60 protein-coding genes and 3 pseudogenes (1 of these 63 only partly in view) are annotated in these 56,943 nt (G+C 37.0%); 30 read left to right on the top strand and 33 right to left on the bottom strand.

Annotated elements, in window-relative coordinates:
* On the bottom strand, positions 1-459 hold the beginning of the coding sequence (locus C7H19_RS16785; protein WP_106458078.1) for a response regulator. It extends 576 nt beyond the left edge of the window; 459 of the gene's 1,035 nt are visible here — the first part of the coding sequence; the start codon lies at positions 457-459; its stop codon lies beyond the left edge, outside the window.
* Between the two features lie 205 nt (positions 460-664).
* Between C7H19_RS16785 and C7H19_RS16780 the strand changes: the two genes are divergently transcribed.
* The 3 genes from C7H19_RS16780 (at position 665) to C7H19_RS16770 (ending at position 3,067) form a co-directional block, all read left to right on the top strand.
* Positions 665-1,891 carry an RNA-guided endonuclease InsQ/TnpB family protein gene (locus C7H19_RS16780; protein ID WP_106458077.1) on the top strand — a complete coding sequence of 409 codons (1,227 nt, stop codon included), beginning with the start codon at positions 665-667 and terminating at the stop codon, positions 1,889-1,891.
* 10 nt (positions 1,892-1,901) lie between these two features.
* Complete coding sequence (gene rppA / locus C7H19_RS16775) at positions 1,902-2,582, top strand: two-component system response regulator RppA (protein ID WP_106458076.1); 681 nt, start codon at positions 1,902-1,904, stop codon at positions 2,580-2,582.
* A gap of 152 nt (positions 2,583-2,734) precedes the next feature.
* The gene (locus tag C7H19_RS16770) at positions 2,735-3,067 is read left to right on the top strand and encodes a hypothetical protein (protein ID WP_106458075.1); all 333 of its coding nucleotides are present in this window, start codon (positions 2,735-2,737) and stop codon (positions 3,065-3,067) included.
* Positions 3,068-3,115: 48 nt separating this feature from the next.
* Here C7H19_RS16770 and C7H19_RS16765 read toward each other — a convergent pair whose 3' ends face one another.
* Positions 3,116-3,544, bottom strand: coding sequence for a hypothetical protein (locus C7H19_RS16765; protein WP_106458074.1), 429 nt, complete (start codon positions 3,542-3,544; stop codon positions 3,116-3,118).
* A 175-nt stretch (positions 3,545-3,719) separates the two neighbouring features.
* Positions 3,720-4,496, bottom strand: coding sequence for an MBL fold metallo-hydrolase (locus C7H19_RS16760; protein ID WP_106458073.1), 777 nt, complete (start codon positions 4,494-4,496; stop codon positions 3,720-3,722).
* A 199-nt stretch (positions 4,497-4,695) separates the two neighbouring features.
* On the opposite strand from C7H19_RS16760, the gene C7H19_RS16755 reads away from it, so the two are divergent.
* Together C7H19_RS16755 and cbiE are read left to right on the top strand one after the other, a co-directional pair.
* Positions 4,696-5,319, top strand: a complete 624-nt coding sequence (locus C7H19_RS16755; protein WP_106458072.1) for a cobalt-precorrin-8X methylmutase — start codon at positions 4,696-4,698, stop codon at positions 5,317-5,319.
* Positions 5,319-6,596, top strand: coding sequence for a precorrin-6y C5,15-methyltransferase (decarboxylating) subunit CbiE (gene cbiE, locus C7H19_RS16750; RefSeq protein ID WP_106458071.1), 1,278 nt, complete (start codon positions 5,319-5,321; stop codon positions 6,594-6,596). The genes C7H19_RS16755 and cbiE overlap by 1 nt, the downstream gene beginning before the upstream one ends.
* Here the strand turns inward: cbiE and C7H19_RS16745 are convergent.
* From C7H19_RS16745 to C7H19_RS16710, 8 genes are all read right to left on the bottom strand, one after another.
* The gene (locus tag C7H19_RS16745) at positions 6,538-9,144 is read right to left on the bottom strand and encodes a CHAT domain-containing protein (protein WP_106458070.1); all 2,607 of its coding nucleotides are present in this window, start codon (positions 9,142-9,144) and stop codon (positions 6,538-6,540) included. The two genes, cbiE and C7H19_RS16745, sit on opposite strands and share 59 nt — an antisense overlap.
* 79 nt (positions 9,145-9,223) lie before the next feature.
* Positions 9,224-9,796 carry a signal peptidase I gene (lepB, locus tag C7H19_RS16740; RefSeq protein WP_106458098.1) on the bottom strand — a complete coding sequence of 191 codons (573 nt, stop codon included), beginning with the start codon at positions 9,794-9,796 and terminating at the stop codon, positions 9,224-9,226.
* Positions 9,797-9,849: 53 nt separating this feature from the next.
* Entirely contained in the window at positions 9,850-10,692 is an 843-nt protein-coding gene (mazG, locus tag C7H19_RS16735; protein ID WP_106458069.1) for a nucleoside triphosphate pyrophosphohydrolase, read from the bottom strand.
* A 137-nt stretch (positions 10,693-10,829) separates the two neighbouring features.
* Positions 10,830-11,927, bottom strand: a complete 1,098-nt coding sequence (gene aroC, locus C7H19_RS16730) for a chorismate synthase (protein WP_106458068.1) — start codon at positions 11,925-11,927, stop codon at positions 10,830-10,832.
* A 33-nt stretch (positions 11,928-11,960) separates the two neighbouring features.
* Positions 11,961-12,179 (bottom strand): hypothetical protein, encoded by a 219-nt coding sequence (locus C7H19_RS16725; RefSeq protein ID WP_245927581.1) that lies wholly within the window; start codon positions 12,177-12,179, stop codon positions 11,961-11,963.
* Positions 12,176-12,517, bottom strand: a complete 342-nt coding sequence (locus C7H19_RS16720) for a hypothetical protein (RefSeq protein WP_106458066.1) — start codon at positions 12,515-12,517, stop codon at positions 12,176-12,178. Before C7H19_RS16720 ends, C7H19_RS16725 begins: the two co-directional genes overlap by 4 nt.
* 69 nt (positions 12,518-12,586) lie before the next feature.
* Positions 12,587-13,738, bottom strand: coding sequence for a DUF58 domain-containing protein (locus C7H19_RS16715; protein ID WP_106458065.1), 1,152 nt, complete (start codon positions 13,736-13,738; stop codon positions 12,587-12,589).
* Between the two features lie 24 nt (positions 13,739-13,762).
* A complete protein-coding gene (locus tag C7H19_RS16710) occupies positions 13,763-14,263 on the bottom strand; it encodes a universal stress protein (protein ID WP_106458064.1) in 501 nt (166 codons plus the stop codon).
* A gap of 13 nt (positions 14,264-14,276) precedes the next feature.
* Between C7H19_RS16710 and C7H19_RS16705 the strand changes: the two genes are divergently transcribed.
* On the top strand, positions 14,277-15,206 hold the full coding sequence (locus tag C7H19_RS16705; RefSeq protein WP_106458063.1) for a ribonuclease D: 930 nt from the start codon (positions 14,277-14,279) through the stop codon (positions 15,204-15,206).
* 145 nt (positions 15,207-15,351) lie between these two features.
* Here the strand turns inward: C7H19_RS16705 and C7H19_RS16700 are convergent, their stop codons facing one another.
* Positions 15,352-16,200, bottom strand: coding sequence for a universal stress protein (locus tag C7H19_RS16700; protein WP_106458062.1), 849 nt, complete (start codon positions 16,198-16,200; stop codon positions 15,352-15,354).
* A 390-nt stretch (positions 16,201-16,590) separates the two neighbouring features.
* On the opposite strand from C7H19_RS16700, the gene C7H19_RS16695 reads away from it, so the two are divergent.
* Positions 16,591-17,463, top strand: coding sequence for a methylated-DNA--[protein]-cysteine S-methyltransferase (locus tag C7H19_RS16695; protein WP_106458061.1), 873 nt, complete (start codon positions 16,591-16,593; stop codon positions 17,461-17,463).
* A complete protein-coding gene (locus tag C7H19_RS16690) occupies positions 17,460-18,329 on the top strand; it encodes a DMT family transporter (protein ID WP_106458060.1) in 870 nt (289 codons plus the stop codon). Before C7H19_RS16695 ends, C7H19_RS16690 begins: the two co-directional genes overlap by 4 nt.
* A 34-nt stretch (positions 18,330-18,363) precedes the next feature.
* Here C7H19_RS16690 and C7H19_RS16685 read toward each other — a convergent pair whose 3' ends face one another.
* From C7H19_RS16685 to C7H19_RS16650, 8 genes are all read right to left on the bottom strand, one after another.
* Positions 18,364-18,678, bottom strand: coding sequence for a DUF433 domain-containing protein (locus C7H19_RS16685; RefSeq protein WP_106458059.1), 315 nt, complete (start codon positions 18,676-18,678; stop codon positions 18,364-18,366).
* 56 nt (positions 18,679-18,734) lie between these two features.
* Complete coding sequence (locus C7H19_RS16680; protein ID WP_106458058.1) at positions 18,735-19,925, bottom strand: GNAT family N-acetyltransferase; 1,191 nt, start codon at positions 19,923-19,925, stop codon at positions 18,735-18,737.
* Positions 19,926-19,997: 72 nt separating this feature from the next.
* A complete protein-coding gene (locus tag C7H19_RS16675; RefSeq protein WP_106458057.1) occupies positions 19,998-20,183 on the bottom strand; it encodes a DUF6887 family protein in 186 nt (61 codons plus the stop codon).
* 4 nt (positions 20,184-20,187) lie between these two features.
* On the bottom strand, positions 20,188-20,403 hold the full coding sequence (locus C7H19_RS16670) for a hypothetical protein (RefSeq protein ID WP_106458056.1): 216 nt from the start codon (positions 20,401-20,403) through the stop codon (positions 20,188-20,190).
* A gap of 36 nt (positions 20,404-20,439) precedes the next feature.
* Complete coding sequence (locus C7H19_RS16665; RefSeq protein WP_106458055.1) at positions 20,440-20,775, bottom strand: antibiotic biosynthesis monooxygenase; 336 nt, start codon at positions 20,773-20,775, stop codon at positions 20,440-20,442.
* Positions 20,776-20,865: 90 nt separating this feature from the next.
* The gene (locus C7H19_RS16660) at positions 20,866-22,209 is read right to left on the bottom strand and encodes an aminopeptidase P family protein (protein ID WP_106458054.1); all 1,344 of its coding nucleotides are present in this window, start codon (positions 22,207-22,209) and stop codon (positions 20,866-20,868) included.
* A gap of 2 nt (positions 22,210-22,211) precedes the next feature.
* Entirely contained in the window at positions 22,212-22,652 is a 441-nt protein-coding gene (ureE, locus tag C7H19_RS16655; protein ID WP_106458053.1) for an urease accessory protein UreE, read from the bottom strand.
* Between the two features lie 5 nt (positions 22,653-22,657).
* Positions 22,658-23,101, bottom strand: coding sequence for a DUF4168 domain-containing protein (locus C7H19_RS16650; RefSeq protein ID WP_245927579.1), 444 nt, complete (start codon positions 23,099-23,101; stop codon positions 22,658-22,660).
* 196 nt (positions 23,102-23,297) lie between these two features.
* Between C7H19_RS16650 and rsmH the strand changes: the two genes are divergently transcribed.
* The 4 genes from rsmH (at position 23,298) to C7H19_RS16630 (ending at position 26,732) form a co-directional block, all read left to right on the top strand.
* Positions 23,298-24,188, top strand: coding sequence for a 16S rRNA (cytosine(1402)-N(4))-methyltransferase RsmH (gene rsmH, locus C7H19_RS16645; protein WP_106458051.1), 891 nt, complete (start codon positions 23,298-23,300; stop codon positions 24,186-24,188).
* 252 nt (positions 24,189-24,440) lie between these two features.
* The gene (gene larE / locus C7H19_RS16640; RefSeq protein WP_106458050.1) at positions 24,441-25,262 is read left to right on the top strand and encodes an ATP-dependent sacrificial sulfur transferase LarE; all 822 of its coding nucleotides are present in this window, start codon (positions 24,441-24,443) and stop codon (positions 25,260-25,262) included.
* 163 nt (positions 25,263-25,425) lie between these two features.
* Positions 25,426-26,130, top strand: a complete 705-nt coding sequence (locus C7H19_RS16635; RefSeq protein WP_106458049.1) for an FkbM family methyltransferase — start codon at positions 25,426-25,428, stop codon at positions 26,128-26,130.
* A 101-nt stretch (positions 26,131-26,231) separates the two neighbouring features.
* Positions 26,232-26,732 carry a DUF4385 domain-containing protein gene (locus C7H19_RS16630; protein ID WP_106458048.1) on the top strand — a complete coding sequence of 167 codons (501 nt, stop codon included), beginning with the start codon at positions 26,232-26,234 and terminating at the stop codon, positions 26,730-26,732.
* Between the two features lie 47 nt (positions 26,733-26,779).
* Here C7H19_RS16630 and C7H19_RS16625 read toward each other — a convergent pair whose 3' ends face one another.
* Both C7H19_RS16625 and C7H19_RS16620 read right to left on the bottom strand, forming a co-directional pair.
* A complete protein-coding gene (locus C7H19_RS16625; RefSeq protein ID WP_106458047.1) occupies positions 26,780-27,229 on the bottom strand; it encodes a rhodanese-like domain-containing protein in 450 nt (149 codons plus the stop codon).
* A 109-nt stretch (positions 27,230-27,338) separates the two neighbouring features.
* Positions 27,339-27,533, bottom strand: a complete 195-nt coding sequence (locus tag C7H19_RS16620; protein ID WP_106458046.1) for a hypothetical protein — start codon at positions 27,531-27,533, stop codon at positions 27,339-27,341.
* 287 nt (positions 27,534-27,820) lie between these two features.
* On the opposite strand from C7H19_RS16620, the gene argZ reads away from it, so the two are divergent.
* The 5 genes and pseudogenes from argZ (at position 27,821) to C7H19_RS16595 (ending at position 37,176) form a co-directional block, all read left to right on the top strand.
* Entirely contained in the window at positions 27,821-29,932 is a 2,112-nt protein-coding gene (gene argZ / locus C7H19_RS16615) for a bifunctional arginine dihydrolase/ornithine cyclodeaminase (protein ID WP_106458045.1), read from the top strand.
* A 567-nt stretch (positions 29,933-30,499) separates the two neighbouring features.
* Complete coding sequence (locus tag C7H19_RS16610; RefSeq protein WP_106458044.1) at positions 30,500-33,916, top strand: beta strand repeat-containing protein; 3,417 nt, start codon at positions 30,500-30,502, stop codon at positions 33,914-33,916.
* 488 nt (positions 33,917-34,404) lie between these two features.
* A complete protein-coding gene (locus tag C7H19_RS16605; RefSeq protein ID WP_106458043.1) occupies positions 34,405-35,763 on the top strand; it encodes an adenylosuccinate synthase in 1,359 nt (452 codons plus the stop codon).
* 33 nt (positions 35,764-35,796) lie between these two features.
* Positions 35,797-36,090, top strand: a pseudogene (gene rplY, locus C7H19_RS16600) (50S ribosomal protein L25); the annotation flags it as partial.
* Positions 36,091-36,198: 108 nt separating this feature from the next.
* Positions 36,199-37,176: an META domain-containing protein gene (locus C7H19_RS16595; protein WP_245927577.1), complete on the top strand. Its 978-nt coding sequence runs from the start codon at positions 36,199-36,201 to the stop codon at positions 37,174-37,176.
* Between the two features lie 15 nt (positions 37,177-37,191).
* Here C7H19_RS16595 and C7H19_RS16590 read toward each other — a convergent pair whose 3' ends face one another.
* The 4 genes from C7H19_RS16590 to petJ form a co-directional block, all read right to left on the bottom strand.
* Entirely contained in the window at positions 37,192-37,725 is a 534-nt protein-coding gene (locus C7H19_RS16590) for a DUF2808 domain-containing protein (protein ID WP_106458041.1), read from the bottom strand.
* A 136-nt stretch (positions 37,726-37,861) separates the two neighbouring features.
* Entirely contained in the window at positions 37,862-38,728 is an 867-nt protein-coding gene (locus C7H19_RS16585; protein WP_106458040.1) for a pentapeptide repeat-containing protein, read from the bottom strand.
* Positions 38,729-38,990: 262 nt separating this feature from the next.
* The gene (locus tag C7H19_RS16580) at positions 38,991-39,872 is read right to left on the bottom strand and encodes a 3'(2'),5'-bisphosphate nucleotidase CysQ family protein (protein WP_181280647.1); all 882 of its coding nucleotides are present in this window, start codon (positions 39,870-39,872) and stop codon (positions 38,991-38,993) included.
* 224 nt (positions 39,873-40,096) lie between these two features.
* A complete protein-coding gene (gene petJ / locus C7H19_RS16575; RefSeq protein WP_106458038.1) occupies positions 40,097-40,432 on the bottom strand; it encodes a cytochrome c6 PetJ in 336 nt (111 codons plus the stop codon).
* Between the two features lie 195 nt (positions 40,433-40,627).
* Between petJ and petE the strand changes: the two genes are divergently transcribed.
* The 7 genes and pseudogenes from petE (at position 40,628) to C7H19_RS16540 (ending at position 46,189) form a co-directional block, all read left to right on the top strand.
* Positions 40,628-41,008: a plastocyanin gene (gene petE, locus C7H19_RS16570; RefSeq protein WP_106458096.1), complete on the top strand. Its 381-nt coding sequence runs from the start codon at positions 40,628-40,630 to the stop codon at positions 41,006-41,008.
* A gap of 130 nt (positions 41,009-41,138) precedes the next feature.
* The gene (locus tag C7H19_RS16565) at positions 41,139-42,119 is read left to right on the top strand and encodes an ABC transporter ATP-binding protein (RefSeq protein WP_106458037.1); all 981 of its coding nucleotides are present in this window, start codon (positions 41,139-41,141) and stop codon (positions 42,117-42,119) included.
* A 40-nt stretch (positions 42,120-42,159) separates the two neighbouring features.
* Positions 42,160-42,642, top strand: a complete 483-nt coding sequence (locus C7H19_RS16560; protein ID WP_106458036.1) for a pentapeptide repeat-containing protein — start codon at positions 42,160-42,162, stop codon at positions 42,640-42,642.
* Positions 42,643-42,713: 71 nt separating this feature from the next.
* Positions 42,714-43,151: pseudogene (locus tag C7H19_RS16555) on the top strand (multidrug ABC transporter ATP-binding protein); the annotation flags it as partial.
* Between the two features lie 98 nt (positions 43,152-43,249).
* On the top strand, positions 43,250-44,041 hold the full coding sequence (locus tag C7H19_RS16550) for a hypothetical protein (protein WP_106458035.1): 792 nt from the start codon (positions 43,250-43,252) through the stop codon (positions 44,039-44,041).
* Between the two features lie 35 nt (positions 44,042-44,076).
* Positions 44,077-45,216 carry a dTDP-4-amino-4,6-dideoxygalactose transaminase gene (gene rffA / locus C7H19_RS16545; protein ID WP_106458034.1) on the top strand — a complete coding sequence of 380 codons (1,140 nt, stop codon included), beginning with the start codon at positions 44,077-44,079 and terminating at the stop codon, positions 45,214-45,216.
* A gap of 4 nt (positions 45,217-45,220) precedes the next feature.
* Positions 45,221-46,189: a glycosyltransferase gene (locus tag C7H19_RS16540; protein ID WP_181280646.1), complete on the top strand. Its 969-nt coding sequence runs from the start codon at positions 45,221-45,223 to the stop codon at positions 46,187-46,189.
* Positions 46,190-46,253: 64 nt separating this feature from the next.
* Here the strand turns inward: C7H19_RS16540 and C7H19_RS16535 are convergent, their stop codons facing one another.
* The gene (locus tag C7H19_RS16535) at positions 46,254-47,030 is read right to left on the bottom strand and encodes an aldolase/citrate lyase family protein (RefSeq protein ID WP_106458032.1); all 777 of its coding nucleotides are present in this window, start codon (positions 47,028-47,030) and stop codon (positions 46,254-46,256) included.
* A gap of 45 nt (positions 47,031-47,075) precedes the next feature.
* Between C7H19_RS16535 and C7H19_RS16530 the strand changes: the two genes are divergently transcribed.
* On the top strand, positions 47,076-47,843 hold the full coding sequence (locus tag C7H19_RS16530) for an LbetaH domain-containing protein (RefSeq protein WP_106458031.1): 768 nt from the start codon (positions 47,076-47,078) through the stop codon (positions 47,841-47,843).
* Here the strand turns inward: C7H19_RS16530 and C7H19_RS16525 are convergent.
* On the bottom strand, positions 47,776-48,165 hold the full coding sequence (locus C7H19_RS16525; protein WP_106458030.1) for a Fur family transcriptional regulator: 390 nt from the start codon (positions 48,163-48,165) through the stop codon (positions 47,776-47,778). The two genes, C7H19_RS16530 and C7H19_RS16525, sit on opposite strands and share 68 nt — an antisense overlap.
* 40 nt (positions 48,166-48,205) lie before the next feature.
* Between C7H19_RS16525 and purS the strand changes: the two genes are divergently transcribed.
* The 5 genes from purS (at position 48,206) to C7H19_RS16500 (ending at position 51,779) form a co-directional block, all read left to right on the top strand.
* Positions 48,206-48,475, top strand: coding sequence for a phosphoribosylformylglycinamidine synthase subunit PurS (purS, locus tag C7H19_RS16520; RefSeq protein ID WP_106458029.1), 270 nt, complete (start codon positions 48,206-48,208; stop codon positions 48,473-48,475).
* 24 nt (positions 48,476-48,499) lie between these two features.
* Complete coding sequence (gene purQ / locus C7H19_RS16515; protein ID WP_106458028.1) at positions 48,500-49,204, top strand: phosphoribosylformylglycinamidine synthase subunit PurQ; 705 nt, start codon at positions 48,500-48,502, stop codon at positions 49,202-49,204.
* Positions 49,205-49,296: 92 nt separating this feature from the next.
* Positions 49,297-50,019, top strand: a complete 723-nt coding sequence (gene pyrH / locus C7H19_RS16510; RefSeq protein WP_106458027.1) for a UMP kinase — start codon at positions 49,297-49,299, stop codon at positions 50,017-50,019.
* A 13-nt stretch (positions 50,020-50,032) separates the two neighbouring features.
* A complete protein-coding gene (gene frr, locus C7H19_RS16505; RefSeq protein WP_425428913.1) occupies positions 50,033-50,554 on the top strand; it encodes a ribosome recycling factor in 522 nt (173 codons plus the stop codon).
* A 106-nt stretch (positions 50,555-50,660) separates the two neighbouring features.
* Positions 50,661-51,779, top strand: coding sequence for an AI-2E family transporter (locus C7H19_RS16500; RefSeq protein ID WP_245927575.1), 1,119 nt, complete (start codon positions 50,661-50,663; stop codon positions 51,777-51,779).
* Here the strand turns inward: C7H19_RS16500 and C7H19_RS16495 are convergent.
* The 5 genes and pseudogenes from C7H19_RS16495 to C7H19_RS16475 form a co-directional block, all read right to left on the bottom strand.
* Positions 51,776-53,344: a bifunctional pantoate--beta-alanine ligase/(d)CMP kinase gene (locus C7H19_RS16495; protein WP_106458024.1), complete on the bottom strand. Its 1,569-nt coding sequence runs from the start codon at positions 53,342-53,344 to the stop codon at positions 51,776-51,778. The two genes, C7H19_RS16500 and C7H19_RS16495, sit on opposite strands and share 4 nt — an antisense overlap.
* A gap of 150 nt (positions 53,345-53,494) precedes the next feature.
* On the bottom strand, positions 53,495-54,289 hold the full coding sequence (locus C7H19_RS26820; protein ID WP_245927570.1) for a septal ring lytic transglycosylase RlpA family protein: 795 nt from the start codon (positions 54,287-54,289) through the stop codon (positions 53,495-53,497).
* Between the two features lie 745 nt (positions 54,290-55,034).
* On the bottom strand, positions 55,035-55,793 hold the full coding sequence (locus tag C7H19_RS16485; RefSeq protein WP_106458023.1) for a DUF3887 domain-containing protein: 759 nt from the start codon (positions 55,791-55,793) through the stop codon (positions 55,035-55,037).
* A gap of 139 nt (positions 55,794-55,932) precedes the next feature.
* Positions 55,933-56,664 carry an LmeA family phospholipid-binding protein gene (locus tag C7H19_RS16480; protein WP_106458022.1) on the bottom strand — a complete coding sequence of 244 codons (732 nt, stop codon included), beginning with the start codon at positions 56,662-56,664 and terminating at the stop codon, positions 55,933-55,935.
* Positions 56,665-56,775: 111 nt separating this feature from the next.
* Positions 56,776-56,943: pseudogene (locus C7H19_RS16475) on the bottom strand (photosystem II D2 protein (photosystem q(a) protein)); the annotation flags it as partial.

Genomic DNA, 56,943 nt, shown 5'->3' with positions numbered 1-56,943 from the left:
CTGCACTCTAGACATTTGTACAAGCCGGTTTAGTAAGGTGCGAAAATGTGGACGCTGCGCGGGGGCAATATAAACCGCAAGGGGTTTACCCATCAGGTAACAGGGGGAAATATTGAGAAGCTGGCAGAATGTTGGGTTAGCTTCGATGATTAATCCATTGGCATCGGTGACGCAAGAGGCGATCGGTGAACACTGAAATAAATTGTAATAATGTTGGTATGCTGTGACTGTTTGTTGATGTTGAGTTAGCAGTTTTTCCTCGACAATTTCTGATGCTTCTAAAATCGATAGCATCTCCTCATAGCTTAATTGCAGATTCGACACAGCAGTAACCATTGTTTCCAAAATTCCCCTGATCTGTTCCTGTTGTTGTAGGGGTAAATCTGCCATACAGTTTTGTAGAAAGGCGATTTGTTGACTGATATTTTGGATATGTTGAATCGATGGATGGTCACTCATGAGGCGTGTTTAATGATTTAGTTACTATTCTATCTCGTGAAATCATGCAAGCGAATTATAGGTCATGACATTTTTTCAACTAAATGTCGCAAGGATTCCCTAATCCTCTACAGGTTAGGGAGGAATTGCGACCAATAAATAAACTGTGCGTAGCACCCGATATTATGCTATCCTTATTTTAGTAAATCACCTTTTGACATTATAAATGCCCGAAGTCCAGACTATCACCATAGCTTGTAAGATGAAGGTAAGTAGTGATCTCGCCAAAGATATAGATGATACATTGCTTACTTTTGCTGTAGCTTGTGATTGGATCAACCAAAATACTCCTGCAAAACTAACTAATAAACAAGCTATGCAGTCATTGGTTTATCAGGATGTTCGGGCTAAATTTGGATTATCTTCTAATTTGGCTATTCAGGCAGTCAGAAGAGTATGTTATAACCGAAAGACAGCAAAACAAAAAGGTAAAACGGTTAAAGAATTTTCCCCAACTTCGATTAGTTACGATGCTCGGATTTTTAGCTTTAGAGAAAGTGACTGGACTGTTAGCCTAAAGCTTCTCCATAAACGGCATAAATTTGAGCTATTAATCGGCAACTATCAGAGGGGAATATTAAAAGGAACTGAACCGACCTCAGCTACTTTAGTTAAACGCAAGAATGGTCATTACTATATACACATAAATCTGGATAAACCCGTCCCTAAATTAATAGAAACTGACGATGTAATCGGTGCAGATTTTGGTCGTACCGACATCTGTGTTACATCTGTTGGCGATTATTGGTCGGGAAAACAGATAACAGATTTACGAAATCACTATGCCATCCTAAGAGCCGTTTTTCAGAAAAAAGCCCTGAAAGGCACAAGAAGTACACGGCGTAGATGTCGTCAGCTTCAGCAACGGTTGTCAGGCAAGGAGAAACGCTTTCAGAAACACATTAATCATGTGATAAGCCGTAAGTTAGTTAATAATGCTGTGGCTAACAAAAAAGCGATCGCTATTGAAGATTTGACAGGAATAAGAGAAAGAACCAATCAAAACCCTAGAAGCAAAAAAGACAAAAGATTGGGTAATAATTGGGCATTTTATCAGTTGAGACAATATCTCACTTATAAATGTTTATTAGCAGGAGTTAAACTAATTTTAGTCAACCCTGCCTATACCTCACAAACCTGTCATAAATGCTTTGTAATTGGCGATAGAAACGGCAAAAGATTTACCTGTTCCAGTTGTGGAAGTTTTGATGCAGACTGGAACGGTAGCAAGAATATAGCAGCATTGGGGTCGCTTATAAACCGACCTAGAGGCACAGGGCTATCATGCGAGATTAAGCGAAAAGTGCAATATATTCAGCTTACCTTGTTTGATGCTTTAGGGCTACCAAAAACCCCATCTTCAAGCCGAGGTAACCAGGCTAAGGTGGGGTAGTTTATTGGCGATGAAAATTCTTTTGGTGGATGATGAGACAGAATTAACAGAACCCCTCAGTCATGTTTTGTCTCAAGAGGGGTATCATGTCGAAATTGCGGATAATGGTACTGATGGTCTGAATCTCGCGCAACAAAACAATTATGATTTGATTATTCTAGATTGGATGTTACCTTATCAATCTGGTGTAGAAATTTGTTCATCTATCCGAAACCAAGGAAATCTCACCCCTGTACTCATTTTAACGGCGAAAGATACGATCGACGATCGCGTGTTAGGTTTAGATGCGGGTGCCGATGATTATATTGTCAAACCTTTTGAATTACGGGAATTATTAGCGAGAATCCGTGCTTTATTACGTCGATCGCCAAATGACCCAGCTAATAACAACGGAAAACTAAAAATTGCTGATTTAGAACTAGATCCCGATAATCAAATGGCTTATCGTCAAGGAAGAGTTATCAGCTTATCGGAAAAAGAAACGCAACTCTTAGCCTATTTAATGAGTCATGCCGAGCAACTGCTAACCCATGAACAAATCTATCAACATTTGTGGACAGAACACGAAGCACCCAATAGTAATGTTTTAGCAGCATTAATTCGCTTGTTGCGGCGCAAGATTGAGGGAGAGGCAGAAAGTCCTTTAATTCATACTGTTTACGGCAAAGGTTATCGCTTTGGTGAAAAGTAATCCTATTTTAAAAAATTATCCCCGAATTTTTACGGGAATTTTGTGAGCAAGATCATCGACAAATGTAATAATTTGTAATATTATATAGGAATATCCACTCAGGATATGTGTTGATAATAACATTTGATAATAACAACATAGGGGTGACATAAATGTTAAGAGTCCAAAAGACTTCATACCCCAACGTTGCTGATTTAACGGATCGCATCTATGTAAACACCCAGATCTTACCAGAAAACTACGCTGCTCTACGCTCTGGCTTTGCAGGCTATCCATCTAATCCGCGTTGGACTGTTGCAAAATATCAAGCATGGAAAATCGGTCGTCAGTTGCGCGATGCTTATACCAAAGGTCACATGATTGTACGTTCTACTGATTCCATGTTAGTTCCCATTCAAGAAGGGGATAGCCTCGATGACAAACCTCCTAGTAAGAATATATGGAAGATTCCTCAAATCCGGCTCATAGGTTACCAAACCGTTTAAATAGAGAGAGCAGTTAATCAGAAATGATCCTGCTCTTTCGCTTTTAGTTTAATCTTGAGAATCACTTGAATCAGTCGTTGTATTTTTTTGCCGTACCAAATAATCAAGAATGCGATCGGATCTTTCCATCGCTGCGCTAGTGGATGAAAGTTTATCGTCTAGACGTTCTACAAATCGTGTTAATTGTAATTGAGAGTCGGCTAATTGTTTAACTGCATTCGCTAAATTAGCTTGATTGCTTGTTAAAATTTCTTGAGCATCAATTAACTTTTCTTGCTGTTGTTCGATTTTTTCAAATATTGTGAGAAAGCTAGTTTGTGCATGAGCCATTAATCCCTGATGATGTTCAATTTGATATACTTGTTTGATCAAATCATCAATTTTTTTAGTGATGTCTACATGAACCATTGCAAGATGATGACAAGTATTAACTAATTGTAGGATTTGCTCCTCACTGAGTGGCTCAATGGTGGTCATCAGGCTACATTCCTTTTTTGACTTTTAGTTATTTTAGCAAGATCAAGGGAAAAAAAGAAAGAAGATCTTACTTACATTAAATTGATTTTCCCAAATTTATCTAAGTAGGGGTAGAGAGTCCAAACCCAGTCTAGTCTTTCTACCCTTAACAGTTTTGCGTTTCAATCAATTCTTATTAACCACAGACAAGGGGTTTTAAGTCTAATACTACTTTTTCGCCAGATTTTGGCTCTAAAACTTGGGTTGATAGCTTATTTTCTTGGAGAAGATGACGGAAAGTATCGGAAGTTCCTTCTGTACTTAAAAATGATATTAATAACCCTTCAAAATTAATATCACCCCCCGCAGCAGTTGGTAAAATAACTTGTGGACGTAACCACTGACAGACTTCTAACGCGTTTTTTTGCCCTTTGATAACAGAACCTAATAAAGGTAGTTTCAAATCAATAATCGGTGTAATAATTACATCAATGGGTGACATTTCCTTGAGAGTAGCCCCATGATAGCCATGTGGTTCATAATACAAACTCAAACCACTATCTAAGGCTTTTAGAATATAACCATTTTCCACCAATGTTGGTCCGACGGGAGAACCTGGAACCGCTTTAATTTCAATGGTATTATCAAAAATATAACTTTCATGATGTCCCAAAGTTGTCACTTGAGTGTAGCCTAATTCTTGAACGACTTTTGCCGCATTTGGAGAGGCTACCACAGGAATATTATGATCGAGTTGTTTCAAAGTTGGAGTATGGGCATGATCTTCTAATCCTTGAGAGAGTAAGATCAGATCAATATTTTCAGGTATCGGGCGCTCTGTGGTTTTTGAGCCGCGAAATAGCCATCCTAAGTTCCCAAAGATTAATTTTCCGACTAACCAAGGATCGAGTAAAATACGTTTGCCACCCAATTCGATTAACCAAGAGTTACTATCAAAATAAGTCAGTTGCATAATGTTTGTGGTAATAAGTAAGGTTTATACACATAATATTTTCGTTACTCCTTACTATTTTAAAGAATTGTTACAACAAATAGAGCTTTGCATTGAAATTCGACGACGAGCAATCTAAGTTACCTACAACAGCAATAACTCTGCTACTGTTTAAGATAGTCCTAAGAAAGCTCATCATTATTATTAAGCATATATAAGCGTGAATCTCAATCATCCGATTTTAGAACAAAGTTTCGCCATTATTGATCAAGAAATTGGTGAACATTCATTTAATGCTTTAGAATATGCGATCGTACGCCGAATTATTCATGCAACAGCCGATTTTGAGTATACTAATTTGCTCATATTTAGTTCGGATGCCATTGAAAAAGGGATTGAGAGTTTACGAAATCGTTGTCCAATTATTACTGATGTTAGCATGGTGAAACAAGGAATCAAAACCCTTGTTAGTAAAACCTTTCAAAATCCCATTATTACCGCAGTCGAACAAGTTACAATTCCTGAACCTAATAAAACATTAACTGAAACAGGGATATTAAAATGTTTTGAGCGATATCCAGAAGCTATTTATGTCATTGGAAATGCCCCAACCGCTTTACTTGCTTTGTGTCAAGAAATAGAAAAAACTCAAATTAAACCGAGTTTAGTTATTGGTGTTCCTGTGGGGTTTGTTTCTGTGGTAGAGTCAAAACAAGCACTTGCACAAATTAATATTCCTCAAATTAGTGTCAAGGGAAGAAAGGGCGGCTCTCCAGTTGCTTCGGCGATTATTAATGCAATATTAATTTTAGCTATGACAAGAGAATTAAGCGAACAAAAATAATGATAGATGTTGTTGGGATTGGATTAAATGGAGTTTTGGGGCTAACAGAAACGATTAGGAAAGTAGTCGAACAAGCTACTATTTTAGTAGGAAGCGATCGACATTTAAGTTATTTTCCTGAACATCTCGCTAAAAAGATAGTTTTAAATGATATTCAACAAACGCTAATTGAGGTTTATGAGCAATTACAAAACAAAGAAAAAATAGTTATTTTAGTGAGTGGCGATCCGCTTTTTTTTGGTTTAGGACGTTTATTATTAGAAAAGTTTCCTGCTGATATTTTACAATTTCATCCTCATCTTAATTCAGTACAACTCGCTTTTAATCGGATTAAAATACCTTGGCAAGATGCACATATTGTTAGTGTACATGGTCGTAATTTAGATGAGTTGAATAAACTCTTACAAAAAGGTGTTGAAAAAATTGCTATTCTTACTGATTCGGTAAATAATCCTGCTGCGATCGCTCAATATTATTTAAGTTTAGATATTCCAACACAATATAATTTTTGGGTTTGTGAAAATTTAGAATATGAAACAGAAAAAGTAAATTATTTTTTACCACAAGAACTAAAAAAATTATCTAAAAATAGTTTTGCAAGTTTAAATATTCTTATTTTGCTTAGAGTAGAAAAAACTTATATAAAACTAGAAAAATTACCTTTATTTGGCATAGCGGATCAACAGTTTTTAACTTTTAAAGATCGTCCTGGTTTAATGACCAAAAGAGAAATTAGAATTAGTATTTTAGGAGAATTAAACTTACAAGAAAAGCAAATTATTTGGGATATTGGAGCAGGGACAGGCTCCGTATCTATTGAAATAGCTCGGTTGTGTCCAACTTCTTTAATTTATGCGATAGAAAAAACAGCAATGGGAATTAATTTAATCGAACAAAACTGTAAAAGATTTCAAGTGACTAATATTAATCCTATTTATGGAACTGCACCTGATATTTTAGAAAATCTTCCCGCACCTGAGCGAGTTTTTATTGGAGGAAGTAGCAGTAAAATAGATGAAATATTAACCATTTGTGCTAAAAAACTAGCAATTCAAGGGATAATTGTTATAGCACTTGCTACCTTAGAAAACCTGCATGAAAGTATGAACTGGTTCTCAAAAAATAACTGGGAATATCAACTATTACAATTAAATATTGCTCGTTCTACTCTTGTAGGAGAATTAACTAGGTTTGCTCCTTTAAATCCTGTTACTATTATTACAGCCAATTTCCCAGTAAAACATAAGCAGACCAATAAAAAGGATGACGATATTTAGCATTACTTAATAAATTTAATTGTGCTTCTCTTAAAGATTGTAATTTGGTCTTATTGCCCACTGTTAGAGATTGATAAAACATACTCATTAATTCTGCGCTTGCTTCATCATTAATTGACCAAAGAGTGGCTATAGTACTTCTAGCACCAGAACGAACCGCCATACCAGCTAATCCTAAAGCGGCTCTTTCATCACCTGTAGCTGTTTCACAAGCACTCAAAATTAATAACTCAATTGCACCATTTTGACTGTAACTTTTTCCTTTTAAAATCGTATCTAACTGACGAATATTAATTTTATTATCCCATGCCAAAAGAAAAGTATTGACAAAATTTGAACTAAATTGACCATGAGTTGCTATATGAACAATTGGAAAATTATTATCTAATAATACATTTGTAAATAATTGAACTGTAAAGGATTGATTTAACAATATTTTACTTTTAACATTATCTTGAATACTTTCTAATTCTTGATTTACATAAAAAAGCGGTGAAAATCCTTCTCTAGCTTTTGTTATTCCTGCACCCAATGTGTGTAAACTGGTTGTTCTCAAGGGTTGAGGATTTAATAATTGTAATCCAGGAGTTATAGCAATCTCGTATTTTTCGATAAGATATTGTTTTCCATTGTATAGAGTAGTCATGGGAATATTTCTTAAAGCCCCATCTAAAACAAAAACAAGTGTATTGACTGAAAACTTTTCTAAATCTTTTTCTAAAGGATTGATTAACCATTCATAAAGATTTTTTGCAGGTTCATAAAAATCTCTTCTACTCCGAATAACTAAGGTTTGTCGCAATTTTAACGCAGTAGATTTGAGTACAGTTTCAGGTACATCAGTCACATAACGTTTTAGGGGTTGTTGTGGAAGACTGAGAATAATTTCTAGACGATCGGGTAAAATGATTGGATAAATGACAGCCGCTTGCTGATCAATTTGATCAATTAATCTTGGTTCTGCTTCTAAACATCTTTCTTGCAAAAAATTATCTAATTCTGCTAATTGTAAAGATTCAATAATATCTCTTGCTTTTTTGAGATTTTCTTGGGGAATATTACCACTTATATCGGGTTGTAAAAGAAGACTGACTAATTCTCGATAGACGGGTTCAACCTCTAAAGCAAAAGAAAATTGTATATCTTGATTAACCGTGACAAGATCTTGTTTAATTGATTCTAGGGTACTAACTGCTTCAGTGTAAATAGAAATTGCTTTTTTTGAATCACCTTTAGCTTGAAAAATTCTTCCTAACTGCCACAACCAATGATAAGTTATTTCTGGTAGATTCAGCGATTGAGAAATTAAAAGAGCTTGTTCAGTAAGTTTTTGAGCAATATTTAATTGTTTGGTTTGTTCATAAATTGCACCTAAATTTCCTAACGCATAAGCTTCTATTTTCTGTGAGTTAATGATTTTAGCTTGCTGAACTGCATTTGCTGAGATTTTAGCAAGTTCTAGCCATGATGGTAAATCTAAATTTGGTTTATTTTGCTTAATTAAACTAACGTTCCTTACAAAATTAATTTGGGCATAAATTGAATCTTGACTGGGATAAAGTTGACTAATATTAGAGGATATTTTATTTACCAAAGGTGGAATATTAGACCATTGCTCTGTTATTTTATAAATTTCTAACTGACTCATGAAAACTGTTATTTTTGTCAAAGGATAAATCGCGTTATCTTCGGCTTTTTGATACCATTTTAATGCTTCTTGTGTATTTTTATTATTATTAGATATTTTTCCAAGTTTTATCAATATATTTGCTTTTTCTTCCGATGTTATTGTTTTATGTAATATTTCTTTTAATATAATTTGTGCTACTTCTAATAAATCTATTTCTTTTAATTCTTCAGCTAAAGTATACCAAGCTGATAAGATAACTGAATCAATTTGATGAGGGGAATTTTTTAAGTTATTTAGCAACAAATTTTGTGTAGATTCTAATGTTTGTTTTGTCTCTAAATTGGTCATTGAACAAATCGTATTATCTAATTCTAAAGCTAAGGTTAAAATATGACAAGCGCGTGAATGTAAACCCATTGTATGAAAAGCTTTAGCTTGATTAACTTGACTACGAATTTTACCAATTTTATCAGGTATTTTTTGATAAACATCACTCGCTTTTTGCCAAGACTCTAGAGCATTTTCGGGCTGACCTTTAGCCAATTGTATTAAACCATAATTATTCAATGCTTGAGCTAATATTGGTAGTTTTTGTGGTGTTATTTCTGTATAATTAATTATGTTTAAACTGGTTGCGATCGCTTGTTCTGCCTTTGTCCATTCTCCTGTCTGTTGATAAGCTAAAGCGATGTTACTCAAAACTCTAGCTTGACTTATTTGATCGTCTTTTTTTTGATAAGATTGTATCGCTTGTTGCCAGACTTGTATTGCTTGTTGATACTGATATAATTGATAAAAATTATTTCCTTGTTGTTCTTGTTCTAATGGCGAATTTTGAGCGAACACCCATGATGAATTTAGAGTAATTATCAAGCTAATCAGACTAATTAATAACCATTTAATAAAGTGATAAAACATAACCAATTAGCTAAGAACAACAAAAATATTTATTGAGTAGGGGTTTAATAACCAACCCCTCACAAAAATCTGATACTTTTTAGTTAATTATACCAATCTTTTTGAAAGGCAAAAAACGGAAAATAGCATGACCAATTATATTGTCTTTCGGTAAAAATCCCCAAATATGAGAATCATTACTGTTATTACGATTATCACCCATAACAAATAGTTGCTCATTAGGAACAATTAGAGGGGCTAATTGATAGTTAGGTGGTTCTTTAATATAGTTTTCTGTTAAAGGTTGATCATTAACATAAACTTTTCCTTGGATTACTGCTATTGTATCTCCGGGTGTACCAATCACTCGTTTAATAAAAGCTTGATCTCTTTGAAACCCTTGTGATTGAAGTTGTAGAGGCGGTTCAAAAACGACTATATCACCTTGACGAGGAGGATGGAAATAATAAGAGACTTTTTCAATAACTAAGCGATCGCCTTGTTCTAAAGTTGGTAACATAGAATCTGATGGAATATAGCGAGGTTCAGCAATAAATGTCCGAATTAAAAACGCTAAAGCGAGGGCTATAAAAATAACTTGAAGATTATCTTTAGTACTTTGCCAAAGTGATGAATTAACTTGATTTGAACTGACTTTTTGATTTTCTTTCATTTCAGACATAACTAAGAGTAATTGAGGCTAATAACTGAACCATACTGCTTATTTTACTCTCCTTGCTCTCTTAATGTTGCTTTTGCTTTTCTCCACATGGTTTCTAACTCATCTAAGCTAAAATCACTCAGGGGACGTTCGACAAAACTTTCAACTAAAGACAAACGTTTAATAAATCGTAAGTTAGTTTCTTGTAAAGCATCATTTGCATCTAACCCATACCAACGAGCTAGATTAATAATGACAAATAATAAATCGCCTAATTCTGCTTGTTGATGTTCCTTATCTTCCGTTTCTAAAGCTTCTTTAAATTCGGCTAATTCTTCACTAAACTTTTGCCAAACTCCGTCTACATTATCCCATTCAAAACCAACAGAGGCGGCTTTTTGTGAAATTTTCATGCCAGCCATCAAAGGAGGTAAACTACGGGCATATCGCTTAAGTAAGTACGTTAATAATTGTGTTTGTTCGGGTGTTTTTCCTTTCTCTTGGGCTTTAATTTTTTCCCAGTTTTGGCGCACTTCATCAGGATCACTAACTTCTAATTCACCAAAAACGTGGGGATGACGACGGATCAACTTTTCGGTAATACCTTGCGCGACTTCTTGTAAGCTAAAATGGTTAGACTCACTAGCAATTTGAGCTTGTAAAACCACCTGTAATAATAAGTCTCCCAACTCTTCGGTTATTGCCTCCTGATCACCACTTTTAATCGCGTCAACGACTTCGTAGGCTTCTTCTATAACATATGGGATAAGCGTTTCGGGCGTTTGTACAAGATCCCAAGGGCAACCCCCATCAGGCGATCGCAATTTGGCTACGACTTCTATTAAATGATGCAAAGCTTTTAAAATAGCATCGTAGGTTTGATCAGCCGTTTTAAAGGAATCAGGCATAATGAGTGAGCTACGGTAATTATCACCCTCATTTTAAACTTTTTGTAACAATTGATCATCCTATAGACAGACACTATCTAAACCCATTTGTCTTTATGGCTTTGCGCTTAATAGGGGGCTAGGGGATAATCACAAAATTAGTCAAATCCTGACAAGCTACACTGTCCTTGATGGCGTAACAAATGATCGCACAAGACTAAAGCAACCATCGCTTCAACCATTGGAACCGCACGAGGTAACACACAAGGATCGTGTCTTCCTTTTGCTGCTAAGGTGGTTTCTTCACCGCTACGAGTAACAGTTTTTTGTTCTTTTCCTATTGTTGCAGTCGGTTTAAAAGCGACTCGGATCACGATATTTTCACCGTTACTGATCCCACCTTGAATACCGCCTGAGCGATTAGTTTTAGTACGGATGTTCCCTGTGTCATCGATGTAATATTCGTCGTTGTGTTCGCTTCCTGTTAGGAGTGTTCCCGCAAACCCTGAACCAATTTCAAACCCTTTACTTGCAGGGAGTGACATCACACTTTTAGCGATATCTGCTTCTAATTTATCGAAAACGGGTTCGCCCAAACCTTTCGGAACATTGCGGGCGACACATTCGACAATTCCCCCGATCGAGTTTTTATCGCGTCGGATCTGATCAATGAGATCGATCATTTTTTCGGCGCATTCAGCATCAGGACAGCGTACAATATTGCTTTCTACTTGTTCTAGGGTGACAGTATTGGGATCAACTGTACTTTCTAAATCTTTGATCTGCTTCACATAACCAATAATTTCGACACCTGCGATCTGTTTAAGGATTTTTTTTGCGATCGCACCTGCTGCCACTCTTCCTATTGTCTCTCTCGCCGATGATCTTCCGCCACCTTTCCAGTTACGAATTCCATACTTAGCATCATAGGTCGCATCGGCATGAGATGGACGAAATTTATCCGCCATTTCGTCGTAATCTTGAGAACGTGCGTCGGTGTTACGGACTAAAATAGCGATCGGTGTTCCTGTAGTTTTCCCTTCAAAGACACCCGAAATAATCTCACAGATATCACTTTCTTTTCTCGGTGTCGTGATTTTACTTTGTCCTGGTTTCCTGCGATCTAATTCTAACTGGATTTCAGCTTCAGAAATTTCTAATCTGGGCGGACATCCATCAATAATAACGCCGACACCCCCACCATGCGACTCGCCAAAAGTGGTTATTCTAAATAAATGTCCGAAGGTATTCCCCATGATGACCTAGTGATGACTTACAGGTCTTCTATTTTACCGCGTCTGCTGATCTTCACCAAGGAAGGATTTTTCTTGTTTGTTTCTTTGACGGTATTGGTAGTATGGATTATTTTTCTGTTCTGCTTCTAAAATAGCGCTCGCTTCATCTAACATTGCATTAAGGCGATCGAACATTAAACAAACTTCTTTCCAACGTTCTACATTTTTCGCTCTTGTTTGTGCATCAGGAATTGTTTTTTCTATTTTCATCATATACCCCAAGTTCTTTTAGTTTCTTGTGCTGTTGCCTCTACTGCATCTGCTGTTGCTTGAGCTTGTTCAATAGACTGTAGCAGTAAATTTAGTGTAGCAGAACTAGCTACGGGCTGTGATTCAGCAACCTGTAAAGTCAAGATATATAAACGATTGTAAAAGGATTTTGCCCATTCTGCAGCGTTTTTAATTTGGTCTAACTCATAAATAGTTGCTGTTGTCTCACCATACTGCTCAAATAAATTATACTCAGTTTCAGTTGCTAGATTAATCACTTCAAACAATCGAGGAAAAAGATTAGTAATTAAAATCAGTTTTTCTGGTGGTAATTGCGCCATTATTGGTTTCTATGACAAATTATGCTTAGTTTATTAGATTGCGATCGCTCAAGATTTTCAGGAATTCAATCACTTAACCGAAAACATCTGTAACTGTTGTTGTAAATCTTCTCCTGTATTGACAATTAAACCATTCAAATGTCGATTCAAAATCGGTAAAGTATTTTCAGGATCATTAAAAATAATCCAACGACTACTCACAGAAAGAGAACTTAAATGAGTGGTATTTTCAGTTAATAAAACTAAAGGTAATGTAAATGGTAATGAATGTGTCGCATATTCTTCAGTTTCTATAGCAGAGAGTGTTTCTAATACATTTTGGTTTCCTGTAATAATTCCTGTTCCTGCTGTCCAAAGTTTGACATTCATTTGTCGTTGTTGGGCATAAAAATATAAGGATGCTGCGGTAATAACGGCTTGTTCAAAGCTATTTTTATTCCAAGATGAACCACTATCTAGACTAATAATAATATCCTGACTTCCTGTCATTACTTCTAATTCTTTGATCTTAAATTCTCCTAATTTTGCGCTAGTTCGCCAATGGATCATCCGCATGGGATCACCATAATGATAAGGGCGTAGGTTACGTGTAACGCCTTCTGTTGCTTTTAAAGCGCGATATTCACTCTGAAACTGAATATTATCGTCTTGTCCAATACTATCGATAATTGGGCATTGTTGGAGGGGTAAAACGGTGGGATAAACGATCGCTTTTGCTTTGACTTGTTTCTGACGACTACACAAAAATAACCCCAGTGGTGTTCCTGTTTTTAAGTTAACATTCTGCCATTGATAAATTCCTCGACGTTGGGTGAATATGGAATACATCCATTGATACTGACTCTGGGGATGAATAACCTCTATTGCTTGGGTTTGTGGTTTACCCAAAACAAAAGGCAGTTGATCTTCTATTTGCAGTAAGGTTTTAGCATCTGGGGTAGGGTTTTTTATTTCTAAAATGATGATGATCTCATCACCTGCTGTTACTGGGGAAATGGGAAGACGAGATACGGTGAGATGTCTTAGCGATCGCATGGGTAAGACTGCACCTATAATGAGTAATGCGCCAATGAGTCCACTAAGTACATATAACCATCCTGCCATCGTGTTCGTTGCTGCGCCAAAAAAACAGATCGCTAAACCCAGTAACACCCATCCACTAAAAGCAGGTGTACAAAAGCGAGTTTCTAACCATGTTGTGATCTTGAATATTTTTGCCATTAGGGGTGATCTAGACGTTTATTCTTATAATTCCCCTTTTTTTCCTGGTAACTGCACAATTAAAACTGAACAAGGAGCATGATGTAATACATAATTACTAACACTTCCTAATAATAATTCACTTAAACCAGATCTGCCACGTCTTCCCACAATAATAAGATCGACTTGTGAGTCTTGGGCTAACTGACAAATGGTTTGTCCTGAACTACCATATATTTGTTGATATTCTACCTGTATTCCCGCTTTTGTGGCTTCTTCGGCACGTTTTTTGAGCATTTCTAGCCCTTCAAATTCAAATTCTTCCCATTGTTGGCGCCATGTCTCTAATGTTAAATCATTTCCCGTAGCTGGATAAATATCAATGAGGTTAGGGGGAATGGGTAAAGGGCTATATTCTTCTTCATGGGATAAAACGTGTAACAAAATCAAGTTAGCATTATGTTTAATGACGAGAGATAGGGCGGTAGAATAGACATCTTTTGCTCCTTCGGACATATCTATCGCTACTAAAATTTTATTAAACATTGTTTTTCTCCTGATGCCTTATTTAACAGATCTAGATGATATACGAGAAGCGATCGCACGTTACAGTCAAGTTAAAACCCTTTGGTTAGATATTGAAGTTGCTAATTATCAAAGTAAAGACAAGGCTAAAGTATCATTAATTCAAGTATTAGATGATTCAACCGATCTCAGTGGCGATCAAGTTACAGTTTTAGACGTTTTACAACAACCAAAATTAGTTGATGAGTTTGTTGAACAAATAATGATTAAACCTGACCTTGAGAAGGTTATTCATTATGCAACATATGACCTACAGTATTTAGGCGGAAAACGGAAAGCTAAAAATGTTACTTGTACTTGGGAATTAGCTAAATCTATTCCTTATTATATCATTCCTTTGCCTAACTATCAGCTAAAAACATTAGCAGAAAGTTTATGCTATTTTCCACCCATTGATAAATCGGAACAAGGAGGAGACTGGGGAAAAAGACCTTTAAGCGAAAAACAATTAGCCTATGCGAAAATGGATGCTGTATATGTTGCCCAAGTTCATCATCGACTTTTACAACTTTCTCAGTTAACTAACCCTAATCCTGAAACAGAAAATATTGATGCTTTAGTCACTCGTTATCAGCAAATTGAACCCAAGTGGAAAGAATTAGATACAGAAATTTATCATATAAAATCTCGAATTAAAAAAGCTATGATTCAACGAAAGATAAACAATGTTAATGGTTTTCAATTATCGAGTCAAAATCGGACTACTAAAACAATCAAGATTAATGAATTAGTCAAAGTTCTTTCGTCTTCTGAGGAAACTTTTGATTTATCTCTTAAAGTCACATCAGATTGGTCAAAAGCACTAGGTAAAATCTTTGAAGAATTACCAATTGACGAAGTTAAAGAAACAATTATGATTTTGCGAGAAAAAGAAATTGATGAGGATGAAGATTTACCGTTTTAACCTAAAACCATTGTAGGGGTTTGGTTTCCAAAACCTTTAAGGTATTGAGATTTTTAGATGAGCCTGTAAATTAAATCTTAATGAAAATAAATTAATTTTTCCAAAAGATTTAAAAATTAGGTAGAAAGGCCAAACCCCTACAGATTTATCCGTCTTTTCTTGCTAATAAAACTGGACAATTAGCATTAACTCGTACATAATCTGATAAAGAAGTACCCAATAAACGATCTAAATCGGGTAAACTTTTTGCAACAGATGGACGGCGATCGGGTGAGCCGAGTAATAATAAATCAGCGTTATATTCTTCGGCAATTTTACAGATTTGTTCCCCTGGTTTGCCACCTTTTACCACACAACGATAGGGAATATTCATCCGTTTTGCTTTGGCTACAGCAGAAGCAATAACTGGATTTTCTTCCATTTCTTTTTGAGAAAGTGGTAATAATTCTGGTTTTAAATCTGGGTTAACTCGTGCTAAGATTAATTCAGCAGGATAAGTTCTAAGTAAAAAAAGTGCTAATTCCAAAGCATAATCAGCAGCAGGGGTTTTATCTAAAGCAACCATCACCCGCTTAATTTTTTTTACATAAATATCATCTTTTACTAACAACATTGGACGATTTGTTAGTTGAAAGACGTATTGACTCACGGAATTTTCTAAAATTGCTTCTAGACGATTTAATCCTCGTGAACCCATAATAATTAAATCAGCATCAATCTCATCAGCAACCTGACAAACTGTATCTTTAGGTTCTCCTTGACGCAGCAAAGTTGAAACTTTACTCGGATCAAGATGAACATTTTCTAAAATACTAGCAATAACTTTGTTTCCCTCTTCCCATTTTTCGGTTAGCGCATCAGTTGTAATTTGCGGTGGAACAACATGAAGAAGGGTTAAAGATGCTTTTTTAATCGTCGGGATATCCATCAATACATCCAGCATCTCACGTGTATGTCCGGTTCCCGCATCTGCGTATAGAATTTTGTTTAGCATGGATTAAAACTCTGTTTTTTTTGTAAGTTCGCTGTCTTGGTGTAAAACGATCTTACTTTTAAAGCGTTCTGTTTGCTGAGTCGGTTTAATCTTACTTAAAACTTGCCTAAAAAAAGTTAACACTTATTTAGATTGTTTGCTGTTAAAAACGAAAAACATAATTAAGGCCGTAAAACCAAGATAGCCAAAAACGGTGAACCAGTCTAGCCATTCACTATTCATTTTCAGTGATCTCCATAAAAAACGCTAATCACTCAGTCAGGGAAAGAAAACCCAATCTTTACTAGATTATTGTGATGAGACAAAAGATTCAGCAAGAAACGGGTGGTGTTATGCTAACTCTCAAAGGTACAGTAAAAGAGTGCGGGCTACAACAAGCGTTTAATGACTATGAATGCCACTCTAGAAACAAATCTTTTTAATAGCGAAGATTATCAACGAATTGCAAAGGCGATCGCATTCTTTCGACAAAATCATCTCACTCATCCCGATTTAATTACTGTAGCGCATCATGTTAATCTGAGTGAATACCATTTTCAACGATTGTTTACAAAATGGGTTGGTATTAGTCCCAAACGATTTTTACAATATCTTACCCTCGAATACGCTAAAACAAAAATTGCTCAATCGAAAAATCTTTTAGATCTTACCCTAGATGTGGGTTTATCCAGTCCTGGACGATTACACGATTTATTTATTAACTTAGAAGCAATGTCACCAGGAGAATTCAAAGCACAAGGAGAGGGTTTAGAAATTCGTTATGGTGTTCATGATACACCCTTTGGTCAAGCGCTCATCGCTACAACGGTTCGAGGAATTTGTAATTTATTTTTTCTTTCTTCGGTTGAGACAGATGATTTTGAACGGATGCTGTATTTAGAATGGAAAAAAGCTAATATCGTACAAGATCGATCGGCAACTCAAGAAATTTGTGAACAGATTTTCCAACCCTCTACATTAAAAAGTCAAAAACCCCTTCCTCTTTTAGTCAAAGGGACTAATTTTCAAGTTCAAGTCTGGAAAGCACTATTAAATTTACCATTGGGTAGTATGACTACTTATCAAACCCTTGCTTCTATGATAGGCTGTCCAACGAGCGCTCGTGCGGTTGGTAATGCTGTTGGACAAAATCCCATTGCGTATTTAATACCCTGTCATCGAGTGATCCGCGAAACCGGAGAATTAGGGGGTTATCGCTGGGAAATTGCACGAAAATCCCTAATTTTGGGTTGGGAAGCCTGTTTAATTGAGGATAATCTGTGAAAATAATTTATGTTGCTGAACTATTATTTCTAGCAGTTTTGTGGGGTGGATCTTTTCTTTTTATGCGGATTAGTTCTCCTGTTCTAGGACCCATTTGGTTAATTGAACTTCGGGTACTCATTGCAGGTTTAGCACTCTTACCGTTATTAATTTATCTCAATTGTTGGCAAGATGTACGCCGTTATCTAGTTCCTCTATTCATTATGGGATGTTTGAATACTGCTGTACCCTTTTCTTTGGTTGCTTTTGGTTCTCTGTTTTTGCCGGCGGGTTTTAGCTCGATATTAAATGCGACTATACCTTTATTTGGTGTCATTGTCGCGGCATTTTGGCAAAAAGAAAAGTTAACGGGTAGTCGTTTGGTGGGATTTATTTTAGGATTCGTGGGAGTAACGATTTTAGTTGGGTGGAAAGCAATTGATGGTACGCATGTATTTTTTCTCGCGGTTGGTGCGGGTTTATCTGCTTCTCTAATGTATGCGTGCGCTGCTTCCTATGCCAAAAAAAACTTATCGGGTGTTCCTTCTTTAGTGACTGCTAGTGTTAGTCTACTCAGTGCGGCTATTTTTCTTATACCTATATTACCTTTTACTATTCCAAAAACGCCCATAACACCGAGTATTCTTTTAGCTGTTTTTGCACTCGCATTGTTTTCAACTGCACTAGCATATGTTTTATATTTTCGTTTAATTCAAGCAATTGGTTCAACGAAAACTCTAACAGTTGCTTATTTAATTCCTTTATTTGCAATTCTTTTTGGTGCGATATTTCTCGGAGAACCGTTAACGCTCTCGATGTTGATTGGATGTGGTTTAATTTTATTAGGTACTGCTATTGCCAACAATTTGTTACAGTGGAAGATATAGGACGATACATCTTCATTATGATTGTTCACTACAGCTATTTAATACGTGAACGAATTAAACTTAAATAAGGTTGAATACTGGACAATTTTTGATGCACAGATTTGGCTAACTGTTCACGATAATTTAAGTAAGTTTCTATAGTGTCTTGATTTTTTAGATAATAACCAATCGTCAAATATACATTAGATAAACTTAAAGTCGAATAACGTTGGACAATTGTTTCAGGAGATGCCCCATCTTGAAAAGCTCTAATGACTAATTCTAGTAAAACTCTAGAATTACCAATTCTCAAAGCCCCTGTTTCATCTTTATACACAGGAATTGTTTCTTGTGCTAAGAGAATATTCATTTTATTCCAATTTTTGAGCCTAATATTCTTATTTATAACATAATCATCAAAAACTCTTAAATCTGAATTTCGATATCCCGCTTGGTAAACGGTAAATCCTCGTTTATTGCCTCGATCTCTGCTTGTTCCATTTGATTTACTTCATCAATATAACGAGAGAAAATTTGACTCATTCTCGGATGATAAAATCGATGTAAGCTATGATTAGCCGTTGCTGGAAAACCGCGTCTTTTTTTGTGTTGTCCTCCTGCACCAGGATCAAACATTGTAATTCCTTGACTAATTGCCCATTCTATGGGTTGATAGTAACAAGCTTCAAAATGCAAACAATCGTATTCTTGGAAAGCTCCCCAATAACGACCATAAAAGTTATTATCTTTTCGTAAACAAAATGATAATCCAATCGGTTTTTGTTCGTTTTCATCCCGATAAGCTGCAATTAAAACGACTCGCTCACGATAATTTGGATACAATTGCTCAAAAAATTTATGGGTTAAATATTTACTACCCCAGTAAAATTTATCACAAGTGCTGCTATAAAAGCGATAAATAAGGGGGTATAAATGATGTGGTATTTCTTCACTTGCTAAAGTTTTGATGAATAAACCTGCTTGTGTGACTGCTTTTCTTTCTCGTTTAATATTACGTCGTTGGTTGGCATTAAAAACCGCTAAATAATCATCAAAGTTATTAAAGCCTTGATTTGTCCAAATATAGCTATGATGTAACCAACTATTAAAACCCTGTTTTTCCATCATTGTACGCCAGTCGGGATCTACAAAAAGGAAATGACAACCCGAAAGATGATTCCGATCGCAAAAATGATCGATCGCTGCTATCATCAATTCTGTAATTGTTGCTTCATCCTCATTGGGTGCGATGAGAAAACGGTATCCGACTGCGGGGGTAAAAGGAGTCATCCCCAATAACTTTGGATAGTATCTTACACCTAAACGATGAGATAAATCAGCCCATTGATGATCAAAAACAAATTCACCATAACTATGACTCTTAATATACAACGGTGCGGCGGCAATGAGTTGGCGATCGCGCCATACGGTTAAATGACAAGGTTGCCATCCTGTTTTACCTGTTGCACTACCTGACGTTTCTAAATTATTAATCCATTCCCATTCGAGAAACGGTGTAGCGAGAGGTTGTGCTAAAGCATCCCATTGATTTTTCGGTATTTCGGCGATTTTCTGCTTCCAAGTGACTGAATAACTCGATTTTACTTGTTCGATCATGCAACTGAGCCATTAAAAAACCCTTTTATCTAGGGTAATGGAAGAAAACGAGTTTGGGCACAAAGAGAGTAATTATTTTAAGGACTGGGGATATTTTTGACGAATATATTGAGTAAATTGCTCTGTCCAGTTAGGATTAGATTTAGGATCGATGGTAATAATTTGGGGATCATTTTTAATTCGTCTGACATATTCTTCTAATGCTTGAGATCCTTCACCTTGAGAAAGTGCATAATCGATTAACTCATCATAAGACATTTTATTAAAGTCCTGTTCCACCATAGCTGACTCTACCGTTTACTTGAATGGTTACTATTATTCTACGTCGCTCATTGGGGTTAGCGTTAGGGGGTTGAGCAATCAGTACAATCTCACCCCCTGGAACTTGTTCTACCCAACGAATATGCCATTTTAACTGTCGTGTAATTGTGCTACAGCTAATATATAACTGTTGATATTGTTCTAGTGTGGGTTCCATTAAGAAAAATTTCGCTAACCCTATTAATCCTCAATCTTACCGTTTGACTTCTTGTAATCCACCAATTTCGCTACACACTTCGTAGAAATTAGTAACAGGAGGTTTGACGAATAAAGGTGCCATTTCTTTCATCAAAGCTTGATTGAGCGAATTTTTGTTATGTTCCATATCTTCGATATCATCCCACACAATCACGGCAATTCCTTCATCGGTGCCAGGTTTTTGTAAGAGATAGGCTTTTTTAAAACCAGTTGTATAAGTCGAGACAGCTTTCTCGTATAGTGTTTGTGCTTCAGCGAAACACCCTGATTTAAACTCACCAATGGCGACATAGGCGTATTTGTGCTGTAAAAAATCTAGAAATTCTTTCATAAGATAAAAATGAAGAGAACGAAAATAAGTAAACCTTTACTTATAATTAAACTGCTAAATTGCTTACAAAATGAAGATCTAAACAGTTTCTTAATCTCTAATAATTTCTTCTATATGATCCGCTTGCGTCGGTAATGCTGCGGTTAAGACTTCGATTCCATTGTCTGTAATCAATACATCGTCTTCGATTCGGATTCCTCGTACATCCTCAAACTGGCTTAATTTATCCCAGTTAACCACCGATCGATATTTTGTTCTAATGTCAGGATTTCCTAATATAGCACTCACTTGATAGAATCCAGGTTCAATCGTAACGAGCATCTGCGATCGCAAGGGTCGATCTAAGCGTAAATAGCCCAAACCAAAGCGATTACTTCTAATTCTGCCATTTTCGTATCCTGCTAAATCCCCTAAATCTTCCATATCATGAACATCTAAACCGAGTAAATGCCCAATACCATGAGGAAAAAACAGCGCGTGAGCATCCATTTCTACTAAACTATCAGGATCACCCTGTAATATCCCCAAACTGACTAAACCTTCCGCCATCACCCTAGCAGCGAGTAAATGGATCTCTCGATATTCCACACCTGGACACATTTTAGCAATACACGCATCGTGAGCCGCCAAAACCACATCATAAATATCGCGTTGGGTAGGGGAAAATTGCCCAGAAATTGGCCAAGTTCGCGTAATATCGGATGCCCATCCTAAATACGTTTCCGCCCCCACATCGGCTAATAATAAGTCTCCTGACTCTAAAAAATGATCATACTGCTCGTTGTGTAGAATCTCTCCGTGTACCGTCACAATACTGTTATAAGCACAGGTCATATCATGGGCAATAATGACCGATTCCATCGCTGCTCTAATCTCGGCTTCTGTTTTCGCATTTCGACTAGCTTTCATTCCTGCTAGGTGTGCTAAAACGGCAACTGAAGCAGATTTTTTAAGTTCCTCTAGGGCTGCTGCATCATGGGCGAGCCGCAGCGTGATGATAGCTTGGGCTAAATCTAATTCTATCCCCTCAAAGGTAAGAAAACGGTTTAGATGCTGACATTGTTGCTTATAAGTATTGGGATCTTGAACGGGAATTGTTGCGGCATCTTTGGTATGATGGGCTAATTCTGACAGGGGGTAAGCGGCATCTGCTCCAATTTTATCAGCTATTTCGGCACGGAGTGGAGTTTCACCATGCCACAGGGTAAGACTCGGATCAGGATCATCGATAAATAATTCTAGTTTTCCTTGATCTAACTTAATTGCGGCATTTTCTAAAGGAATTCCGGCAAAATAAAGAAAATGGCTACTCGCACGAAACGGATAACGGTTAGCGGGAAAATTGCGAGAAATTGCACCACCTGACCATAGAATAACAGGCGTTTGGCATAATTCGGCTAAAGAAAGCCGTCGCTGTTTTAAGATTTGTTTCATATCTAATGTTGATGATATGCACCGATTTCGGGGTAAAAAGGCTGAATTTCTGCAATAAAATCGACTCCTAAGTGTTCTAGCATTTGTTGCAAGACGGGATCGGGTGCAATGCGTAAATAGTCGGGGGTAATTTCGACTGGAACATGACGATTACCTAAATGGTAAACTGTTCGTAGGAGTAAATGTCGATCGCTTGTCGTGATGGTTAAAACGGGTTCGGGTTTAGCAATAATTTTCAGACACTCACCTGTCTCGGTTTGTAAAATATCTCCATCTTGTAAGATTGTTCCTCGTTTGAGTTGAATAAATACAACTTGTCCATCATCTAATTCAAAACGGTAGCGACTTTTTAGACGTTCAAAGGACCATAGAGGAAGTGTAAAGAGAATTTTGTCTACTGAAGCGTTAGCAGGTAAAGATAGATATTGTGTAAAAATTAGCATAACATTTAGTTATTTGCTTGTTGAATTCGACGTATTTCGTTTTGAATGCGTCGTTTTAAGCTTTCATCAGAGCGAACTCGCAACGTGATAGCATTAAATTGGGAGGTACTGAGTCCACTGCTTTCAACAATTTTTTTAGATGTATTGCAGTAATCTATTGCGATTCTCTGCGCCGAAGGTGGTAAACTTCTAAAGCTATTCCGTTGATTACAAGCAATCTCAGGTGGTGTTTTTCCCAAAATTTGGGTAATATCTTGATAAGCTTGTTGGCGATAAGACTCCATTTGTAATACAGCTTTAGCATATTGATTAACCTGATTATCTGTAAAATCTTGCGTATAAGCTGAATAATTAAAATTAAACTGGGAATAATGCCCAGAGAATTCAGGAACCATACCAAACATAATTCCCAAGGTAGACAAAACACTGGTTATTAACAAGCGTGTCAAAACTCTGCTCCAGTCAAATAGGGAAGAGCCAAAAATGAACATGCACCTTATTCGCCCAATCTATAATTATAACGAGATCCCCAGAGAGATTCTTTAGGTTTTTGAAGAATTTTAAACATGATAAGTTCCTGTAAATCTAATGTATTGCTCATTAATGAATAAATATTTGAAATATTATCCTTAATTTCTGATAACAATGGTTTTTTCTTTCTCATCATCATCTCCTAATTTTGTACATCTTTCGGTACTTAGTAAAGAATTGATCACAGGTTTAAAACTTCAGCCAAGTGGACATTACCTTGATGCTACTCTAGGAGGAGGCGGTCATACTCGTCTAATTTTAGAAGCTTTCTGTGATACACGAGTAACGGGTATTGATCGAGATGAGATGGCGATCGCATCAACGACTCAAATGTTAGCCGAATATTACCCCGAAAGACTAACCGTATGGCAAGGGAATTTTGCTGACTACACTCCAGATCAGATTCAGTTTGATGGTATTATCGCTGATCTAGGGGTCAGTTCTCCACAGTTTGATCAGAGCGATCGCGGTTTTAGTTTTCGTCATCCATCTCCCCTTGATATGCGGATGGATCGCAGTCAATCTTTAACGGCGGCTGATATCATTAATTATTGGAAAGAAACTGATTTAGCCAATTTATTCTATGAATATGGCGAGGAACGTTTATCCCGTCGTATTGCTCGACAAATTGTACAACAACGCCCTTTTACTACAACAACTGATTTAGCTGATGCGATCGCTCGTTGTGTGCCCCGCAGCTACCGTTATGGGCGTATTCATCCCGCTACAAGAGTTTTTCAATCCCTCCGCATCGCTGTTAATGAAGAATTAAAATCCCTAGAACAGTTTTTAAATCGATTTCCAACTTGGTTAAAACCTGATGGAATTATTGGAATTATTAGCTTTCACAGTCTCGAAGATCGCATCGTTAAACACTATTTCCGACAATCAGAACAGCTAGAAGTTCTTACCAAAAAGCCTATTATACCTCAAGACAGCGAAATTGAGCATAATCCTCGTTCTCGTTCAGCAAAATTACGATTTGCACGCAAAATATCAACCTAACCCTAGCCCTCTCAACCTAACCCTAGCCCTCTCAACCTCACCCTAGCCCTCTCAACCTCACCCTAGCCCTCTCCTACAAGGAGAGGGAACTATGAGGAATTTGTTTATATATTGGAGAGGGAAGTATATAGAAGCCCATCGAACTGACGTTAAAATAAATGTAGTATGGAAGCAGCAGCAAAACATATTACCTCAACAACCAACCGCAAGAAACGGTAAGATCGAATAACGAGACATCATGCTCATATCAATATGAATTCCGTTATTTTAGAAAAATTAGAAGCATTAAAAAACCTATTAGCTGAAATGGAAAGGGCGTTAATAGCCTATTCTGGTGGCGTAGATAGTACCCTTGTTGCTAAACTAGCTTATGATGTTCTTGGTGAAAAAGCCCTCGCTATTACGGCGGTTTCTCCCTCCTTACTTCCCGAAGAACTAGAAGACGCGATCGCACAAGCTGATTATATCGGAATTAGACAAGAATTAATTTTTACAATGGAGATGGAAAATCCCAACTATACATCTAATCCCGTCAATCGATGCTATTTTTGTAAAAGCGAACTCCACGACACGTTAAAACCTCTAGCCATAAAAAAAGGTTATCCTTATGTTATTGATGGCGTGAATGCTGATGACTTACAAGACTATCGCCCTGGAATACAAGCAGCAAAAGAACGAGGAGTGCGATCGCCATTAGCCGAAATAAGGCTTACTAAACCAGAAATACGCCAAATTTCACAATATTTAGGGCTACCTTGGTGGGATAAACCTGCACAACCTTGTTTAAGTTCTCGTTTTCCCTATGGTGAAGAAATTACACTGGAAAAATTACAACGAGTTGGACGTGCTGAAATGTATTTGCGTCAACTGGGTTATCGTAGTATAAGAGTGCGTTCTGATGGGGAAACGGCTAGAATTGAATTACCATCAGCACAAATCCCAGATTTTATTCTTAAAACCAATCTTCCTGAGTTAGTCGCCATCTTTCAACAATTTGGCTTTACCTATGTCACACTGGATTTAGAAGGCTATCGTAGCGGTAAGTTAAATCAAAATATTGCTCAAAGTTCATAAAATATTATCCTAAATCCCCCGATAAATTGTCTTCTTTAAGTAGGGGTTTGGTCTTTCTACCCTAAAATAATTCAAACCCAATTTGTAGAGACGCGCCATGGCGCGTCTCTACTGATATAATGAGCGGCTAATAGCATTCATATTTATTGACTTTTTTCACATTATGGGCTTTCAAATCATCGAAGATCATAGTTTACATTCACGTTATCTTAATGAAAATTCTTTAATTTTGGATTTAGGAGGAAATCAAGGTACATTTTCTCAAGCAATGGTTGAACGCTTTAACTGTCAATGTGTTATTGTAGAACCTTCACCAAAATTATTTTCTCAAATCAAAGAGAGTAATCAAATTAAAAAATATAATTTAGCAATTACTAATGTCAGTCAACCCGTAAATTTTAATCTCAGTGATATTCCTGTGTCTTCATCACTAATTTATAATCCCCAATTGCATCAAGATACTATTACAGTTCAGGGAAAACGTTTAGATGAACTTGTTTCAGAATTAGGATGGCAAAAAATTGATCTGATTAAAATGGATATTGAAGGTGTAGAAATTGATGTTTTAAACTCATGTTCAGACGAATTCCTTAAATCTATTGCTCAACTAACTGTAGAATTTCATGATCATGTTAATTTTGTCGATAAACCAGAAATAGAAAAACTAATTAACCGTTTTGAGTCTTTAGGTTTTTTATGGATTAGTCGATATTTAGGCTGTTATTATGATACTTGGCTAATTAATACCAAACTCTGTCAAATTTCCCAAATTGAGTATTTGTGGTTACGTCATATTGTCCGAAATTGGTGGGGACTAAAACGACGTATTGAAAAAATAAAATATGGTGATTCTATTGAAACTTACTAAGTAAAATATCAATCATCAATAGGTTTATTTCTTTTAGTAGATGTGCCAGCCGTTGCTCGCTTCTAAAATGAAGATTACCTAAAAAATTATATGCTCAAGTCATGCCGTCTTTTGATTATTCATTAGATTTTAAAACTATTGACTTTCGTTCTTCACCAGAATTGTATAGAATTGGCAAAGGTGAACAGGGCGTTTTGCTAGTAGAACCATATAAATCAGAAATATTACCTTACTGGCGATTTAAAACACCCGAAATTGCTAAAAATTCTAGTGAAAAAATCTATCAACTTTTTCTTGATTATTTAGAAAAAGATGATTTTGTAGGCGCGGATATGGCTCGCAAATTTTTACAGATGGGCTATACTCGTTCTCGTCGCTATGCAAATCATAAAGGTGGTCGAAAATATCAAAGTAATCCGCAAAAAGCTACCACTGAAGCTGAACAAAAGCTTTTACGACAACAAATTTTACCCTATCAAAATGATTTAATTAAAGCTCAATCTGCTGAAATATTTAAAGAGAAATGGTGCCAAGCCAAAACAAATCAAAAATATTTAGAGCTAAAATTAAAACATCAAAAAATGTATGAACAAAGAATATAATTATTTATAGAGATGCAAGTTAATTACATCTCTATATCGCCTGATAATTATGACATAGATTTTTCTATAGCTTTTTCTTTTGCAAATTGATTTAGGCGAGAAACTACATTATAATTATCGGGACTAGGAGCATCTTCATTAGTAGCAATACCTTCAACACTTCCGCCAATTTCTTGGAAAGCATCAATACCGCCTTTCAGTTCTGCTACTCGTCCAAATCCTGCTTGTCGTAAGTAATTAGCTGCAGTTGCTGTATCTTCTTCAGAAGCACCATAAACATAGATATCTCGATTATAATCAAAGCTAAACTCGCTCGATTGCATTAAGTTTTCCATCGGCATTGTAATAGCACCTAAAATACGGCGTTGTCTAAAATCTTCAGGGCTACGAATGTCAATAATTGTTAAAGCAGGTTCACCATTATTAAGACGAGATTTTAATTCATGAGCAGTTGCTTGGGGATGGAATTCTTTACTTTGCATTTTTTGGTCTTTCATGATTTTATATTCCTTGAATCTAAATTACATTACTTAAACTGTAGTCAATAACTCTAATCCGCACTTCTCTCTTAAGAATGAAATAAATAAAGATAAATCTTATTCCTCTCTATTCTTTTTCATCATAAGAACTATGTCTCCCTTGATTGGCTTTTTGCGAATCTTCTGTAGGTTGAATATCTGCTTCTTCTGAAACAGAACTATGTCTCCCTTGATTGGCTTTTTTGGGATCTCCAGTAGGATGAACATCCGCTTCTTCTGAAACCGAACTATGTCTACCTTGACCTTCTTGATTTGTTTCCATAATGATTATTTAGGTGAATAACTTTGATTTCAACAACCCAGTATAGAAATTAAAAAATATGTTTTTATCTTTCTCAAGATTCATTAATTGATTAGCCGATCGATAGAATCATTACTGAAACTTAAGTTATATATCCTAAAAAATATGCTATAATGGAACGTTAGGCTAAAATTAACTAGAAGGAAACTCTTTGACCTGATTTTTGAGGCTTGAGTCGTGATTCAGTGTGCGTCTATAGACAGACTACTAAACGTTAAAAGAGCAATTGTATACAATTTAAAGTAAATATGATGGATTCCATTCGTTTTTTGATGTGTTCTCCCGATCACTATGATGTAGATTATGTGATCAATCCTTGGATGGAAGGGAATGTACACAAGTCATCACAAGATAAAGCAGTGATTCAGTGGGAGCAACTTTATCACATTATTAAAGATAGAGCGATCGTAGATTTGGTCGAACCCCAAAAAGGTTGGCCAGATATGGTATTTACCGCTAATGCAGGTTTAGTATTAGGAACAACAGTTGTTTTAAGTCGCTTTTTCCACAAAGAACGCCAAGGAGAAGAACCATATTTTAAAGAATGGTTTGAAGCGAATGGGTTTACCGTTTATGAACTCCCCAAAGATTTACCTTTTGAGGGCGCGGGCGATGCGTTATTCGATCGAGAAGGACGTTGTTTGTGGGCAGGATACGGGTTTCGGACAGAACTTGACTCACATCCTTATATAGCAAAATGGTTAGATACAGAAGTTTTATCCTTGCGTTTGGTCGATGAACGGTTCTATCACTTAGATACTTGTTTTTGTCCTCTCACCGATGGCTATTTACTGTATTATCCCCCGGCTTTTGATGCCTATTCCAATCATTTAATCGAAAGACGTATCCCCGCAGAGAAACGCATTATTGTCGAAGAAGCAGACGCGGCTAATTTTGCTTGTAATGCAGTGAATATTAATCGCATCATCATTATGAATAAAATCAGTGATGATCTCAAAAAACGGATCGCTGATGTTGGTTTTGAAGTGGTGGAAACGCCTTTAACTGAGTTTCTCAAAGCAGGTGGTGCAGCTAAATGTCTAACCTTACGGGTTACTGAACCTCGACAAGATGATGTCCATGCTAATGATCCGATCGAAAGTCGTATTATTCAGCTAGAAGGTCATCTACTGGATGCGGGTATCATGAATAAAGCTTTAGATACTGTAATTAATAGTGGTGGTAGTTTCAAGGTTTTAAATTTTAACCTGGGTGTCGAACGTCAAAGTACCTCGGTTGCTGAGGTTCGAGTTTCTGCGCCATCTCATGAGATGATGGAAGAAATTATGATGCAGTTGATCGATTTAGGTGCTCTTCCCCGTCCTCAAGAATTGTGTGATGTTAATACGGTTGTAGTAACACAAGATGGTGTAGCTCCTGATGACTTCTATGTTAGTACAATTTATCCGACAGAAGTACGGGTTAATTGTGAATGGGTCAAAGTGAACAATCAACGCATGGATGGGGCGATCGTTGTTGAAGAAACTCCACAAGGTTTTACAGCACGTTGTACTTTATTACGAGATCTCAAAGTGGGCGATCGCGTGATGGTTGGAGTTGAAGGAATTCGCACCATTCGTCAAGCGGAGTCGAGAGAACAACGTAACAGTAGTCAAGAATTTACCTTTATGGGTGCAGGTGTCTCCAGTGAAAGACGAGTTGAATTAGTCGTTGAACAAATCGCCTGGGAAATGCGCCAAATCCGCGATCAGGGCGGTAAAGTTGTGGTGGTAGCGGGACCGGTGGTCATTCATACTGGAGGCGGTCAACATCTTGCTAAACTGATTCGAGATGGCTATGTGGATGCGTTACTAGGGGGAAATGCGATCGCCGTTCACGACATCGAACAATCCATGATGGGAACCTCTTTAGGCGTTGATATGCAACGAGGTGTACCTGTTCGCGGTGGACATCGCCATCACCTGAAAGTTATTAACGCAATTCGTCGCTGTGGAAGTATTGCTAAAGCCGTTGAACAAGGACTCTTGACAAAAGGCGTATTATATGAATGTGTTAAAAATCATGTGCCTTTCTGTTTAGCAGGTTCAATTCGAGATGATGGGCCTTTACCCGATACGGAAATGGATTTGATTAAAGCACAATCTGAATATGCTCGTCTGATTCAAGGTGCAGATCTGATCCTGATGCTATCTTCGATGCTACATTCGATCGGTGTTGGAAATATGACACCTGCGGGGGTCAAGATGGTTTGTGTTGATATTAATCCTGCTGTCGTGACTAAATTAAGCGATCGGGGTTCTGTTGAATCAGTTGGTGTCGTAACAGATGTCGGCTTATTCCTCAGTTTAATGGTACAACAACTCGATAAACTAACTCGTCCGTATATCATTAATCTGTAATCAATGTAGGGGTTTGGTCTCCAAACCCTCATTAAATTTCTCAAAGATTTTTTAGATAATACCATTTTGCATTTATTCATGAGAGACAAGCGTAAAGATTTAGATCCCCCTAAATCCCCCTTAAAAAGGGGGACTTTAAGGAAGTTTCCCCCTTAACCAAGAGGACTTTAAGGAAATTTCTCCCTTAACCAAGGGGACTTTAAGGAAGTTTCCCCTTAACCAAAAGGACTTTAAGGAAGTTTCCCCCTTAACCAAGGGGACTTTAAGGAAGTTTCCCCTTAACCAAAAGGACTTTAAGGAAATTTCTCCCTTAACCAAGAGGACTTTAAGGAAGTTCCCCCCTTATTAAGGGGGGTTAGGGGGGATCGAATGTGCCTCACGACTAAGGAAAATTGGTATAATCCTTGATTTTTCACCACCTACTTATCTGTAATTTAACTAACTACTATTGGCTGAATATATCACAACTTTATTGTGATCCCAATCACTGCGGTTATTGTTGTGGCAATGCTTAAATTAAAGAAGAATCAGTAAAGTTACGCTCTTGTTATTGACAAGGAAAAACTCATGCCCTTATCTAAATACGTGCTTGGAAATCAATTAACGGTAGAATCTAATTTTGCTCTTAATTCTATTCTTCTGTTAGCTTTAGAACAAGCAAGAAGTTTAGTACAAAGTGAATTGCAAGAGTTTAGTAGCGATGCGACTTTTGACGACAAAATGCTTCTTTCATTTGGAGCCGAGAATGAGACAGAGGAATTAAAGGCTAAATGGCTTGTCGGGGATTTAAGCGGGTTTCCCCCGATTGAAGTGGTGAATAGCCGCGTACTCAATGGAGCAAATGGGGCTTATTCAAAAGCACAAAATCGCATTTATCTGTCTTCTGATTTTTTGATTCAAAATATTGGGAATATAGAGGCAATTGTTGCCGTCTTGTTGGAAGAGTATGGGCATTCGGTAGATGGGGTGTTGAATAGTACCGATACCCTTGGAGATGAAGGGCAGTTATTCTCGGCTTTAGTAACGGGGAGAAATTTAAGCCAAAATGAGATAGAAGCGATTCAGGCTGAAGATGATTCGGTTGTAATTACTGTAGATGGAATATCCATCGAGGTAGAACAGTCTCAGTCTATCTACAACAATGGAACAATTGTTAATAATTCGGCTCTTAATATCAGACAAACCTACGGAAGCAATTTCTACAACGGCTACGGAAGCGCGAATACGGGCTATCTCTACAACGGCAAAGACGGAGGCACGGGCTATCTCTACAACGGCAAAGACGGCATGAGCAAACTCTACAACGGCAACGGAGGCAGGGGCTATCTCTACAACGGCAACGGGGGTACGGGCTATCTCTACAACGGCAACGGGGGTACGGGCTATCTCTACAACGGCAACGGGGGTACGGGCTATCTGATCAACGGCAACGGAGGCAGGGGCTATCTCTACAACGGCAGCAACGGAGACACGGGCTATCTCTACAACGGCTACGGCAACGGGAGTACGGGCTATCTCTACAACGGCGGCGGGGGTACGGGCTTTCTCTACAACGGCAGCAACGGGGGTACGGGCTTTCTCTACAACGGCATCGTGGGTACGGGCTTTCTCTACAACGGCTACGGCAACGGGGGTACGGGCTTTCTCTACAACGGCAGCAACGGAGACACGGGCTATCTGATCAACGGCAACGGGGGTACGGGCTTTCTCTACAACGGCTACGGCAACGGGGGTAGGGGCTTTCTGATTAACGAAGGTATTATTCATAACTTGTCTGGTAGCATTATTATTAACGCCTCTAATAGTTATATTTTCAATAACGGCACTATTTTCAATCAAGGTACTTTTACTAATGAAGGAACTTTGGCAGGAACTGGGATATTTGAGGGTAATTTAACCGTAGGTAGTGGCATCATTGCGCCCGGCGGTACTCATTCCATCTACAATACTGATGGTGGATTGATGTTGAGTATTTCTGATACTGATGGTGTGTTTACTATTACTGGAGATTTCACTCAAACTAATGGCTTAATTAAATTGTCTGTGTCAAGTCCTAGTAGTTTCGATACATTAAAAATTACAGGAAATACCATTATCTCAGGTGGAAATATTCAATTATTAATACAGCCCGATTCATTTCACACTTTAAATGTTGGAACGACAAACTTAGTTCTTATCGATGGAGATAGTGATAACGATGGTAATGGTTCTCTAACTATTGATTCAACTGTTTTTAATAATTTAGCCAATGCTGTAAATACCTATGACGGTAGCCAGCTTGATTTTAATCTGATTCAGTCCAATAATGATTTAATTCTGCAAATCACCCAAAATGGATTACCCGTTCTTGTTGCTGTTCCTAGTGGCCCGTACAATATTAATGAGGGAGATTCCTTAAGCCTTGATGGTACAGGGAGTTCTAACCCTAATGGTACCCCTCTTACTTATCGTTGGGATCTCGATGGCGATGGTGATTTTGACGAAAATGTTACAGGAGCAACTCCTGTATTAACTTGGCCACAACTCAATACATTAGGAATTAATGATAATGTACTCAATAAAACAATTACCTTAGAAGTGAGTGATGGTTCTTCTTCTGTTTCTGGCCAAACTACTTTAACTGTAAACAACACAGCACCTATAGTTAATGCTGGTAATGACATCAGCGTTAATTCAGGAGAAATTTTTAACCTTTCTGGCACTGCTACAGACCCTGGTAATGATCTCCTTAGCTATGCCTGGGATCTCGATGATGACGGACAATATGATGATGCAACAGGTCAAAATATCACTTATTTCTTTAATAATAGTGGGACTTACATCATCGAGTTACAAGTTACTGATGATGATGGGGGTATCGGGACTGATAGCCTCATCGTTACTGTCGCTAATGTCAACAATGCGCCTACTCTACAACAGCCTATAGCGGATCAAACAGGGGGAGAAGGTCAACTTTTTAACTTCACCGTAGATGAAACCACTTTTAGCGATCTTGATGGGGATATTCTCACCTACTCTCTATCATCTAATACAGTATTGCCGAATGGCATCAGTTTTAATGAAGAAACTCGTACCTTTAACGGAACACCAGATGCTACAGCCGCCGGTATCTATGAGATCACCGTTCTCGCCAGCGATCCCGATGGCGCATCTGCCAGCGATACCTTTACTCTTGCGATCGCTAATTTAATCGGAACCACTGGAAATGATACCCTAACAGGAACTTCAAACAGCGAAAAACTCCAAGGGTTAGGAGGTAAAGACAATCTTTCAGGACTAGAAGGTAATGATACCCTCAATGGAGGAGTAGGTAATGATACCATGAGTGGGGGCTTGGGAGATGATTTATATATTGTCAATAGCACTAGCGATCACACTCTGGAAAATTCTAATGAAGGAATAGACGCCGTTCGATCATCCGTTAACTGGACTTTAGGCAATGATTTAGAAAATCTCATTTTAACAGGTAGCAGTAATCTTTTAGGAACAGGAAACCCTCTTAATAATAGTATTACCGGCAATGATGGCGATAACATCTTATCGGGAGAGGAAGGTAATGACAACCTGCTTGCTGGTGCAGGTAATGATACACTCACTGGGGGTGCGGGTAATGATATTCTTACTGGTGGTACTGGAAATGATACACTCACTGGTGGTGATGGAGCCGATCGCTTCCGTTTCAACGCGAAAGATGAAGGAGTAGACACGATCACAGATTTCACCTCCTCTCTTGGCGATCGTATCCAAATTTCGGCTACGGGTTTTGCTGGTGGTTTAGTTGCAGGAACTTTATCATCTACTCGCTTTATCTCTGGAGTAGGAGTATCTGCTGCTACAAATGCTAATCAACGGTTTATTTACGACACTAGCAATGGTGCTTTGTTCTTTGATGCTGATGGCAATGGCGGCGGTTTTGCGGCAACCCAAATAGCGACTCTTACTGGAGCAACTGCACTTAGTAACACACATATTGTTGTTATCTAAAACTTAATATTTTGATTTCCTGAAAAAATTCTAAGCATCATTTAAAGCTTAAATTCGTTGCTTGGCATCTTTTCTTAAATTAAAATTCCTGCCCAAAGCACCTAAAACACCGAAAGTGTAACTCAAAATAATCACGAAAAAAATTAAAACAAAATAAAAAAAGGATGTAGAATAATGATTTAATTTAATTGTTCTGCATCCTTGATTATTATAAATACACAAAAAACATGAATAAATTAAGCAAAAAACAAATAATATTCTTATTTATATTAATTTTTGGAACTGGGATAGCCACTACTCAATATTTTGAATACGGGATGATGGGCTTAACTGGATTCGTTTTAGCATATTTAGGTAAGGGAATGAGAAAAATCAAACCGCAACCGCCAAATCAACCTTAGCTGAGTCAAAAAAACTTGACAGTTGTTACACAAAATAGAGATAATAATTGTTTGTGTGTTTGAACTTTAGCTTAACTCAATAGACTCTTGGCTAACGTCATAGTGATAGGTGCCCAGTGGGGCGATGAAGGAAAAGGAAAAATTACAGACCTGTTGAGTCGATCAGCCGACGTAGTAGTGCGTCCTCAAGGCGGTGTCAATGCAGGACATACCCTTGTAGTTCAAGGACAAACATTCAAGCTACACTTAATCCCTTCTGGGATTCTCTACCCTGATACCGAGTGTATCATCGGTTCTGGCACGGTGATCGATCCGTCAGTTTTGTTACGGGAAATAGAGCAACTCAAAGCTCTAAATATTTCAGTAGATAATCTTTTTATCTCACAAATTGCTCACGTAACAATGCCCTATCATCGTTTGATGGATAAGGCATCTGAAGAACGACGCGGGAAACATAAAATTGGTACGACAGGTCGCGGTATTGGGCCAACCTATGCCGATAAGTCCGAACGGACAGGCATCCGTGTGATCGATCTCATGAATGCCGACGATTTACGAGAAAAACTAACTTGGACAATAACTTATAAAAATGTCATTTTAGAGAAACTCTATAATGTACCTCCTTTAGATCCAGAAGAGGTGATCGCCGAATATCTGGACTATGCGGAGCAACTACGACCTCATGTTATTGATAGCTCTCTAAAAATATACGAAGCCACTCAAAAAAAGAAAAATATTCTTTTTGAAGGGGCCCAAGGGACATTATTAGATCTTGATCATGGGACTTATCCCTATGTGACATCCTCAAATCCCGTAGCGGGTGGGGCTTGCGTGGGTTCAGGAATTGGGCCGACCGTTATTGATCGAGTTATTGGTGTGGCTAAAGCCTATACGACTCGTGTCGGTGAGGGGCCTTTTCCCACAGAACTACATGAGGAAATCGGGGCAATTTTGTGCGATCGCGGTGCTGAATTTGGCACTACAACTGGTCGTCAGCGTCGCTGTGGCTGGTTTGATGCGGTGATTGGTCGTTACGCAGTGCGGATCAATGGGTTAGATTGTTTAGCTGTCACCAAGCTAGATGTACTCGATACCCTAAGCGAAATCAAAGTCTGTGTCGCTTACGAACTTGATGGCAAAATCTGTCATCATTTACCCAATAGCGCTAATCAATTCGCCAGATGTAAACCCATCTATCGTACCTTACCCGGTTGGCAACAAGATACAGGTGATTGTCGTAATCTAGAAGACTTGCCCAGACAAGCGAAGGATTATCTCAAGTTTCTGGCTGAATTAATGGAAGTACCGATCGCTATTATCTCTCTTGGCGCAAGTCGAGATCAAACGATTATCGTCGAAGATCCGATTCATGGGCCAAAACGAGCCTTATTAGATGAAAATGGTACCCCCAGAGAAATTCTAAGTTATGAATTACTAGATTCATAAATTAACAATAAAGTTTATTGAGGTAAATAAGTCATGTCAGTCAATGTTGAATGTCAAAAAAGACCTGAAGGATCTAAACCTAGAGCCTTACGCCGTGAGGGATTAATTCCTGCTACATTATATGGACATAACGGCAGCGAATCGATTCAGCTAATTATCAAAGAAAAAGATGCCAAAATGTTACTTAGAGACGCATCTCCTAATAAAACAGTCGTTAATTTAGCAATTCCTGATCTATCTTGGACAGGAACAACTTTAATTAGAGAAGTACAGAGCCATCCTTGGAAAAGAACCTTAAATCATCTTAGTTTCTTTTCGGTTCCTGCGACTCAAACCGAAAACTAGAAAACTATTCTATTTCAGTTTATTAACCAGAGATTAATGTCTCTGGTTTTTAGATTCACCAAAAACCAAAATTCAAGAGGAGTGTCAATAATGGACAAAGTTCAAAAAGGGATTTTAGGAAGTTTGTTGACCGTTGTTGCTCATGGTACGATCACAACAACAGTAGTTTTTGCAGGTAGTCAACCACCGCTTCAAGGGACACCCTGGCAATTACAAAGTTGGAGTGATCAAACCTCTTTAGTTCCTGATGCTCCCATTACAATTTCTTTTGAAAACGGTAATTTATCAGGTTTAGGAGGTTGTAACCGCTATCGTACCGGTTATCAGGTGAACAAACAAAACTTAAAGATTAATTCGGCGATCGCATCAACTTTTAAAGCTTGTGCAGAACCCATTATGGCTCAAGAAGCCCAATTTTTATCCGCCCTAACGATGGTAGAACGTTTTGACATTAATAATCAAGGCGAATTAAAGTTAACTTATCGCACCAAAAAAGGGATAGGTACACTAATTTTTGTCGATGCGAATCGTCCACCCGCCCCCAATTCCTCTAAAACATGGTTAAATGAAAAAAAATTAACCAACTGGAATCAAGCAGGAACATCTATTCCTCAAGCCCCAAAACCTCAAAACGATCCTACTCTGATGAAACGCTGTCTTGAAGGTGTACGTCGTCCAACACTCAAGGAAGATGTAAGTTTAAAGGATAATGGTTGGATGTTATTCGGTCCTGCACAGATTTACGATCAAACGACTTTAGTGACGGCGACAAGCGATTTTGATGGGATGTGTCGTCCACTAAAATATCAGGCGTTTGTTTTTGTCAATGGTGTATTTGCCGGTACGCTTTCACCTCAGTTGATGGACTCTCGTACCGATAGTTCGTCTCGACCGATTTTTTTGTATGATACATCAAATCTCAGCGCGGAATTCAATCGTTATGATGAAAAAGACGCGCTTTGCTGTCCTTCGGGGGTGAGTCGAGTCTCGTATCAGATTCAACGGACAAATGATTTACCTGTTGTTGTCCCCCTAGAAGTGGTTACACAACCAATGACTAGCAATTAGTATTTTTAAAGCGAATTAAGGTTCAATACTTACAATCCAAGTTCCGATATACAAACGTACTGGAATATCACCCGCCGCTAAAACATCACCAACTAGATAGTAAGTTCCAAAATCAGGATTTTTAACGTTAGATAAAACCAGTTCTACTCTAGTGCTTGCTTCGATCGGTGTAGCCAAGCTAATCTCTAAAATACGACTATCTTGATCCCAGATAACCTCTTTTAAAGGTAGAGATTTACCACCAACTCTAACTTCTACTTTGTCTGTATCAAAGCGACCATCAAAATAATCAGGATAAGAGATGAAAAAGGTTGAGGCACCTTGTGTCATCTTTTTGGCAGGAATATAAAGCTTATAACGATCCCATTGATTGGGACGACCGCCAAACTGTAGATAATAATCTAGAATATCTTTTCGATCGACCCCACTAAAGATCGTTAAACCTGGATTACCATCAGCCCAAGTCATCGCTTGAAATCCAGTAACGAGAGAACCCGCTAGAAGTAGGGTAGAGATAAAACCTTTAGATAAAACTTTTTTTAGATTCATAAGTCTTTTTTAGAGAAAGCGTAACGCCAGATCATTCGGCTTACAAAATTTAACTATAACAATTCTTTGCACTTTTGGGCTATCTCGTTAGATGCACGCCAGTTAAAAAAGTGTCCTTATTAGAAAATTGTAGTGATTAATGATTGGGTTGAGAAACAGCAAGAGAAGCCTCATCAGAAGATAAATCCACAGCAGCGATCTCAAAAGCAACTTGTTTAGGATCGATCATTCTGGGAAAATCTTGAATAATTTTAGAACAAGAATTAATAAAGCAATTTGTCCATTCTTGAATATCTTGCACTTGAGCAAAATTTATCGTTTGTTTTGACTCTCCTAAAAAGGTTATTTTAGAAAGGCGATTAAACTGGAATTGCGACAACCATTCATGCTTTGGTCTAGCCTTTTCCCAATATCTTGTCGTCATTGTATGACCCAAGTAGTGAATACTAATTTGACTCAAATAGTTAAATGTATTAATTAACTCAATGATCGTTATATTTGTTTCAAGATTCAATTGATTAATTTGTTTTAAGTCATTTTTTATTGGATCAAATGAGCTATCGAAATGAGTATATTGATCATAATAACTTCCCGTCATTATTGTTCCCGTAATTTTACTACTATTTAGATAAGCTCCGCTTAGATTAGCATGACTGCAATCGCTTTTCGTTAGATAAGCTCCTGTTAAATAAGCTTTAGATAAATTAGTTTCTTTTAAATTAGTTTTGATTAAATAAGCTTTGATTAAATAAGCACCTTCTAAATTAGCTTGCTGTAAATTAGCTCCCGTTAAATCAGCTTCATTTAAGTTAGCTTCACTCAGATTAGCTCCCGTTAAATCAACTTCTCTCAAATTAGCATAACTTAAATCTGCTCCACTTAAATCAGCATAGCTCAGATTTAGTCCTCTTAAGTCAGCCCGTCGCAATTCAATTTTGTGAAATTTCCTTTCACCTGAATCATAACTTTTTTGTAGTTCAATAGTAGCGGTACTTTTAAACATAGTTTCCTCTGGCTTCTCTTAATTCTTATAACTTATTGAAGTTTTGGGTCAACGTTTACTGGTTTAGTGAGGGAAAAATATAGAATTGCAACAACGATGCTTTTCAAAAATATTAAATATTATCAGTTAAACTTGATTTATCATAATCATAGCTTAAGAGCTATTACAATGCGATGAACAAGATCACATAAACTGTGTGATCTTGATCACATAAAAAAGGTGGGACTAGGCCACCAATTTATTAAAATTTATTAAAATTAAACTATTGTTGATCAATTTCTGCTAAGTTAAAGCTCGCTTGTTCACAGAGTATTTGATGACATTGACCATTACTCGCCATGATGCCACCCCATTGTCGAACGTCTCCACGGTTGTACTGAACAGGTTCTCCATTAAAATAGCTAAACTGGCCACCTGCTTCGGTTAAAATCAATTCAGGTGCGGCAAAATCCCAATCTTTCGGGGCAGATTTTCCCGATAGAGAGATATAAACATCTGATTGCTGTTCTAAAATCGTCGAAATTTTACAACCCACACTACCAACATAGTTAACCCCTTTAAAGGGCAGACTTTGAATCAATTTTTGAAAGCGCTCATCTCGGTGTGTTCGACTCGCCACAAAATACAATTCTTCTATTGAATTTCTTTTAGAAACGTGTATCGGTTTAACTTCCCCCTGTTTGGTTTCGACAAATGTACCTTGTCCTTGGGCAGCAAAATAGATTTTTTCAGCTTCGGGAATAGCAACAACGGCGACTACGGGTCTACCTTGATAAGCTAAGGCAATATGAACGGCAAATTCTCCAGTTTTGTCAATAAAGTCTCTTGTTCCGTCTAAAGGATCGATGATCCATACCCAGTCATGAGGAATTGGATCAGTTCCTTGATGGGTTTCTTCACTAAGATAGCCATACTCTTCGGTACTAAATGATTGTTGTAGTTTTTCTAAAATATAATGATTTGTTTCTAAATCGGCTGCGGTAACAGGCCCATCTTTTTTATCTTCTTGAATGTCTAAATTGCCTTTATTGGCTTCACCTCGATAATATGCTTGTAGAATATTGGCAGCCCCCCAGCCGACGGAGCGTGCGATCGCCAAAATCTCAGTTAATTGGTTTTGATCTTGAAGCATTAAGGATGTCATTAATAAATATTGGGGATAGTTCAGATTTGCACGTAAATCTTAACATTTAATCGAGTTTATGGTTGACAAGCTAAAAAACTGATTAGAAGCTTTCCGAACAACAGATCACTTGTCTAGCTTGGATTACAAATCGTGAAAAAAAAAGAGAATGGATAAATATTATAATTCCATTCTCTAGAAACATTTATTTTTATGGTTTAACGGTCGTGTACCGCGTGACTAACCTATTTCCAGCCGCCTTCAGATTGAGCTAAGACGTAAGCTGCTACATTTTCGATATCATCTGTACTGATACGTCCAGCAAAAGCGGGCATTGCATTTTTACCTTTTGTAACTTGAGTCACAATTGCTTCTATAGAGTTCATACTGTTTTTTTCTAAATCAGCTTTTTGTAGGGTTTTAGCTGCGTTAACAACATTTTTGCCCCCTTGATGGCAAGCGGCACAGTTAGCGGTGAAAACTTTTGCACCACTAGCAGCATCACCCGCAAAGGCAGGCTGAGTCAGGCTAAACAGCGTGACCGAGAAAAATAGAACGATCAGTAATAGTAGTTTTTTCAACGGAGTTCTCCTCTTGATGATTTTCGGTTGATTCAAATTGCCCCTCTTGCATCGTTAAAAAAAGTGTTTTTTTTGTCAAAAGACAAGTTGTCAAACTTTGTAGTAAGATCGATTAAGGGTAATAAAGAACCAATGTCAAAAGACAAGCGGTCAAACTTAGATTCATCAGATGATTTATTAGGGTTACTAAAAATTATGTCCAAAAAACTCGGTTTGTTATTGGCTACTGTTGCGCTAGTCATTTCTAGCTTTTTCGCTTCCATCGCTCCGGCGGCTGCGGAAACTGTTACTGTTAAAATGGGTGCCGATAGTGGTCAACTTCAGTTTCAGCCTGCTAACGTTACAATCAAAGCAGGTGATACAGTCAAATGGGTCAACAATAAGTTAGCTCCTCATAACGTTGTTTTTGACAGTGCTAAAGTACCTAGTGACGTAGCCACTAAAATGTCTCATAAAAGTCTTGTTTTTGCACCAGGTGAGTCTTATGAAAGCACTTTTAATGAACCTGGCGTATATAGCTACTACTGCGAACCCCATCGCGGCGCAGGAATGGCAGGAACCATTACTGTTGAATAACATCTAACTTAAAACTCAATAAGATTAGCCCATGACTGAAAGGTTGTGGGCTAATTTTGTATGAAATAGAAAAAAAATGCTCATCGTTGGGAATACTAAGAGAAAAGAATTGAAGTAATAGAGGGTATTGATGCACACTATTCTAGATAGTTCCACTCAAACTCAACCCATTGAACAAACCCCAGTCGTGCAAACCTGGCAATTAAGAAAAGTATACTTGACAGGGTTTTGGCTGAATCAGAAAATCGAATCTTTAAAAAGCTGTTCCTTGAGTGTCTATCAAGGAGAAACTTTTGGTTTGCTTGGTCCCAATGGTGCGGGAAAAACAACACTTCTTAAAACGCTTCTGGGTATTGTTCGTCCCACATCAGGACGCGCCGTCTTATTAGGTCATTCTATCGGCGATCGCCATATTAAACAACGCATCGGTTATTTACCAGAAAATGCTTATTTTTACGATTTCCTGACAGGATGGGAATTCTTAGAATTTATCGCTGGAATATTTGAAATTCCGCCCTCTGTTCAAAAGAAACGCATTCCAGAACTCTTAGATTTAGTGGGTTTAGCTCGTTCTACCGCCCGTAAAAAACATTTACGACAATACTCTAAAGGAATGTTACAACGAATTGGTATGGCACAAGCTTTAATTAATGATCCTGAACTTGTTTTTTTAGATGAACCGATGTCAGGACTAGACCCAATGGGACGCTATCAAGTTCGAGAAATTATTTTATCACTGAAAGCGCAGGGAAAAACTATCTTTTTTAATTCTCATGTTCTTTCAGATGTTGAACAAATTTGCGATCGGATTGCGATTTTAGCTAGAGGTGAATTAATTTGTGTTGGTTCTCTCGATGATATCTTAGGACGTGCTGATGTTTATCAAGTCATTGTCAAAGGTGGTCAAGAAGAACAACTTAAAGAATGGATGATTGGTTTATCCTTAGAAGATGGTTTATGGCATGGACAACTTAAGGGTGATCCACAAAACTTTCTCAATACCTTACCGTCAATGGATGCTCAATTAATTAGTTTAAACTTAGCCCGTGCTTCACTAGAAGAATTTTTTATTCGTCAACTTCGTGAAAGAGGTATTACATCTAGCCAGTAGGGTTAGTATTGTTGATGTTGTTAATAAATGTAGGAAAATTATGGACAGTAGAGAATTGCTTAAAAAATATGCTGCTGGTGAAAGAGATTTCACTAAAATTAGGTTCAACAGTAGGTCGCTGCGAGGTGCTGATCTGCAAGGGATTAACTTGAGTCATGCTTATCTCGGTTGTGTCGATTTTAGTGACACCAACTTGAGTCATGCTGACCTGAGTAGGGTTAAGATGCTTGGTGCCATCTTGAATGGGGTTAATCTCAGTCATGCTAACTTGCGTGGTGCTGACCTGAGTGGTGCTGATTGTATAGGGACTGATTTTTCCTTTGCCAATCTCGACGAAGCTATTTTGAGTGGTGCCGACTTCAACGGTGCTGATTTTTACGGGATAGAGATGGATAATGCTATCCTAATTGCAACTAACTTTAGAAGAGCAAAAAATTTTAATGGACCTGGACAAGGATCTTTTTTATGCAAAACCTTTCTTGGTGACGGGGATTTTATAAAAGGGCCTGATTGGCTCGAATGATGTAAATAGGTAGTCATAATTATTAGTAATGAATAATATTAAATCCGTGTGAATCTTTTAAAAGCACTTTTAATAAACCGATGTCAGGACTAGACCCAATGGGACGCTATCAAGTTCGAGAAATTATTTTATCACTGAAAGCGCAGGGAAAAACTATCTTTTTTAACTCTCATGTTCTTTCAGATGTTGAACAAATTTGCGATCGGATTGCGATTTTAGCTAGAGGTGAATTAATTTGTGTCGGTTCTCTCGATGATATTTTAGGACGTGCCGATGTTTATCAAGTCATTGTCAAAGGTGGCACAGAAGAACAACTTAAAGAATGGATGATTGGTTTATCCTTAGAAGATGGTTTATGGCATGGACAACTTAAGGGTGATCCACAAAACTTTCTCAATACCTTACCGTCAATGGATGCTCAATTAATTAGTTTAAACTTAGCCCGTGCTTCACTAGAAGAATTTTTTATTCGTCAACTTCGAGAAAGAGGTATTACATCTAGCCAGTAATAATTAATCATAACAGTAAAAATCAACTGGTATTTACTAGAAGTTATTTATGATACAATATCTTCGATATTGCAATCATTCGCTTTGAACATAACTTAATGAAAACGAGCAAGCCATCAGAAGCAATAGTTTCTTTATTCAAAGAAAATCTTTTCATTGTTAATCAGCAAGATCAATTACCTGTTGCAAAAATTCTTAATTGTTTACAAAATAATAAATTTGCTTGCCTAAGAGGAATAACTACGGAATCAGAAGTTATTCAAGCCAGACAAGCCATTCAACAAAAATTTTCAAAAAATAACGATAATCCTACTATTGGTGAATCTCCTGAGCAGGTCAAAACAAACTTTCAAAAATTATCTGTTGGCAGTATTCATAGTAAACATCATACGGGTTCTTATGCTCGTTTGTTAAGAACTTTTTATAATGCTCTGTGGAATGAAGATATTTATCAGATGCACGAGTTATTTAGAAAAATGATTAGAGTAAGAAATCAGTTATTAAATAAACCGATAAATTTTGCTATGAATACTATAGAGGATGGATTATGGACAGCAGCCAGAATTCATCAATATCCAAAAGGAGGCGGTTTTATGCAAGCTCATCGAGATAAAACATTAACAAATATTGCTAATCAAAAAGACTTAAATTATTTTCAATTATTATTAGTAATGAGTCAAAAAGGAATAAACTATCAGCAAGGTGGGGGATTTATTGAACATAATGAGCAACGAATTTGCTTTGAAGAATTATGTTGTTTAGGCGATCTGATTATTTACGATAGCTCGACGATTCATGGCGTAGATGATGTTGATCCACATGAAGTATTAGATTTGGATACACTATCAGGTAGAATGGTAGCTTTTGTAAGTTTATATAAAAGTTTATAGATAGCTAACTATATTATTGCTCTGTGGCTCAAACTATGAATCTAATAAAAATTCCTTTTAATCAGTCTTTTGTTACAGGAAAAGAACTAGATTACCTTCAACAAGCTATTACGAAGGGACAATTATCAGGGCAGGGCGAATTTACTCATAAATGCCAGACTTGGTTAGAAAAAAATATCGGTACTCATCAGGCTTTACTAACTCACTCATGTACTGCGGCATTGGAAATGGCAGCTTTACTAATTGACATACAGTCTGGTGATGAAATCATCATGCCTTCCTATACTTTTGTTTCTACCGCAAACGCTTTTGTTTTACGCGGAGGTATACCCGTATTTGTTGATATTCGTTCTGATACTCTCAATCTTGATGAAACAAAATTAGAAAATGCTATTAATTCAAAAACTAAAGCTATTATACCTGTTCATTATGCTGGTGTTTCTTGTGAAATGCAAACCATTATGGAGATTGCTAAACATTACAATTTGTGGGTAATTGAAGATGCGGCACAAGGTATATCAGCAACTTATAAAAATCAAGCATTAGGAAGTATTGGACATTTAGGCGCACTTAGTTTTCACAATACCAAAAATATTAGTGCAGGTGAAGGAGGAGCATTATTCATCAATAAGCCTGAATTAATAAATCAAGCTAGAATACTACTAGAAAAAGGAACTAATCGATTTCAGTTTTTACAAGGAGAAGTTGATAAATATACATGGGTTAATCTTGGTTCGTCTTATCTACCGAGTGAATTGATTGCTGCTTTTCTTCTGGCTCAATTAGAATCAGTTGAGCAGATACTTAAAAAACGATTATATATCTGGAATCAATATCATCAAGCTTTGGCTGAGTTGGAAAATAAAAGTTTAGTTCGCCGTCCTATTATTCCGCTAGAATGTGGACATAATGCTCATATTTACTATATATTATTACCTAATTTAAACATTCGCAATAAATTAATTGATTTTCTAAAAAATCAAGAAATTTATGCAGTTTTTCACTATATACCTCTTCATAGTTCACCAGCAGGAAAACGGTATGGTTATGCGGTAGAAAATTTAACTATCACAGACGATATTTCTAGTCGTTTGTTGCGTCTACCCATTTATCCCAGTCTCAAAAATGAAGATATTAAGCGAATCATTGAAGCAATTTTGGATTTTTTTAATTAAATTTATGATAAATTTATTTCAGCATTTTTTAATAACTCCTTTTAATGTTGATATTGGGATTAAACCTAGAAATTATCAACTTGACATTCAATATTTAACTTCTAGGTTAAATCTGTTTGAGGAAGTTTGTTACTCTAGCATTTATGAACAAAGTAATAAGAATTTTCTGTGGCTTATTTTTTTTGATCAAGAAACTCCAGATTTTATTAAAACAAAAATTAATCAATGGTCAAATTGGAAAAATTTTAAACCTATATATACTCCCTCTAAAGTTAACTTTTATTATTTTTTAATTCAGTCTATACAAGATCATTTGCAAGAAAATACGCAATTTATTATAACAACAGGAATTGATAGTGATGATACTATTTGCTATAATTTTATTGATTTAATTCAGCAACAATTTAATCAACAAGAATTTGAATATATTAATTTTCCGTTTGGCTATATTTTGCATCGAGATGGACTTTTCATGCGTCAATACTTATCAAGCCCTTTTGTTTCACTAATTGAAAAAAATGATAATTTTGTTACTTGTAAAATAATTTCTCATCAGCAAATTTTTAAATTATCAAAGTTAGGCTTACCGGTTCGTCAAATTTTTACACTACCAACTTGGTTACAAGTTGTTCATGACAATAATTGGTTAACTCATAGAGACATTAATGCTATTCCTCAATCAATTAATAAATTAAAAGTAAATTTTAAAATTTATGAATTTGCTAATTCTTATTTAATAAAAAATTATTCTCAAACTCTTTTTTATTACTTAAAAACTTCAATATTTGGTAATAAATATGAATTCACAATTAAACAAAAGTTAAAATTTGTATTATATTTGGTGGCTCCATTAATTGCAAAACAGTATTTAAAATTATCCTCAAAATTCAAAAATAATCAGATAAAATTATCCTCAGAAGAAATAAAAAAGCTATGTTTTCAACAACCTAACTTTTGGAGAAGAAATGATTAATATTAATTTTTACTAACATTCTTCTGTTAAATCGAGGTATGATTAAAAAACTAAATTACAGAAATTATTTATTTAAATTTTGAATTTTTTGATATAATTCTTGTTGATCTTGATTAATTTCTAAAGTATTTCTATTAATAGATTGCTGGATTCCCTCTCTAATTGCAAAAATTGCTTGTTTTAAATTTTGTGGTTCTGTATCAGCCAAAAATGAACGACGAAGTAAACTAAAACTACAACCTAATCGAATGAGTTCACCCATTAATAAACGGCAGGAAATCGGAAAACCTAAATCAGGTAGTGTGAGTCCTCCAAAACCATAAGGAATAGAAAAAGGCTGTAGAATCTTTTCTACAGTTCCATCACAGAGTGCCAAAAAAGAATGAGGATTTTTCAAAGATTCTGCTAAATCATTAAGTCCGATATGCACTCTATTAAGAGATAGTTTAGACAAAGAATCAACTAATTGTATTGCGGATAAAGTTTCGATGACAATTCCTAAATGACAACGTTGATTGACAATTTCTAAAACTTTTTCAACTTCTACAATAGTACGAACTTTCGGTAACCAAATTTCATCAGCACCTAAAGCAAGAGCAGTTTCAATTTCTTGTTTTGTTTCGGTATGAGATGGATTTAGACGACAAATAATCCAAGCATCTGTACTGCAACGAACTTGTTTTAATGCTTCTATTTTTTCAGAGGTTAGCAATAAATCAGCATTATTCTCAAGCTCAATTGCTTCCCACTCTACAATAATACCATCGACACCCGCCTCTGTTGCTAATTTGATTACATTGGTATTACCCGTACAAAGTAATAGTTGAAAATGATTGTTCATCTTAAAATTGAGGAAAACGTGTTATGTTAAGATAACATAAATTATATGGTTTTAAAAAACGTGAAACAGTATGTAATGTTTGGACATAATCATCTTTTTGGCGATTGGCTAGAAATCATTCATGCAACGGGAGGAATTCTTAAAAAAGTTGTGCAAAACATCCCAGAATCTTCAGATATAAACAGACTTTCTCTAAAACAAAGAATTGAGCGATTACAAGATCCTCAATTCAATCCTCATCACGTTAATCAAGATAAACCTATTGAAATACAATTTTTAGAAAACTTTAAACCAGAAGCAGATGAGTATTACTTGATGGGATTTACAGGCTTTAAAAAAGCTACCTTAGAAAAACAATTAGTAGAAAAATTTGCTCTTGAATTTTCGATTTTGATTCATCCAACAGCAATTATTTCTCCAACAGCGTTTTTATCTCCAGGAGTAATTATTAATTCAGGAACAATTATTGCTTCTGGAGTCACCATTAAAGAACATTCATCAATAAACAAAGGAGTAATTATCGGTCATGATACAACTGTAGAGGAATATGTTGTAATTCAACCGGGGGTTAAAATTGCAGGTCATGTCAAGGTAGGAGTAGGTACAGTTGTTGGAATTGGTAGTGTGATTATCGAAGATATTCAGATTGGAAAATATGCGATGATTGCTGCGGGTGCAGTCGTGATTAAAAATGTTCCAGATTACACTTTAGTCGCTGGTGTTCCTGCTATTCCTAAAAAAAGAATTAATGATTTTTTAATTGACACTGTTGACATAGACCAAAAAACTCTAGGGTATGATAGTACACCTTGAAATGATAGGAATTTTCTAATTTATCTTCTAAATCATGTACAGGACATTCATTAACAGGAAATGATTGTCCACAGTTGACGCAAGTTAAATGATGTTGATCCGCTTGGACTAGACTATAAACAGCTTCGCCATTTGCCAAGGTTCGGACTTTAACTGAACCTTCTAACTTCAAAGCTTCTAAAGAACGATAAACAGTTGCTAAACCCATATTTTGACTAGAATGACGTATTTCTATATAGAGTTCTTGGGCTGAAATCGCACGATTAAGCGTTTTGAGCAATTGAAAAACTTTTTCTTGAGAACGGGTTCGTTGAGCTTTCATAATAGAGATGGTTAACGTCGTCTTTTGAATGAATAAGTATATGTCTCAACAGTATCAGTGTCGCATTTATGTAACCCTTCGTCCTTCAGTGCTTGATCCAGCAGGAACGGCAATACAGTCTGGACTCTTGCAGTTAGGATATGAAGGAGTCGAACAAGTTAGAATTGGGAAGTATATTGAGCTTACCCTCACTGCACCGCATGAACTTGATGCCAAACAACAGTTAGAACAGATGTGCGATCAACTTCTAGCTAACCCTGTTATAGAAAATTATCGCTTTGAATTAACTCCTTTGGCACTTCTAGCTTGAAATTTGTTTTTTAATAAGGAATATATGAAATTTGGTGTTGTTGTTTTTCCAGGTTCAAACTGCGATCGAGATGTCGTAACAGTTACATCCGGTTTACTCCATTGTCCGACGCGTCGAGTTTGGCATCAAGAGACAGATATCCATGATCTCGATGTTATCGTAATTCCTGGAGGATTTAGTTATGGAGATTATCTACGCTGTGGTGCGATCGCTCGTTTTTCGCCTATTATGAAAAGTGTTATCGAACACGCTAAATTAGGTAAATATGTCTTAGGCATTTGTAACGGCTTTCAAATTTTAACCGAAGTGGGATTATTACCAGGAGCCTTAACCCGAAATGAAAATCTACATTTTATCTGCGATCAAATTCCCCTAAGAGTAGAACATACTAACTCACCTTGGACACAAAATTATACTTGTGAGCAAATTATAACTATTCCCATCGCTCACGGAGAAGGTCGATATTATGCAGATGCAGAAACATTGCAAACATTAGAAGATAATGGGCAAGTTTTGTTCCGTTACTGTAGTCCAACAGGGGATATCACACCAGCAAGTAACCCAAATGGTTCTCTTAATAATATTGCTGGAATCGTGAATCATCAAGGTAATGTTTTAGGCATGATGCCCCATCCAGAAAGAGCCTCAGATCCCCTAATTAAAGCCACTGACGGCCTGAAACTCTTTGAAGGTATACTAACGGGCAATCCTTTATTATCTCTGGTTTAAACCCAAAAACTGCATCACCGAATCGACAAAAACCTGCTATGTTTAGTGGAGAAATATAGACCAGAAAAATATTCAAAAGTAGCAGTACAAGCATGACTTATCGGCGGGTATTATTAAAATTAAGTGGTGAATATCTCATGGGTAATCTTGGCTATGGGATTGACCCCAAGGTTGTTGCTGACATTGCCGAAGAAATATCAGAAGTCGTCGAACAAGGATTTCAATTAGCCATTGTTGTTGGCGGCGGCAATATTTTTCGAGGCGTTAAAGCAGCATCAGCAGGAATGGATCGGGCTACGGCTGATTATATCGGGATGATCGCAACCGTGATGAATGCTATGACGTTACAAGATGCTTTAGAACGCGCTAACATTCCAACGCGGGTTTTAACTGCGATCGCTATGCAAGAAGTAGCCGAACCTTATATCCGTAGACGGGCGATCCGTCATTTGGAAAAAGGGCGAGTTATCGTTTTTGGTGCAGGTTCAGGAAATCCTTTCTTTACCACTGATACCACCGCAGCACTCAGGGCCGCCGAAATTGATGCCGATGTCGTTTTCAAAGCCACTAAAGTCGATGGTGTTTATGACTCAGATCCGGCACTTAATCCAAGTGCGCGTCGTTATCAAAGTCTCAATTATGGTCATGTTTTAACTCATGACTTACGAGTAATGGATAGTACAGCGATCGCATTATGTAAAGAAAATAATATCCCAATTGTGATTTTTGATCTATCCGTTCGCGGTAATATTGTTCGTGCGATACAGGGAGAACCTGTTGGAACGCTTGTCGGAGGTTTTTGTGAAGTTAGCTGAAATTAAGGAAAATATGCAAAAGACAATTGATTCAACTCAACGGTCTTTTAACACAATTCGGACTGGTCGTGCTAGTACTGCTTTGTTAGATCGAATCACAGTAGAATACTATGGGACAGAAACGCCTTTAAAGTCCTTGGCTACAATTAGTACGCCCGATGCAACGACTATCACGATTCAGCCCTATGATAAAGGTAGTATGGGCTTGATTGAAAAAGCTATTTCGATGTCTGATATTGGGTTAACTCCTAATAATGATGGTCAAATAATTCGCTTAAATATTCCTCCCCTAACATCAGATAGACGAAAAGAACTGGTTAAGCTTGCCAGCAAATTAGCCGAAGAAGGAAAAGTTGCTTTAAGAAACATTCGTCGGGATGGCGTTGATGCCGTCCGCAAACAGGAAAAAAGTCATGAAATTTCGGAAGATGAAGCCCGTTCTTTACTGGATGATATCCAAAAGGTGACGGATCAATATATCAGCAAAATTGATGAGTTATTAGCATCTAAGGAGAAAGATATTACGACGGTTTAAGACGGTTATTTTCTTTAAATTGTGGGATAATCTATCGAAAAGATTGTCCCTATTTTTCATTTGTCGTTTATATTAATTAAATAAAGTTACGGGGTAATTTATTTTGTTGTCGCAGGTTCAAAAAAATTTATTAACTTGGTCATTGACGATTATTGCAGCTTGGCTCACTGCTAAATCTTTAAGCTATTTTGGGGGTTTAATTAGTCTCCTTTTAACAGCCGGTTTAATCGCTTTTTTACTAAATTACCCTGTTACTGCCCTAAAATCAATTTTACCACAACGAGCGCTCGCTGCTGCTGTTGTTTATTTAGTTAGCCTTATTCTGGTATCTATTTTACTGGTGACTTTAATTCCGCCAGTTATTGAGCAAGCAAGACAATTAATTATTAATTTTCCCAGTTTTGTTGGGTTAGCACAGCAACGCTTGACTAATCTTCAGAGTTGGAGTGAGGAGCATAATTTACCGATTGATGTACAATTGCTTACGGCTCAGTTTTCAGGTCGATTTCAATTTCTGGCGGAGTCAACCGCTAGAACAAGTGTTAATTTGCTTTTAGGAACTTTTGATCGATTCATCGATTTTATTCTGATTCTTGTTATTTCTTTTTATATGCTCATTGATGGGCAAAAACTCTGGCTATGGCTCACTTCTATTTTTAGTCCTCTCATTCAAACTGAACTCACTGCCGCTCTTAAACGCAATTTACATCAATTTCTCACGGGACAATTGCTATTAGGAACTTTCATGGCAATCACACTAACTTTGGCTTTTTGGGTGTTGAGAGTGCCGTTTTTTCTGCTTTTTGCTGTGTTTATTGGAGTGATGGAACTTATTCCGTTTATAGGTGCAACTTTGGGGATCGGTATTGTTGTGATTATTGTGCTTTTTATTGATCCTTGGTTAGCTCTTAAGGTTTTGGTGACTTCAGTCATCGTACAACAAATTAAAGATAATCTTATTACCCCGAAACTGATGGGAAATCTTACAGGATTATCTCCCATTTTTATTTTTATTTCTTTGCTTATTGGTGCCGAAGTTGCAGGATTATTAGGCGTAGTTTTAGCCATTCCTTTAACGGGCGTGATCAAAAGTTTAGCCGAAGTGATCGGCGATCCCGTACTTCCTCCTCAAACCGGATCTTTCTTTCAAAATCCTTTAAAAAAACCTGATTTAAGACCAAAAATATTGACAAATCAGAAAGAATATGATAATGATTTGAGTTAACCTGAAACTTGGCTATCTGTAGAAATACGTTCCCGATAGAGTTGTACAATCTTTTCGGTTACTTGATGAATGGTTAAACCATCAGTATCAATAGCGATCGCATCAGGAGCCTTTAATAAGGGAGAAATAGCGCGATGACTATCGAGATAATCTCGTCGTCCGATATCTTGTTCTAATTGTAATAATTCGATGTTAGTTTGACCTTGAGCGATTAAATCTTTGCTGCGTCGTTTAGCGCGTTCTTGTACGGAAGCTGTCAAAAAAATCTTTAATTCTGCATCAGGAAAAACTTTTGTACCGATATCTCGTCCTTCGACAATAATTCCGCCAATTTTTCCGTATTGATGTTGTTGAGAAAGCATTCCCTGACGGACATAACGTTGAGCGGAAATAACCGAAACATTCTTCGTTACTTCGGGTGTCCGAATGGCTTCTGTAACATCTTCTCCGTTAATTTTAATCGTCATCGGTTGTTCTGGAAAGACAGAGGGAATGAGTTCTAAATGAAGATCACTCACCAATTCTGCGATCGCTCCTTCATCGTCTAAAGGTATTCCTTTTTGCAAAACTAACCAAGTTAAGGCGCGATACATTGCCCCAGTATCAAGATAAGTTAAACCTAATTCAAGAGCCACCAAACGAGTAACCGTAGATTTACCGACTCCTGCTGGCCCATCAATGGCGATGATCGGTTTACGCTGTCGTAAGATTACATTATCAATTAAACGAGTTGAACCAAGATGAGCGGCGATCGCTAATAGTCCTGAATCTGTTATTTTTTCTAAAGGCATAAGTGTTGTGGGATGAACTAACTCTATATATTGAATATTTATCTCTGGAACGGTCTTCAGTTGCTCTCTAACTCGTGTCATCAAAGTTTGGCTATCTCGCTCGCCCTGAGCAAAAGACTCTTGAGCGTATTTAAGGCTTTTAGACAAAATAACGGCTTGTTCTTTTTCTTGTTGGGTTAGATATTGGTTACGGGAACTATAAGCGAGTCCTGAAGGTTCGCGCACGGTTGGACAGCCTCTAATATCGATATTAAGGTTTAAATCCTTAACCAGTTGGCGAATAATTGCTAGTTGTTGGGCATCTTTTTCGCCAAAATAAGCCACTGTTGGAGCAATAATGGTAAAAAGCTTGGTGACGATGGTTGCTACGCCTTGAAAGTGTCCTAGACGAAAGCTGCCACATAATACCGATGTCATTTGTTGGGGAGGAACAACAGTTGTCGTTAGAGAATTGGTCTGTGTATCAGTATTTTTAGCGATGCCCATTGTTTCAGGTGTTGGCGCAAAAATTACATCAACGCCTAGTTGTTCGCATAGTTGACAGTCTTGGGTAAATTGACGAGGATATTTTTGTAAGTCTTCAGTCGGGGCAAACTGGAGGGGGTTGATAAATATACTAACAACCGTTATTTGATTTTCGGCGATCGCACGTTTAATTAAGCTGGCGTGACCCATATGAAGCGCTCCCATTGTGGGAACTAATCCAATCGTTTGATCTTTAAAAAGGCTGTTTAAATGGGCTCGCAATCCCGCGATCGTTGTAAACAAACGCACTTTACCTCCTACAGAACAATGAAGGCTGAAAAAAATTCACCCCTCATAGCTTACACTCTATTGAATTCAATTTTGTTATTTACATAGAGATTAGGACAAGGTAAATGGAGCGTTTTACCGCTTTTTTTCCCTTTGTCCTGTTCTTTAATTTTAGCGTCCTAAAACTTCTAGTAGGACGGGAGCTACACCCGATTGCATGACTCCAATTAATCTAGCGGCTCCTTTGGATAAATCGATGATTCGTCCTCCACTAAAGGGTCCGCGATCGTTAATCCGAACCACAACAGAACGACCATTGTTAAGATTTGTCACTTTTACTCTTGTTCCAATGGGTAATGTTCGATGAGCCGCCGTCATACCATGTTGGTTAAACGATTCGCCATTTGCTGTACGCCGACCATGAAAACCAGGTCCGTACCACGAAGCCATACCCTGTTTTCGAGCAGCAACCCTACTTTTAGTTTGTGCCGTTTGCGGACGACTCGAAACTTTAGCGGGTGCTTTAGAAGGGACTGTTGTTGAATTTATTCTTGTAGGTTGAGTTTTTTTTGTTGGGGCTGCATTAATATTAGAAATAGGAGTCGTTACAGCCGTCTGTTTAGGTTGAGGTTTACTGACCGGAACTGCGTCATTAGTCGGTTTTGTCAGCGTTTCTGGCTCTGGTACAGCAGGAAACGTTGATAAAGATTCCGAACTTTCTATAGCAGTTGATTTAGAATTAGGTTCGTTTTGCGACGGCGCAAAATTATTCCGTAAATCTACTGTTGTAGATTGGGTTTCTGTGGTAGACTTTAATGTTGATTCAGTAGTTGATTGCTCTTTTGCTACCAAATCAGTCGAAGAAGAACCAAATGTGGCTTCTGCGGAACTAACTAAAGATATAGTTGTTCCTATAACTGTAGTTAAGACAGTCGTTGTAAACTGATTCCAGATTTTTCGTTTCATTAGATTGTATTGTTTAGACGAGTTAGCAGGTGACAGTTATAGGCAGGCTGAACTTGCTAACTTTATTTCTTCACAAATTTATACAGAACTAAATTTTGTATCTAGTTCTGTTACACCGTAACATGATTTTTTCAATGGGGATCGCATTTGATCCTATGACTTTAGGCTTTTTAAATCAAAAATTTCTATAACCTATTGATAAACCTGTAAATTTATCATAAGATTGAAGGTTTACTATTTTTTGCTATCTTTTCAATCATTGTGAACTAGATCAGTTCGCTAGAACACAGACGAGCAGCAAGTCTGGGTTTTTTTAAGTTTGTCAAATTCGAGAAAAAATACATAGTTAGACTAAAAAAACCGTCAAGTTATATACAAAAAAATTAGTTTATTATAAAAATATCAAATCATCAATTTGACTAAAAATAAAAATTTTAAATATAGGGTTGACAAACAATAGCTTGCTCGTCTTGTATAACCTAAATATATTATTTTGATTAATAAATTTAATAAAATTTAAAAAATTAATAGGGTCTTTAGGCAATTAGACGTATTTATAACACTTAATTTTTTGAAGATTTTTGATAAACAGCCAGATTTAACACTGTCACAAGGACAATATCTGTCAATGAAATTTACTGTAGAATTTCAAGCTATTTTAAACATCAATGCCGTAATTACACTTATATATATAGTGTCCCTCTCCATTCGTAAAAAAAAATTAGAGAGGGAATAAGGACTTAAATTATTCAACAAGATTAATTCCAACGATTCGCCGTTGATCATCAAAGATTACTAACATCTCTTTTGTTGCTTTGGCAAACTCTAGCGTCAGAATGACCACATCGGATTCATCAACTGAAGAACCCGCTCTAACTTCCGTGTCTACGACTCGTTTAAACTGACCATTCGCTTGTTGTAAGCTGTCCCATCGTTGCTGAATTTGCTGCGGGAAAATCTCTGTTTTTAATAAAGGGTGTAAATATCCTCTAGCGCGAGGGAAGTTTCTTTCTGCTAAAGATTGAACCACCAGATCGGAAATCTCAGTAATTGATTCTAATTTAGGAAAATCTACTCCGACAATTTGCTGCTCGTCATTAAAAGTAACGATAATCTCCCCTTGTCCTTTCTCAAATACGGTATCAATCACTACTAAATCTGAGTTGACGGTATCAATCACCCGTGATTTTGTTTGTTGTTTAATTTTGCCAATCTTATTCATCAAGTTTTCCCAAATTTCCTGAATTTGCTCCGTTGTTAGTTGGTCTGCTAAAGTTGGAGCGAGTAAAGCTCTCGCTTGACCATATTCTCCACGACTTAAGAAATCGATTAATGTTTTAGACCTCTCTTGCATGATTTTTGCTTGTGCATCAGTTAGAGGAACCTGCACCGTAGTCATAGACGGTGATGTCTGAGCATGAGTGGGTAAAGCAACGGTAGGGACAGTGAAAACAAGTAACATCGTGCAGAGAAGGTTGTTATAGGGCAATGAATAGCGAATCATGATTTATTGGCTCCTGTACTTAAATTTTTTGCCTGAACAGCGATCGATAAGTTACTAGATTTTCGCTTTAAGAGAAAAAGTTCCTGTCTTGACTCACTAATATTTAATTTTTGTTGTCTATTACAGGAATAATGAATTCTTAAGCTCCTGGAAATCTGGACATAATGGCTATCCCCTGTACAATGAATTGACCAGTTTTAAACGTTAGCTGTTGAATTTTCCAATCTAAGCCATTAATATAAAAAGAATTGAAATTTAAAACCTGTATAATTTCTTTTAAAATAATCTCATTGACTAGAGTGGTTAATGAGTTTTCTGTTTGTTGTATTTCTTTTAGAGCAATTTCATTATTTAACTCAATCGTTGGAATAGCTTTTAATAAAACTTCCTTAATTTCGCCGGTACTTTGCTCATGTATTTGAGTCGTGATAATGATTTGTCCTTGTTCAGAAATCTTACATAAAACTTGTTGAATAGATATTTGTAAGGTTTGATTGCTTAAACTTCTATTAGCTTCTGACGTTTCATGCCAAATACGATCGCGTAATGATTGTTCAATATCCTTTTCTTTTAAAACAACGTGTATCGTCCCTAGACTAGGTTGGATGAGTTGAATATTGCCCATTAAGGCTTTAAAAGGATTAACTACAATTTGATTAAGTTTAATCTCCATTTCTTGAACTCGTAAATAAGAATTAAGCATCAACCCTGAACCCGAAATAGTAATCGATTCTAATAAACCTTTTGCTAATTTTTCGGGGTCTGTTTTAACTTTTACTGAAACCTTCTCAGCTTGTTTAATTTGTCTAGCTAGAGCCATTTCAGCTATTTTATTAATCGTATTTTCCCCAATTTGCTCTAATTTAAACATCGCTTTTACTTAATCCTACTCAGTTTACTAATAATTTTTTTCATAAAAAATAGCCCCAGAACGGGGCTTCTCTCATCTTAAAAGAAGAATGAATTATTTAAACGATTAAGTTTAGAGAGCGTTACCACGGGGGAGTACTTCTTCGGGGAATACAAATTTCTCGTGGGGTTGGTCTAAAGGAGCCATCCAAGCTCTCAAGCCCTCATTGAGTAGAATATTTTTGGTGTAGAAGGTTTCAAACTCGGGGTCTTCTGCTGCTCTTAACTCTTGTGAAACGAA

Source organism: Aphanothece hegewaldii CCALA 016, assembly GCF_003007785.1.
GTDB lineage: Bacteria > Cyanobacteriota > Cyanobacteriia > Cyanobacteriales > Microcystaceae > Chroococcus > Chroococcus hegewaldii.
The sequence above is the reverse complement of the archived record's forward strand: the minus strand, read 5'-3'. Positions and strand labels throughout refer to the sequence as shown.

Bases quoted from the DNA above. Each gene is read 5' to 3' on its own strand.
- C7H19_RS16780 (WP_106458077.1), top strand. From the start codon at position 665: ATGCCCGAAGTCCAGACTATCACCATAGCTTGTAAGATGAAGGTAAGT.
- rppA (WP_106458076.1), top strand. From the start codon at position 1,902: ATGAAAATTCTTTTGGTGGATGATGAGACAGAATTAACAGAACCCCTC.
- C7H19_RS16770 (WP_106458075.1), top strand. From the start codon at position 2,735: ATGTTAAGAGTCCAAAAGACTTCATACCCCAACGTTGCTGATTTAACG.
- C7H19_RS16765 (WP_106458074.1), bottom strand. From the start codon at position 3,544: ATGACCACCATTGAGCCACTCAGTGAGGAGCAAATCCTACAATTAGTT.
- C7H19_RS16760 (WP_106458073.1), bottom strand. From the start codon at position 4,496: ATGCAACTGACTTATTTTGATAGTAACTCTTGGTTAATCGAATTGGGT.
- cbiE (WP_106458071.1), top strand. From the start codon at position 5,319: ATGATAGATGTTGTTGGGATTGGATTAAATGGAGTTTTGGGGCTAACA.
- C7H19_RS16745 (WP_106458070.1), bottom strand. From the start codon at position 9,144: ATGTTTTATCACTTTATTAAATGGTTATTAATTAGTCTGATTAGCTTG.
- lepB (WP_106458098.1), bottom strand. From the start codon at position 9,796: ATGAAAGAAAATCAAAAAGTCAGTTCAAATCAAGTTAATTCATCACTT.
- mazG (WP_106458069.1), bottom strand. From the start codon at position 10,692: ATGCCTGATTCCTTTAAAACGGCTGATCAAACCTACGATGCTATTTTA.
- aroC (WP_106458068.1), bottom strand. From the start codon at position 11,927: ATGGGGAATACCTTCGGACATTTATTTAGAATAACCACTTTTGGCGAG.
- C7H19_RS16725 (WP_245927581.1), bottom strand. From the start codon at position 12,179: ATGATGAAAATAGAAAAAACAATTCCTGATGCACAAACAAGAGCGAAA.
- C7H19_RS16720 (WP_106458066.1), bottom strand. From the start codon at position 12,517: ATGGCGCAATTACCACCAGAAAAACTGATTTTAATTACTAATCTTTTT.
- C7H19_RS16715 (WP_106458065.1), bottom strand. From the start codon at position 13,738: ATGGCAAAAATATTCAAGATCACAACATGGTTAGAAACTCGCTTTTGT.
- C7H19_RS16710 (WP_106458064.1), bottom strand. From the start codon at position 14,263: ATGTTTAATAAAATTTTAGTAGCGATAGATATGTCCGAAGGAGCAAAA.
- C7H19_RS16705 (WP_106458063.1), top strand. From the start codon at position 14,277: ATGCCTTATTTAACAGATCTAGATGATATACGAGAAGCGATCGCACGT.
- C7H19_RS16700 (WP_106458062.1), bottom strand. From the start codon at position 16,200: ATGCTAAACAAAATTCTATACGCAGATGCGGGAACCGGACATACACGT.
- C7H19_RS16695 (WP_106458061.1), top strand. From the start codon at position 16,591: ATGAATGCCACTCTAGAAACAAATCTTTTTAATAGCGAAGATTATCAA.
- C7H19_RS16685 (WP_106458059.1), bottom strand. From the start codon at position 18,678: ATGAATATTCTCTTAGCACAAGAAACAATTCCTGTGTATAAAGATGAA.
- C7H19_RS16680 (WP_106458058.1), bottom strand. From the start codon at position 19,925: ATGATCGAACAAGTAAAATCGAGTTATTCAGTCACTTGGAAGCAGAAA.
- C7H19_RS16675 (WP_106458057.1), bottom strand. From the start codon at position 20,183: ATGTCTTATGATGAGTTAATCGATTATGCACTTTCTCAAGGTGAAGGA.
- C7H19_RS16670 (WP_106458056.1), bottom strand. From the start codon at position 20,403: ATGGAACCCACACTAGAACAATATCAACAGTTATATATTAGCTGTAGC.
- C7H19_RS16665 (WP_106458055.1), bottom strand. From the start codon at position 20,775: ATGAAAGAATTTCTAGATTTTTTACAGCACAAATACGCCTATGTCGCC.
- C7H19_RS16660 (WP_106458054.1), bottom strand. From the start codon at position 22,209: ATGAAACAAATCTTAAAACAGCGACGGCTTTCTTTAGCCGAATTATGC.
- ureE (WP_106458053.1), bottom strand. From the start codon at position 22,652: ATGCTAATTTTTACACAATATCTATCTTTACCTGCTAACGCTTCAGTA.
- rsmH (WP_106458051.1), top strand. From the start codon at position 23,298: ATGGTTTTTTCTTTCTCATCATCATCTCCTAATTTTGTACATCTTTCG.
- larE (WP_106458050.1), top strand. From the start codon at position 24,441: ATGAATTCCGTTATTTTAGAAAAATTAGAAGCATTAAAAAACCTATTA.
- C7H19_RS16635 (WP_106458049.1), top strand. From the start codon at position 25,426: ATGGGCTTTCAAATCATCGAAGATCATAGTTTACATTCACGTTATCTT.
- C7H19_RS16630 (WP_106458048.1), top strand. From the start codon at position 26,232: ATGCCGTCTTTTGATTATTCATTAGATTTTAAAACTATTGACTTTCGT.
- C7H19_RS16625 (WP_106458047.1), bottom strand. From the start codon at position 27,229: ATGAAAGACCAAAAAATGCAAAGTAAAGAATTCCATCCCCAAGCAACT.
- C7H19_RS16620 (WP_106458046.1), bottom strand. From the start codon at position 27,533: ATGGAAACAAATCAAGAAGGTCAAGGTAGACATAGTTCGGTTTCAGAA.
- argZ (WP_106458045.1), top strand. From the start codon at position 27,821: ATGATGGATTCCATTCGTTTTTTGATGTGTTCTCCCGATCACTATGAT.
- C7H19_RS16610 (WP_106458044.1), top strand. From the start codon at position 30,500: ATGCCCTTATCTAAATACGTGCTTGGAAATCAATTAACGGTAGAATCT.
- C7H19_RS16595 (WP_245927577.1), top strand. From the start codon at position 36,199: ATGGACAAAGTTCAAAAAGGGATTTTAGGAAGTTTGTTGACCGTTGTT.
- C7H19_RS16590 (WP_106458041.1), bottom strand. From the start codon at position 37,725: ATGAATCTAAAAAAAGTTTTATCTAAAGGTTTTATCTCTACCCTACTT.
- C7H19_RS16585 (WP_106458040.1), bottom strand. From the start codon at position 38,728: ATGTTTAAAAGTACCGCTACTATTGAACTACAAAAAAGTTATGATTCA.
- C7H19_RS16580 (WP_181280647.1), bottom strand. From the start codon at position 39,872: ATGACATCCTTAATGCTTCAAGATCAAAACCAATTAACTGAGATTTTG.
- petE (WP_106458096.1), top strand. From the start codon at position 40,628: ATGTCCAAAAAACTCGGTTTGTTATTGGCTACTGTTGCGCTAGTCATT.
- C7H19_RS16565 (WP_106458037.1), top strand. From the start codon at position 41,139: ATGCACACTATTCTAGATAGTTCCACTCAAACTCAACCCATTGAACAA.
- C7H19_RS16560 (WP_106458036.1), top strand. From the start codon at position 42,160: ATGGACAGTAGAGAATTGCTTAAAAAATATGCTGCTGGTGAAAGAGAT.
- C7H19_RS16550 (WP_106458035.1), top strand. From the start codon at position 43,250: ATGAAAACGAGCAAGCCATCAGAAGCAATAGTTTCTTTATTCAAAGAA.
- rffA (WP_106458034.1), top strand. From the start codon at position 44,077: ATGAATCTAATAAAAATTCCTTTTAATCAGTCTTTTGTTACAGGAAAA.
- C7H19_RS16540 (WP_181280646.1), top strand. From the start codon at position 45,221: ATGATAAATTTATTTCAGCATTTTTTAATAACTCCTTTTAATGTTGAT.
- C7H19_RS16535 (WP_106458032.1), bottom strand. From the start codon at position 47,030: ATGAACAATCATTTTCAACTATTACTTTGTACGGGTAATACCAATGTA.
- C7H19_RS16530 (WP_106458031.1), top strand. From the start codon at position 47,076: ATGGTTTTAAAAAACGTGAAACAGTATGTAATGTTTGGACATAATCAT.
- C7H19_RS16525 (WP_106458030.1), bottom strand. From the start codon at position 48,165: ATGAAAGCTCAACGAACCCGTTCTCAAGAAAAAGTTTTTCAATTGCTC.
- purS (WP_106458029.1), top strand. From the start codon at position 48,206: ATGTCTCAACAGTATCAGTGTCGCATTTATGTAACCCTTCGTCCTTCA.
- purQ (WP_106458028.1), top strand. From the start codon at position 48,500: ATGAAATTTGGTGTTGTTGTTTTTCCAGGTTCAAACTGCGATCGAGAT.
- pyrH (WP_106458027.1), top strand. From the start codon at position 49,297: ATGACTTATCGGCGGGTATTATTAAAATTAAGTGGTGAATATCTCATG.
- frr (WP_425428913.1), top strand. From the start codon at position 50,033: ATGCAAAAGACAATTGATTCAACTCAACGGTCTTTTAACACAATTCGG.
- C7H19_RS26820 (WP_245927570.1), bottom strand. From the start codon at position 54,289: ATGAAACGAAAAATCTGGAATCAGTTTACAACGACTGTCTTAACTACA.
- C7H19_RS16485 (WP_106458023.1), bottom strand. From the start codon at position 55,793: ATGATTCGCTATTCATTGCCCTATAACAACCTTCTCTGCACGATGTTA.
- C7H19_RS16480 (WP_106458022.1), bottom strand. From the start codon at position 56,664: ATGTTTAAATTAGAGCAAATTGGGGAAAATACGATTAATAAAATAGCT.